Source organism: Paenibacillus sp. JJ-100 (genome assembly GCF_948329825.1).
In the GTDB taxonomy this organism is placed as follows: Bacteria; Bacillota; Bacilli; order Paenibacillales; family Paenibacillaceae; genus Paenibacillus.
Genome location: NZ_CAOJCM010000004.1, coordinates 230,686 through 288,356 on the forward strand (window position 1 = coordinate 230,686; position 57,671 = coordinate 288,356).

General features: G+C 45.3%; 52 protein-coding genes and 1 other annotated feature (2 of these 53 only partly in view). Of the genes, 44 read left to right on the plus strand and 8 right to left on the minus strand.

The annotated features are described in order from the left end of the window. Positions 1-247 carry the final stretch of a cell wall hydrolase gene (locus tag PQG66_RS16940; protein WP_272038917.1) on the plus strand. It extends 611 nt beyond the left edge of the window, so only the last 247 of its 858 coding nucleotides appear in the window; the start codon falls outside the window, past its left edge; it ends in the stop codon at positions 245-247. A 286-nt stretch (positions 248-533) separates the two neighbouring features. Here PQG66_RS16940 and PQG66_RS16945 read toward each other — a convergent pair whose 3' ends face one another. After that, positions 534-1,748, minus strand: coding sequence for an MGDG synthase family glycosyltransferase (locus tag PQG66_RS16945; protein ID WP_272038918.1), 1,215 nt, complete (start codon positions 1,746-1,748; stop codon positions 534-536). 415 nt (positions 1,749-2,163) lie between these two features. On the opposite strand from PQG66_RS16945, the gene PQG66_RS16950 reads away from it, so the two are divergent. The 3 genes from PQG66_RS16950 to gltB all read left to right on the plus strand — a co-directional run bounded on the left by PQG66_RS16950 (position 2,164) and on the right by gltB (position 10,474). Then, positions 2,164-2,760, plus strand: a complete 597-nt coding sequence (locus PQG66_RS16950) for a TetR/AcrR family transcriptional regulator (RefSeq protein WP_272038919.1) — start codon at positions 2,164-2,166, stop codon at positions 2,758-2,760. Between the two features lie 160 nt (positions 2,761-2,920). Beyond that, a complete protein-coding gene (locus PQG66_RS16955; protein WP_272038920.1) occupies positions 2,921-5,203 on the plus strand; it encodes a YhgE/Pip family protein in 2,283 nt (760 codons plus the stop codon). A gap of 672 nt (positions 5,204-5,875) precedes the next feature. Further along, positions 5,876-10,474 carry a glutamate synthase large subunit gene (gltB, locus tag PQG66_RS16960; protein WP_272038921.1) on the plus strand — a complete coding sequence of 1,533 codons (4,599 nt, stop codon included), beginning with the start codon at positions 5,876-5,878 and terminating at the stop codon, positions 10,472-10,474. Between the two features lie 477 nt (positions 10,475-10,951). Here gltB and PQG66_RS16965 read toward each other — a convergent pair whose 3' ends face one another. Beyond that, positions 10,952-11,320 (minus strand): helix-turn-helix domain-containing protein, encoded by a 369-nt coding sequence (locus tag PQG66_RS16965; RefSeq protein ID WP_272038922.1) that lies wholly within the window; start codon positions 11,318-11,320, stop codon positions 10,952-10,954. Between the two features lie 331 nt (positions 11,321-11,651). Here PQG66_RS16965 and PQG66_RS16970 point away from each other — a divergent pair, with 331 nt between their 5' ends. The 24 genes from PQG66_RS16970 to PQG66_RS17085 all read left to right on the plus strand — a co-directional run bounded on the left by PQG66_RS16970 (position 11,652) and on the right by PQG66_RS17085 (position 34,924). Continuing rightward, positions 11,652-12,089: a hypothetical protein gene (locus PQG66_RS16970; protein WP_272038923.1), complete on the plus strand. Its 438-nt coding sequence runs from the start codon at positions 11,652-11,654 to the stop codon at positions 12,087-12,089. Positions 12,090-12,242: 153 nt separating this feature from the next. Next, positions 12,243-13,001, plus strand: a complete 759-nt coding sequence (locus tag PQG66_RS16975; RefSeq protein WP_272038924.1) for a tyrosine-protein phosphatase — start codon at positions 12,243-12,245, stop codon at positions 12,999-13,001. Between the two features lie 67 nt (positions 13,002-13,068). Continuing rightward, on the plus strand, positions 13,069-13,818 hold the full coding sequence (locus tag PQG66_RS16980) for a YveK family protein (protein WP_272038925.1): 750 nt from the start codon (positions 13,069-13,071) through the stop codon (positions 13,816-13,818). Further along, positions 13,799-14,482, plus strand: a complete 684-nt coding sequence (locus PQG66_RS16985; protein ID WP_272038926.1) for a CpsD/CapB family tyrosine-protein kinase — start codon at positions 13,799-13,801, stop codon at positions 14,480-14,482. The genes PQG66_RS16980 and PQG66_RS16985 overlap by 20 nt, the downstream gene beginning before the upstream one ends. Positions 14,483-14,693: 211 nt before the next feature. Then, complete coding sequence (galU, locus tag PQG66_RS16990) at positions 14,694-15,602, plus strand: UTP--glucose-1-phosphate uridylyltransferase GalU (protein ID WP_272038927.1); 909 nt, start codon at positions 14,694-14,696, stop codon at positions 15,600-15,602. Then, positions 15,599-16,267 (plus strand): sugar transferase, encoded by a 669-nt coding sequence (locus tag PQG66_RS16995; protein WP_272038928.1) that lies wholly within the window; start codon positions 15,599-15,601, stop codon positions 16,265-16,267. Before galU ends, PQG66_RS16995 begins: the two co-directional genes overlap by 4 nt. 32 nt (positions 16,268-16,299) lie before the next feature. Further along, positions 16,300-17,268, plus strand: a complete 969-nt coding sequence (locus PQG66_RS17000) for an NAD-dependent epimerase/dehydratase family protein (protein ID WP_272038929.1) — start codon at positions 16,300-16,302, stop codon at positions 17,266-17,268. 31 nt (positions 17,269-17,299) lie between these two features. Next, entirely contained in the window at positions 17,300-18,493 is a 1,194-nt protein-coding gene (locus PQG66_RS17005; RefSeq protein WP_272038930.1) for a glycosyltransferase, read from the plus strand. A gap of 1 nt (position 18,494) precedes the next feature. Then, positions 18,495-19,808 carry an O-antigen ligase family protein gene (locus PQG66_RS17010; protein ID WP_272038931.1) on the plus strand — a complete coding sequence of 438 codons (1,314 nt, stop codon included), beginning with the start codon at positions 18,495-18,497 and terminating at the stop codon, positions 19,806-19,808. Beyond that, complete coding sequence (locus PQG66_RS17015; RefSeq protein WP_272038932.1) at positions 19,805-20,965, plus strand: glycosyltransferase; 1,161 nt, start codon at positions 19,805-19,807, stop codon at positions 20,963-20,965. The genes PQG66_RS17010 and PQG66_RS17015 overlap by 4 nt, the downstream gene beginning before the upstream one ends. A gap of 1 nt (position 20,966) precedes the next feature. Further along, positions 20,967-22,049 (plus strand): glycosyltransferase family 4 protein, encoded by a 1,083-nt coding sequence (locus tag PQG66_RS17020; RefSeq protein ID WP_272038933.1) that lies wholly within the window; start codon positions 20,967-20,969, stop codon positions 22,047-22,049. A 37-nt stretch (positions 22,050-22,086) separates the two neighbouring features. Beyond that, positions 22,087-23,232, plus strand: coding sequence for a glycosyltransferase family 4 protein (locus PQG66_RS17025; protein ID WP_272038934.1), 1,146 nt, complete (start codon positions 22,087-22,089; stop codon positions 23,230-23,232). Between the two features lie 25 nt (positions 23,233-23,257). Continuing rightward, positions 23,258-24,154, plus strand: coding sequence for a glycosyltransferase (locus tag PQG66_RS17030; protein WP_272038935.1), 897 nt, complete (start codon positions 23,258-23,260; stop codon positions 24,152-24,154). Next, on the plus strand, positions 24,154-25,539 hold the full coding sequence (locus tag PQG66_RS17035; RefSeq protein ID WP_272038936.1) for a lipopolysaccharide biosynthesis protein: 1,386 nt from the start codon (positions 24,154-24,156) through the stop codon (positions 25,537-25,539). The genes PQG66_RS17030 and PQG66_RS17035 overlap by 1 nt, the downstream gene beginning before the upstream one ends. Continuing rightward, positions 25,505-26,497: a polysaccharide pyruvyl transferase family protein gene (locus PQG66_RS17040; protein WP_272038937.1), complete on the plus strand. Its 993-nt coding sequence runs from the start codon at positions 25,505-25,507 to the stop codon at positions 26,495-26,497. The genes PQG66_RS17035 and PQG66_RS17040 overlap by 35 nt, the downstream gene beginning before the upstream one ends. 50 nt (positions 26,498-26,547) lie before the next feature. Further along, entirely contained in the window at positions 26,548-27,936 is a 1,389-nt protein-coding gene (locus PQG66_RS17045) for a sugar phosphate nucleotidyltransferase (protein WP_272038938.1), read from the plus strand. Continuing rightward, entirely contained in the window at positions 27,933-29,264 is a 1,332-nt protein-coding gene (locus tag PQG66_RS17050; RefSeq protein ID WP_272038939.1) for a UDP-glucose dehydrogenase family protein, read from the plus strand. The genes PQG66_RS17045 and PQG66_RS17050 overlap by 4 nt, the downstream gene beginning before the upstream one ends. Before the next feature lie 39 nt (positions 29,265-29,303). Continuing rightward, a complete protein-coding gene (locus PQG66_RS17055) occupies positions 29,304-30,218 on the plus strand; it encodes an LCP family glycopolymer transferase (protein WP_272038940.1) in 915 nt (304 codons plus the stop codon). A gap of 124 nt (positions 30,219-30,342) precedes the next feature. Further along, entirely contained in the window at positions 30,343-30,810 is a 468-nt protein-coding gene (locus PQG66_RS17060) for a VanZ family protein (protein ID WP_272038941.1), read from the plus strand. A gap of 113 nt (positions 30,811-30,923) precedes the next feature. Beyond that, complete coding sequence (locus PQG66_RS17065) at positions 30,924-31,436, plus strand: hypothetical protein (RefSeq protein WP_272038942.1); 513 nt, start codon at positions 30,924-30,926, stop codon at positions 31,434-31,436. A 301-nt stretch (positions 31,437-31,737) separates the two neighbouring features. After that, positions 31,738-31,986 carry a hypothetical protein gene (locus tag PQG66_RS17070; RefSeq protein WP_272038943.1) on the plus strand — a complete coding sequence of 83 codons (249 nt, stop codon included), beginning with the start codon at positions 31,738-31,740 and terminating at the stop codon, positions 31,984-31,986. 30 nt (positions 31,987-32,016) lie between these two features. Beyond that, on the plus strand, positions 32,017-32,928 hold the full coding sequence (locus PQG66_RS17075) for an ABC transporter ATP-binding protein (protein ID WP_272038944.1): 912 nt from the start codon (positions 32,017-32,019) through the stop codon (positions 32,926-32,928). Beyond that, the gene (locus PQG66_RS17080) at positions 32,912-33,712 is read left to right on the plus strand and encodes an ABC transporter permease (protein WP_442955114.1); all 801 of its coding nucleotides are present in this window, start codon (positions 32,912-32,914) and stop codon (positions 33,710-33,712) included. The genes PQG66_RS17075 and PQG66_RS17080 overlap by 17 nt, the downstream gene beginning before the upstream one ends. 135 nt (positions 33,713-33,847) lie before the next feature. Beyond that, positions 33,848-34,924, plus strand: a complete 1,077-nt coding sequence (locus PQG66_RS17085; RefSeq protein ID WP_272038946.1) for an AI-2E family transporter — start codon at positions 33,848-33,850, stop codon at positions 34,922-34,924. A 157-nt stretch (positions 34,925-35,081) separates the two neighbouring features. Here PQG66_RS17085 and PQG66_RS17090 read toward each other — a convergent pair whose 3' ends face one another. Next, positions 35,082-36,434, minus strand: a complete 1,353-nt coding sequence (locus PQG66_RS17090; protein WP_272038947.1) for a hemolysin family protein — start codon at positions 36,432-36,434, stop codon at positions 35,082-35,084. Positions 36,435-36,754: 320 nt separating this feature from the next. Between PQG66_RS17090 and cls the strand changes: the two genes are divergently transcribed. Continuing rightward, positions 36,755-38,194, plus strand: coding sequence for a cardiolipin synthase (gene cls, locus PQG66_RS17095; protein ID WP_272038948.1), 1,440 nt, complete (start codon positions 36,755-36,757; stop codon positions 38,192-38,194). Between the two features lie 369 nt (positions 38,195-38,563). Next, positions 38,564-39,460 carry a YitT family protein gene (locus PQG66_RS17100; RefSeq protein WP_272039192.1) on the plus strand — a complete coding sequence of 299 codons (897 nt, stop codon included), beginning with the start codon at positions 38,564-38,566 and terminating at the stop codon, positions 39,458-39,460. A 108-nt stretch (positions 39,461-39,568) separates the two neighbouring features. Here PQG66_RS17100 and ligD read toward each other — a convergent pair whose 3' ends face one another. From ligD to ku, 4 genes are all read right to left on the minus strand, one after another. Further along, complete coding sequence (ligD, locus tag PQG66_RS17105) at positions 39,569-40,459, minus strand: non-homologous end-joining DNA ligase (protein WP_272038949.1); 891 nt, start codon at positions 40,457-40,459, stop codon at positions 39,569-39,571. Positions 40,460-40,473: 14 nt separating this feature from the next. Next, a complete protein-coding gene (locus PQG66_RS17110) occupies positions 40,474-41,436 on the minus strand; it encodes an ATP-dependent DNA ligase (RefSeq protein WP_272038950.1) in 963 nt (320 codons plus the stop codon). A gap of 301 nt (positions 41,437-41,737) precedes the next feature. Beyond that, the gene (locus tag PQG66_RS17115; protein WP_272038951.1) at positions 41,738-42,607 is read right to left on the minus strand and encodes a VOC family protein; all 870 of its coding nucleotides are present in this window, start codon (positions 42,605-42,607) and stop codon (positions 41,738-41,740) included. A 483-nt stretch (positions 42,608-43,090) separates the two neighbouring features. Then, the gene (gene ku / locus PQG66_RS17120; protein WP_272038952.1) at positions 43,091-44,002 is read right to left on the minus strand and encodes a non-homologous end joining protein Ku; all 912 of its coding nucleotides are present in this window, start codon (positions 44,000-44,002) and stop codon (positions 43,091-43,093) included. Between the two features lie 182 nt (positions 44,003-44,184). On the opposite strand from ku, the gene PQG66_RS17125 reads away from it, so the two are divergent. The 7 genes from PQG66_RS17125 (at position 44,185) to PQG66_RS17155 (ending at position 50,796) form a co-directional block, all read left to right on the plus strand. Beyond that, positions 44,185-44,484, plus strand: coding sequence for a hypothetical protein (locus PQG66_RS17125; protein WP_272038953.1), 300 nt, complete (start codon positions 44,185-44,187; stop codon positions 44,482-44,484). Positions 44,485-44,488: 4 nt separating this feature from the next. Continuing rightward, positions 44,489-44,665, plus strand: a complete 177-nt coding sequence (locus PQG66_RS17130; protein WP_272039193.1) for an H-type small acid-soluble spore protein — start codon at positions 44,489-44,491, stop codon at positions 44,663-44,665. A 374-nt stretch (positions 44,666-45,039) separates the two neighbouring features. Further along, positions 45,040-45,525, plus strand: coding sequence for a tRNA (adenosine(37)-N6)-threonylcarbamoyltransferase complex ATPase subunit type 1 TsaE (gene tsaE / locus PQG66_RS17135; protein ID WP_272038954.1), 486 nt, complete (start codon positions 45,040-45,042; stop codon positions 45,523-45,525). Continuing rightward, positions 45,525-46,373 carry a tRNA (adenosine(37)-N6)-threonylcarbamoyltransferase complex dimerization subunit type 1 TsaB gene (tsaB, locus tag PQG66_RS17140; RefSeq protein WP_272039194.1) on the plus strand — a complete coding sequence of 283 codons (849 nt, stop codon included), beginning with the start codon at positions 45,525-45,527 and terminating at the stop codon, positions 46,371-46,373. The genes tsaE and tsaB overlap by 1 nt, the downstream gene beginning before the upstream one ends. Positions 46,374-46,389: 16 nt before the next feature. After that, positions 46,390-46,911: a ribosomal protein S18-alanine N-acetyltransferase gene (gene rimI / locus PQG66_RS17145; protein WP_272038955.1), complete on the plus strand. Its 522-nt coding sequence runs from the start codon at positions 46,390-46,392 to the stop codon at positions 46,909-46,911. Next, positions 46,908-47,963 (plus strand): tRNA (adenosine(37)-N6)-threonylcarbamoyltransferase complex transferase subunit TsaD, encoded by a 1,056-nt coding sequence (gene tsaD, locus PQG66_RS17150; RefSeq protein ID WP_272038956.1) that lies wholly within the window; start codon positions 46,908-46,910, stop codon positions 47,961-47,963. The genes rimI and tsaD overlap by 4 nt, the downstream gene beginning before the upstream one ends. Positions 47,964-48,578: 615 nt before the next feature. After that, positions 48,579-48,924, plus strand: a binding site (T-box leader). Positions 48,925-49,239: 315 nt separating this feature from the next. Continuing rightward, positions 49,240-50,796, plus strand: a complete 1,557-nt coding sequence (locus tag PQG66_RS17155; RefSeq protein ID WP_272038957.1) for a 2-isopropylmalate synthase — start codon at positions 49,240-49,242, stop codon at positions 50,794-50,796. A 655-nt stretch (positions 50,797-51,451) separates the two neighbouring features. Here the strand turns inward: PQG66_RS17155 and PQG66_RS17160 are convergent. Then, positions 51,452-53,416, minus strand: a complete 1,965-nt coding sequence (locus PQG66_RS17160; RefSeq protein WP_272038958.1) for an ABC-F family ATP-binding cassette domain-containing protein — start codon at positions 53,414-53,416, stop codon at positions 51,452-51,454. Between the two features lie 275 nt (positions 53,417-53,691). Between PQG66_RS17160 and PQG66_RS17165 the strand changes: the two genes are divergently transcribed. The 7 genes from PQG66_RS17165 to groL all read left to right on the plus strand — a co-directional run. Then, positions 53,692-54,333 (plus strand): 5-formyltetrahydrofolate cyclo-ligase, encoded by a 642-nt coding sequence (locus tag PQG66_RS17165; protein ID WP_272038959.1) that lies wholly within the window; start codon positions 53,692-53,694, stop codon positions 54,331-54,333. Between the two features lie 15 nt (positions 54,334-54,348). After that, on the plus strand, positions 54,349-54,852 hold the full coding sequence (moaC, locus tag PQG66_RS17170) for a cyclic pyranopterin monophosphate synthase MoaC (RefSeq protein ID WP_272038960.1): 504 nt from the start codon (positions 54,349-54,351) through the stop codon (positions 54,850-54,852). A 37-nt stretch (positions 54,853-54,889) separates the two neighbouring features. After that, positions 54,890-55,375 carry a MogA/MoaB family molybdenum cofactor biosynthesis protein gene (locus PQG66_RS17175; RefSeq protein ID WP_017690080.1) on the plus strand — a complete coding sequence of 162 codons (486 nt, stop codon included), beginning with the start codon at positions 54,890-54,892 and terminating at the stop codon, positions 55,373-55,375. A 246-nt stretch (positions 55,376-55,621) separates the two neighbouring features. Next, positions 55,622-55,870 (plus strand): twin-arginine translocase TatA/TatE family subunit, encoded by a 249-nt coding sequence (locus PQG66_RS17180; protein ID WP_272038961.1) that lies wholly within the window; start codon positions 55,622-55,624, stop codon positions 55,868-55,870. 77 nt (positions 55,871-55,947) lie between these two features. Next, positions 55,948-56,730 (plus strand): twin-arginine translocase subunit TatC, encoded by a 783-nt coding sequence (gene tatC / locus PQG66_RS17185; RefSeq protein ID WP_272038962.1) that lies wholly within the window; start codon positions 55,948-55,950, stop codon positions 56,728-56,730. Between the two features lie 432 nt (positions 56,731-57,162). Continuing rightward, positions 57,163-57,444: a co-chaperone GroES gene (gene groES, locus PQG66_RS17190; RefSeq protein WP_272038963.1), complete on the plus strand. Its 282-nt coding sequence runs from the start codon at positions 57,163-57,165 to the stop codon at positions 57,442-57,444. A 73-nt stretch (positions 57,445-57,517) separates the two neighbouring features. Further along, positions 57,518-57,671, plus strand: the beginning of a protein-coding gene (gene groL / locus PQG66_RS17195) for a chaperonin GroEL (protein ID WP_272038964.1). The gene runs 1,475 nt beyond the window's last position; the window shows 154 of its 1,629 coding nt (coding positions 1-154); its start codon is at positions 57,518-57,520; the stop codon falls past the right edge of the window.

The window sequence follows — 57,671 nt, forward strand, 5'->3', positions numbered from 1 at the left end:
TTTTCCCGATACCATTTATAAGGTCATTCATCAGAAATCCCAGTTCAGCCCTGTGGCTAATGGACGCTTGAAGCGGGTAACTCCGAATGAGGATAGTGTTAAAGCAGTTAATGCTGCGCTTAACGGACAGAAGGAAGTCTCTGATGATACGTATTATTTCTTATCATTAACGCTTGCTGACGATCTGACAGTGGCGCGTACGAAGAAAGAAGTAAAAACGATTGGTCATCATACTTTTTACAAGTAAAAGGCCTTATAATTCTGCAAACAGGCAGGGTAGTTAACTATGCGAGTGTTATAGAAGCCCTGAAATTCTAAATAGCAGTTTTATTTCGTCGTTTTTGAGTAACTCTCTATCTGTAATATACCCATTTTTCTGGAAGAAAATACGATAAAATCGAATTGAATCAAAAAAGGTTCCCCACTTTCAGTGATGGGGAACCTTTTTGTATAATCTCAGCTATATTAGCCTCAGGATTAATTAAGTATTATTTATTATAGCTTCAGACGACCTCTAAGCCTCCTTAGAGGCATTATAAGTGAAGTCTGGTACCTGACAAGGGTCTGGTTCCAATTCCAGCTGAGAAGCGATCCAGCGATGTGGTTGTAACATCTAGTTTGGACGGGAAAAGTAAATCGTGTACAGCTTGAGCACAACAAGTTGGATCATAAGGTAAGGAATGCCCAGAAGTAAACCTCGTTTGCTTAGGATGATTCATCTGATCAGGCTCGTTTTCAGATAATTCCCGAAACCGATTGGTAATGACATCGGCGGAGTGAATGATCTGCCCATATCCGGCTTGTACAAAATACTCGCAGTTCTCCTCTTCCTGTCCTGGAAGTGGGGGAATGAACAGCATGGGGAGGCCTTTAGCCATCGCTTCTGTACACGTCATGCCGCCTGGCTTTGTGATCAGGACATCTGAAACATCCATCAGTTTGCTTACTTCCTTCGTGTATCCCAGAATACGTATATTGGGATGCTGGAAGCAAGGGATTTCCTTCATCTTATCAATCATCTTCTGGTTGCTTCCCAGACAGAAGATTAATTGTACCCGATCTGCCCAGGATGCGAGAGCTTTCATATGTTCTTCGTCAAAAGAAAGTCCCCAGCCACCTCCCATAAGCAGAGCTGTTGGCATATTTTCCAATCCCATCTCTTCTCTGAGTTTGACTTTATCACCGGCTTCCCAGAAATCTGGATGAACCGGAATGCCTGTAATCTGGATTTGTGAGGTAGGAACCCCTCGAATCTCAAGCATCGCCTTAACCTGAGGCGTGGAAACCAGATATTTGTTCACTTCAGGGTTGATCCATGTTCCATGTACGTCATAATCCGTAATCAACGTATATAGCGGAATGTTCAGCCCTTGACGTTTAAGTCTGGAAATAACCGCATTGGGAAATGGGTGGGTACAGATGACGATATCCGGCTTTAACTGAGATACGACTTGCGCCGTCTGTGTGTAGAAAATACGGTGCAACGCCAGTTTGGTTAAGCCATTTAATGATTTGTTGTACTGTGTGCGGTACAACAGGCTGACAAGTTTGGGTTGAACCGATAGTGTCTTTCGATATGCAGAAAAGATCAGCGGAGCTACGGTCGGATTCAAAAATTTCCCCAGTTCAATAACACGGCTATGGACATGGGGACTTACTTTTTTGATACCATGTGCCAGAGCGTGAGCTGCCTGTGTGTGACCAGTACCGAATCCTTCTGATAATAAGAGCACTCTTGGTTTTCGCATGAGTTCACCTTTATTCATAAATTTGAGTTAAAATTAAAATTTGAAATGAGAACAATCGTATTTGTGATAGGAACGATTTTGCTTGGTTTGTTTGTTATTACATGAATATACATTAAAACACTGAATCATGTTTCATCCAAGTATAATTTACACCGTATATTATGTTTTGAGACATTTAACTTCAGCTATGAGCGCATTGTATGAGTTACCTTACACTATAGACGACCGCGCAGAGAGTTTCCACTGCATTTCGGTTAAAAAAAATTCATACATATTTTTATTATTAGGCTTGCAATCTTGTTTTTAAGATGTTATTGTAGTTTTTGACCAAATGACCAATTTGTATTTCTGGTCAATTTATAAGGACGATAAACTATTATCACATTTTTATAATAAGCAAGGAGGGGATAATAAGATGGCTCCCATTGACAGGAGACAGCAGGTCATTCATGCAGCCGCCCAGTCGTTTGCCATGTTTGGATATAAAGCAACTACAATGGATCAAGTCGCCAAGATTGCCAATGTAGGCAAAGGCACGATCTATACTTTTTTTACGAACAAAGAGCAGTTATTTGACCAAATCCTGGTAGAGGTCATTCAGGAGATGAAGGTGATTGCGCAGCGTGAAGTCCACCAGGAGAGTGCTTTTTTTGATAATCTGTTTCGGGTGCTTGATGCGTTGCTGGAATTTCGTCGTGACCACGAGTTACTCGTGAAGTTGTCGCAGGAATTGAAGGATTTCGGAACACTGCAGGCCAAAGAAGGTCTGGAAAAAGTGGAGAAAGTTATTACAGAATTTCTGGCCCGTGAATTGGAAAAGGCAAAAGATAGCGGAGAGATCCGAAGTTGCGATCCGCAAGTCGTTGCTTTTATGATGATTCGATTGTATATTGCTTTGACTTCCGACTGGAACAAACATCATGAGCCACTTAGCAAAGAGGATATTAAGAATTACTTCAGCCTTTTCTTAATGGAAGGGATCGCTGCCATCAAACCACTTAATGGAGTGTAGACATTAAAACTTGTCCTGTGACAAGTTTGTTTTTTGCCCTTGATTGACCATATGAGAGAAGTGGTCATCAAGTATTTCGGAAAACATTCCATATATTTTCAGTGTGTTTTCATATTGGATATTCCTGCTATTCAGCAGAGAGATTAAGGGGAGAAATAACATGAAATCATTAAACGTGTTTTTCAAGGATCTAGGATCAGCCGTGAGAAACCCGAAGGTGTTGATCCCTGTCATTGCCATACTGTTTATACCGATCCTGTACAGTGGGATTTACTTGGCGGCTTATTGGGACCCATACGGTCAGGTGGATAAATTGCCAGTAGCCGTTGTGAATCTGGATAAAGGAGCCGAACTGGAGGGTAAGTCACTCCATGTAGGTAAGGACCTTATCGATGAACTGAAGAAAAATGAAGATTTTAAATGGGATTTTGTCAGTGCTTCTCAAGCAAAGGACGGCATGAAAAATGATAAGTATTACATGCAAATTACGATTCCGGAGAACTTTTCATCCCAAGCTACAACATTACTGGATGATAAGCCAGCACCGGCAGAGTTGATCTATGAACCCAATGGGAATTATAACTTCGTTGGTGCACAGATTGGGAAAACAGCCATAAAGGATCTGAAAGCAAAAGTTTCAGCTAAAGTCACAGAATCTTATGCGGAGACACTGCTCGATAAATTCTCCGAGGTCTCCGATGGATTAGTTGAAGCAGGTGATGGTGCAGGGGATCTGAAGAGTGGTGCGGGTAAGCTTGACGACGGGGCAGTGAAACTGAAGGATAACCTAGATAAACTTGCATCCGGTACGCTCAAGCTTCAAGATGGATTATCCCCATTAAGTGATGGCGTTACTTCCCTGCATAACGGAGCTTCGAAACTGGAGAACGGAACGACGAGTCTGGTTTCTGGTTTACAGCAACTTCATGATGCAGCTACGGGGCAACTCCAAAGCGGTGCTGACCAATTGAAAGACGGAAGTGACAAGCTGGCTGCGGGCCTCCAATCTTCATTGGATGGCACAAGCAAGCTGCAAGCGGGTCTTCAATCATCTGAACAAGGTAGCGCCAAATTGTCTGATGGGCTGCAAGCTGCAGTTCAAGGCAGTGGAACGTTGGCAACAGGTCTGCAATCCGCTGTGGATGGTAGTGGCAAGGTTGCTGATGGGGCGCAGGGCGTAGCAGCAGGATTAAAACAACTAGCTGCTAGCAACCCGGAACTGGCAGCAAGTGCAGATATGCAGAAGCTGATTGCGGCAAGTCAGGCTGTTGCTGACGGCAGTGCACAGCTGCATGAGAGCGAGCAAAAGCTGGCTCAAGGAGCTGAACAGCTCCATCAAGGAAATCAGCAACTGGCTTCAGGGGCAACCGAACTGCATGTAGGTCAGCAACAACTTCTTGCTGGATCTACGGAGCTGGTAGATGGGCAGAAGCAACTCGTTACAGGGGCTGAGCAACTCAGCCAAGGTGGAGAGAAGCTCTCCGATGGTTTGAAGCAATTCAGCAGCAAATTAGGCGAGGCAGCTACAGGAGGTAGCCAACTAGCGGCAGGTGCGAAGCAACTAGATGCTGGCACGACTGCATTGCAGACTGGTGTTAGTAAACTTAGTGGCGGTGTTTCGTCTCTGGCTGACGGTTCGAAGCAGCTTGGTGATGGAGCCGACAAACTCGCAAGTGGCCTTACAGAATTGAAAGATGGTTCTGGTGAACTGGCAACCAAACTAAAAGATGCAGCCAAGAAAACATCCGAAGTGAAGAAAACGGATGATGTGGTGAATATGTTTGCAGAACCGGTCAGTTCTTCGGAAGACAAGGCAGAGAACGTAAGTAATTATGGTACAGGTATGACACCATTTTTCCTGTCGATCGGTCTGTTTGTTGGATCGCTGATCTCCACTATAGTTCTGAAAATGCGTGAAACGTCGGTGCCGGGCGTATCGGGGTGGAATCGGTTCGTCAGTCGTACACTGGTGTTTGGTTCGGTGAGTATCCTCCAGTCGGTGATCGTTGCGAGCTTCATGCTGTACGGGCTTGGTCTGGAAACACACAGTACAGGATTATTCTATCTATTTACGATTATAACGGGTCTGACCTTCATGTTGATCGTTCAAGCTCTGGTAACCTGGTTTGATCTGCCTGGACGTTATGTGATCATCTTGCTTCTGGTCTTCCAACTTGCAGCGAGCGCAGGTACCTTCCCATTAGAATTGATTCCTTCATGGCTCCAGGCGATCAGTCAGTGGCTGCCAATGACTCACAGCATTATGGGGCTTAGATCGGTTGTGTCCAGTGGTAATTTCGATGCGATGTGGCATCAGGCAGAAATACTTGTCATCTACGCATGTGTATCTATTCTGCTTACGCTGGGATACTTCTTGTGGAATGGGCGGCGTCCGAAAAAGGAGGCCGAACTGACTGAATCAGGTCAACCCTTGACCGTATAATGAAGTGATCGAACTACCACATGTTTTATTCAAAAAAATGGAATTTACATGTATCGGAATTGTGCAATATAGTAGTCAAATAGTGCAAATGGTCTGAGGCTCATTTATGAGCTTCAGACCTTTTTGTTTACAATGGTATGAAACGGAGAAGCTTGATCGGAAACACGGAATTGAAAATGGTGAAAAAGTGCTCAAATGCTGGTGGTATATAGGGAAGTTTTCTTTTGTTACAAATAAAAATTAGTTGTACTCTGTCATAAAATGTGTATAATTATTCGAAAAAGAAGCCTTTTTTGACATCAATACATTAACGCTGTGCTGTAAAACAAACACTATTTAATATACTAAAAAGTTTAAATTGCGCTGATGTTAGGTCGGTGTTAAACTAATAGAACTATATCAAAGATATGTCGCGTTATAAGAGTAGCCGTTTCCTGCGCTGTGTGTTGTTGTATATATGCTGTTACGGCATTATGGGTGACAACTCTTCGCTCACGGTCTTTAAACCGCAACCGCAATACCAGTCTCACAACAGATAGCTCAAGCTGTTATCTCTTCATCTAAGCAGGCTAGCTTATCTAAAGCGAACTGCCTGCTCCTCTCGTTTCATTGTTGCCTGTTGTTATGTTCTTGATCTTTCCGAAATATTTCATTATAGAAAGGTTGTGTTCTATGAGACACATCGGATTGCCTCCAAAACAGGGTCTATATGACCCACAGTTCGAAAAAGATGCATGTGGAATGGGTTTTGTTGCAAATATCAAAGGAGTGCCTTCACACGATATCGTTAGCCAGGCGTTGACCATGCTCAGTAATATGGAGCACCGTGGGGGGCAGGGAAGTGAACCGAATTCCGGTGACGGAGCAGGGATTTTGATTCAGATTCCACATCGTTATTTTGCAAAGGAAGCAGATCGTCTCGGTTTTGCTTTGCCCGAACAAGGTTTTTATGGGGTAGGCATGCTGTTTCTGTCTCATGATCCTGCCGTTCGTGCTGCACATGAAGCAAGCCTGAAAAAAATAGTTGAAGAAGAAGGACAGAGCTTGCTCGGTTTCCGAGATGTCCCTACTTATGATGAGATGTTAGGGCGTTCTGCATTGGCAGCGAAACCTTGTGTACGCCAAGTGTTTATTGGAAGATCGGACGACGTGAAGGATGAGCTTGCATTTGAGCGGAAGTTGTATGTTATTCGGAGACGTGCTGAACTGGCAATTCGTTATTCGGCAGACGAGGCGGAAGGAGAATCGTTCTACTTGCCAAGCTTGTCTTGTCGTAAAGTGGTATACAAAGGCATGCTGACAACGGAGCAGGTAGGCCAGTTTTACCTGGATTTGCAGGAAGAGTTGGTTGAATCAGCCATTGCCCTTGTGCACTCTCGTTTCAGTACGAACACGTTCCCAAGTTGGGAACGTGCTCACCCGTATCGTTTCATGATTCACAACGGTGAGATCAATACGATGCGTGGTAACGTGAATTGGATGCATGCTCGCCAGTCCTTGTTCGAAAGTGAACTTTTCGGCGATGACATTGCAAAGGTAAAACCGGTTATTAATCCCGATGGTTCAGATACAGCGATGTTTGATAACACGCTGGAATTTTTGTATCTGAGCGGACGCTCTTTGCCGCATGTTGCGATGATGATGGTTCCCGAACCATGGAGCACGGATGAAGGCATGGATCCTGCGAAGAAGGCATTCTATGAATACCACAGCACCATGATGGAACCGTGGGATGGACCGGCTGCTATGGCCTTTACGGATGGTTTGCAGATTGGTGCTACGCTGGACCGTAACGGTCTGCGTCCGGCCCGTTATTATGTAACGAAGGATGACCGAATCATTCTTTCTTCGGAAGTTGGTGTGCTGGATATCGCACCCGAAGACATTCTGTATAAAGATCGTCTGCGTCCAGGACGGATGTTGCTCGTAGATACTCAAGAAGGGCGCATTATCTCGGATGAAGAAGTCAAAGCGATAATCGCAGCTGAGAAACCTTACGGAGAGTGGCTTGAAGAGCACTTGATAGATCTGAACGATCTGCCTGAAGCACCGGAGCTCCCAGATCCTAAACATGAAAATGTAACTCAGCTGCAGCTGGCTTACGGTTATACATTTGAAGAACTACGCAAAGTGCTGGAGCCGATGGCGTCCACAGGAATGGAAGCGACAGGTTCCATGGGTTATGATGCACCGCTGGCCGTTCTGTCGGATCGTCCGCAGCGTTTGTATAACTACTTTAAACAGATGTTCGCACAGGTAACTAATCCGCCAATTGATGCAATCCGGGAAGAGATTGTAACATCTACAGCAACAACGATTGGTCCAGAGCGCAACCTGCTTAATCCTGAACCGGAGAGCTGCCGCCAGATTCGTTTGGATACACCCGTTTTATCTAACGAAGATTTTGCTAAGCTCCGCCACGTTCGTCGTCCAGGCTTCCGCTCCATGACGATCCCCATCTTTTTCACTGCTGCAGAAGGAGCGGAAGGACTGCGCAAAGCTATGGACTTGCTCTTTGAAGCAGCAGACCGTGTCATTGACAAAGGACATAATATTTTGATTCTGTCTGATCGCGGAGTAGATGCAGAGAATGCAGCAATACCGGCATTGCTGGCTGTTGCGGGTTTGCATCACCACCTGATCCGTAAGGGGACCAGAACTAAGGTCAGCATTTTGCTCGAGTCGGGAGAGCCACGTGATATTCACCACTACGCGTTGCTTCTGGGGTACGGTGTAAGTGCAGTGAACCCTTATCTGGCATTTGAAACGCTGGATGATATGATTCAGCAGGGCTTGCTGCGCGGGATTTCTCATGAGAAAGCTGTTAAAAATTATATTAAAGCCGCTACCAAAGGCGTTATTAAAATTTTGTCCAAAATGGGCATATCTACTATTCAGTCTTATCGTGGCGCTCAAATTTTTGAAGCCGTTGGTCTGAAATCAGACTTCGTTGACCGCTACTTCACATGGACACCTTCCCGAATCGGAGGGATCGGTCTGGAGGAAGTCGCAGCAGAAGCGTTGACACATCACCACCGTGCTTTCACGGATAAAGACGGGAATGATCGAGTACTCGATTCCGGCGGTGAATATCAATGGCGTCATGATGGGGAAGAGCATTTGTTCAATCCGCAAACGATCCACACATTGCAACATGCTGTCCGTACGGGAGATTACAAGCTGTACAAAAAGTACTCCAAGCTCGTACAGGGTGAGAATGATCAACTGCTCACCATTCGTTCCATGTTGAAGCTGAAACCGGTTGGACCATCCATTCCGCTGGAGGAAGTAGAATCGGTCGAAAACATTATGCGTCGTTTCAAAACCGGTGCGATGTCCTTCGGTTCGATTAGTAAAGAAGCTCACGAAGATTTAGCTATTGCCATGAACCGCGTGGGTGGTAAATCCAATACCGGTGAGGGTGGAGAAGATCCAGCTCGTTTCATTAAAGACAGTAATGGGGATTCTCGCCGCAGTGCAATCAAACAGGTTGCTTCCGGACGTTTTGGTGTAACTTCCAACTATCTGGTGAATGCGGACGAGATTCAGATCAAAATGGCACAAGGCGCTAAACCAGGTGAGGGTGGACAATTGCCTGGACGTAAAGTGTATCCATGGGTTGCCGAAGTTCGTGGCTCCACCCCGGGTGTAGGTCTAATCTCTCCACCTCCGCATCACGACATATACTCTATTGAGGATCTGGCCGAGTTAATCTATGACTTGAAAAATGCCAATCCGCGTGCAGAGATTAACGTGAAGCTGGTATCGGAAGTTGGGGTCGGCACCATTGCGGCAGGTGTAGCCAAAGGGCGTGCGGATATTATCCTCGTCAGCGGTTACGACGGTGGTACAGGGGCATCTCCTCAAGGTTCGATTCGTCATGCGGGTATGCCTTGGGAATTAGGTCTGGCCGAGACGCATCAAACGTTGATGCTGAATAACCTCCGTGATCGTGTTGTTCTGGAGACTGACGGCAAAATGCTGAACGGACGTGACCTTGCAATTGCTGCATTGCTTGGAGCAGAAGAATATGGTTTCTCTACGGCACCGCTCGTTGCACTGGGCTGCATCATGATGCGCGTCTGTCAAATGGATACTTGTCCAGTAGGCGTGGCAACACAGAATCCGGAACTACGCAAAAATTACATGGGTGACCCGGCTCATGTCGTCAATTTCATGCGTTTTGTCGCGGAAGACATGCGTGAAATCATGGCAGAGCTTGGTTTCCGTACAATTCAGGAGATGGTAGGACGTACAGACTGTCTGGAAGCTGTGGAAGCAGTAGACCACTGGAAGAAAAAAGGTGTAGATCTCTCTGTATTGCTACATGTACCTGAGATGCCGGAAGGTTCTGCACGTTATCGCATACAGCATCAGAATCACCAATTGGAAGAGACGCTTGATATGCAGCAGCTCCTGCCACTGGCACAGCCAGCTATCGAATCGGCTCAACCGGTTGAGGCAGTTCTACCAATTACCAATGTGAACCGTGCAGTAGGCACCATCTTGGGGAGTGAGATCACTCGCAAATATGGCCTCGCCGGTTTACCAGAAGATACGGTTCAATTCAAATTTGTCGGCTCAGCCGGACAAAGCTTTGGTGCCTTTGTACCCAAAGGCATGACTCTCACAGTGGAAGGCGATTCTAACGATTATGTGGGTAAAGGGCTTTCTGGAGGCAAGTTGATTGTTATGCCTTCGCCAAAAGCAACATTCGAGGCAGAGAATAACATTATTATCGGGAACACCGCTTTCTATGGAGCGACTAGCGGAGAAGCCTACATTCGTGGTATTGCCGGAGAGCGTTTTGCTGTACGTAACTCAGGAGCCAAAGTTGTCGTTGAGGGTGTAGGCGATCATGGCTGTGAATATATGACAGGTGGGCGTGTCGTCGTACTGGGCGATACAGGTCGTAACTTCGCAGCAGGAATGTCTGGAGGGATTGCCTATGTGTATGATCCCAAAGGGACCTTCTTGCAGCGCTGTAACTTGGAAATGGTTCTTTTGGAGCGCGTCGAAGATGCTTCCGAGATTGATAATCTGCGTGGCATGATTGAGCGTCATGTAACGTATACTGGCAGTGCTGCTGGTCAGCGTATCTTGGATACATGGCAGGATGAACTGAATCAATTCGTGCGTGTGATTCCGAAGGATTTCAAACGCATGACGGAACAGATTGAGCGGGTAAAAGAAACGGGTTTGACCGGTGAGGAAGCATTGCTTGCAGCTTTTGAAGCGAATATGCGGGAGCTTGTACGCACCGGAGGTTAATCATTCGTTTATTTCGTCATAAAACTGTAAAACAAAAGGAGCTTTAAGATGGCCAGAATGGGCCGTCATAAAGCTCTTTTTGTTTTCGACAAAATTAGAACCCGCTCAAAAAAACGTTCTCGCCAAGAGACGACAACATCAAGGAACGTTCTAAAGTATAATTAGTTTAGTTTTCGGAGTGCAGAGAAAGTAAAAGATAAGAGAGGTTAGCGGAATGAACATGAAACATCCAAACAGTGGCGGTTCTAAGCCGACAGGTAAACCCGTTGATGCAATCCCGATAGACATCATGAAAGTGTTATTGCAGTGTGGAATCGACCCCGCGCGTTTGAAGCATTTCGTTTCCTCCGACATCAAACGTTCTTGATCTGGTGCACACCCAAAGAATGGAGGGAATTCATGATACACAAAAAGACCCAGGTACCGAGATCAGGATCTACTCGGAAACTGGGTTTTCTTTGCGCATGAAGCCCTGATTTAATCCATACTTCGTTCCATTCTAACAAAAGCAATAAAGCGGCGTGCTTCTTCCTCGGTTAATGGTTTACCATCGATCATCAAATCAAAACGCTCCAACACTTCCTTGTCTGACAATTCAAGCGCATCAACGAATTCACGCACATCTTCATCCATGACCGTATCACTCTGCTTCGTACGTCCAATCAAATAATCTATGGACACGTCGAAGATATCAGCGAGCCGTGTTAACACCTCGAAATCCGGTTTGCGCCGGTTCTTCTCGTAGTGGGAGAGGGCCGCTCTGGTAATATGAATGGAGTTCGCAAGTTCTTCTTGAGTAAGTCCCCGCTGTTCTCTTAATTCAGCAATGCGATTTCCGTAGCTCATATGCTATTTCCCCCTGAACACCATCATATATATTGATAACAATTTTGAGCCAAGTAAATTTTTAATCAGGGCAAGCTTTCCTGCTAATGTACTACGCTCATATGTCTCATATAATTCATTTGTAAATAGGTCTGTCTAAGGACATCTCAAATTGTCGTAAATCAAAAGAACCATGTCCAAATACCGCTTGACATGATACGTTTTGTATCGTAAATTGAACGTATAGAGTTACAAAATGTATCATTTGACTATTTTAAGTATTTCCACATGGCCTGTACATCATACATATCAAAAGCAACGGCAGGCTAATCCATCCTAAAGGAATGAAAGCATGAATTCAAAAAATCTTCAGGAATGGGCTGATCTGAAACTAAATGTCCATATGTACATTCAGGAGTTTCATGGAAAAATGGTAGACCGCAAAAGACGTCCCGTCTTGTTACTTGGTATGGACACACAAGCGATCACTTTCCTGAGCGACCTGAACCTGCCGGTATTGTCAGAAATGCTATTGGGTTTAGATGTAGAAGACAGCCGCGTATGCGTCAGACTTCAGGCTAAGCTGCAATGGAAACAACCCTTTGGAGAACTAACATTGTATCATTCGAATTTGCATATTCAGGAAGACCAGACACTATATATAACTGGACAGTTAAACAGGATGCTTACCGAGATTGAATTTGAGGCTGTTTCCCGTTTCGATTATGGGAAGGCATCAGACCCATCACACCAGTTAAAACCTTATCGTTACATTGATTTTACCGCATAAAACTCGTTTGGAGTCTTAACTTTTTCTAATCAATCATGCACTTAACGCCATTTTACTATATTTTATAACGTTATGCATTAGTTCTTTAACACCAAAAGCATTTGCACAACGAATATAGGCGTAAGGAGGATCATACATTGAGGAAGTTTGGATATGGTTGAAATGCACTGCCACATTTTATTCGGTCTGGATGATGGTCCTGTTCAAATGGAGCAGTCCGTTGCGATGGCTGAGAAGGCGGCAGCCTCAGGAATTACCTCCATTATTGCAACTCCGCATCACCTGAACGGACGATATAACAATGAACCAAAGGTAGTCAATCAAGCTGTCCATATGCTTCGTGCAGAACTTGCTAGACGAAATATTCGTTTGCAGATTGGTCCCGGACAGGAGATCAGAGTGCACGACAGATTGATTGAAGACTTGTATGCAGGGAAATGCTGCACACTTGCCGGTAGTCGTTACATGTTGCTGGAGCTGCCCTTTGGTCATATTCCCTCACAGTTCCCGGGAATACTGCATGAACTGCGAATCGCGGGAATTACCCCTATTATTGCTCATCCGGAACGCAACCTTGTTATTTTGAAAAAACCGTTGCTGTTGACCGATTACTTGAGACAAGGTGGACTATGCCAGCTTACGGCCGAATCTTTCACTGGGCTTTTCGGGCGAAAAGTTCAGAAATGGTGTTTTCATTTTTGCAAAGAAAATGGGTTTCATTTCATTTCATCAGATGCGCATGATACTTGCAAACGGACATTCAAGCTGAACACAGTTTATCCTCTGCTTGAAAGACGTTTAGGTCGTTATTATATTCAGCGATGGCAAGAGAATGCACGATCAATATGGAACAACCAACGTGTTAGGGCTGAAACACCAGCGAAGAAAAAGCGAAGCTTTTTGTTCTGGTAAGCAGCTATGGATGTACTAAAGATATGTTCACATTATCCTTGTTGATTGGAATGGGAGGAGTACTGAAATGGAACTGAAAGAGTATATACACATTTTACGTAAACGAATATGGATCATCTTTGCTTTCGTAGCTGTCGCTTGCATTGGTGCAGGAGTCAAAAACTATTTCTTCACAGTACCGATCTATGAAGCTAGCGCGAAATTAATCATCAACCAGACATATAATGCTCAAGGTGTTCCGAGTCTGGATATTGGAACCATTCAGACGAATATTAAAGTGATCAACTCTTATATGGAGATTATTAAATCTTCTGCGATTCTTGACAAAGTGGCAACTACATACCCCGATCTTGGCATGACCGGTAATCAATTAGGGCAAAACCTTCGTGTTTCCACTGCCAATGAGTCCCAGGTTATGAGTCTGACCGCTATGGGGCTATCATCCGAAAAAGCGGCGAAAACCGTAAATGCAGTAGCGAAAGTGTTCAAATCCCAAATCCCCGTAATTATGAAAGTAGACAACGTTACGATCCTGAGTGAAGCGAAACCTACGGATTCCTCCAATCCTGTTAACGTCAATCCCATCATTAATCTTTTAATTAGTTTTATTGTCGGTCTCCTGCTTGCAGTGGGCTTTGTATTCCTACTGGAATATCTGGATGACACCTTAAAAACGGAAGATGAATTGGAAAAAGAACTGAATCTTCCTGCACTTGCGGTCATCTCCAAGGTTAGAAAAGACGAAAGCCGTTTATCCAAACAGTCTTCCATATCCAAACAGGTAGGTGATGGACAATATGTCACGATTAACCAATGAACGAGTGGGCCTAGTCACGATGGCTAATCCCAGATCTACATCCTCGGAAGCCTATCGAAAGTTAAGAACTAATATTCAGTTTTCATCTATAGACAGTCAGATTCAAACCATCATGATTGCTTCGGCCTCATCAGGCGAGGGGAAAACGACGACGATTGGCAACCTGGCAGTCACCTATGCGCAGGAAGGGAAAAAGGTTCTGCTTATGGATACGGATCTGCGTAAACCGGCAGTCCACCTGATGTTTAATGTGCCTAACCACGTGGGGCTGACCAGTGTGTTATCGAGTCAATATCAAGTGAAAGAAGTGCTTCGAGAAACCGGTGTAGAAGGTCTTCATGTGTTATCATCCGGACCTATTCCGCCTAATCCTTCAGAGATGATCGGTTCTCGCAAAATGACGGCACTGCTTGAGAATTTGAAGGAAGAGTACGATGTTATTTTGTTTGATACCCCGCCAGTTCTGAACGTGACAGATGCATTAATTATCAGTTCATTATGTGATGGTGTCATTCTTGTGGTGAATGCAGGCAAGGTGAAGAAGGATCTGGTCAAAAAGGCAAAAGCCCATCTTGAACATGTGAATGCACGTATTCTGGGTGCGGTGCTGAACAATGTGCAGGTCCCCAAGAGACGTAATAACGGTTATGGGGAACAGGGATAACCGACGTAATACATCTTTACATTTCTATATCAGCTTAAAAGGTCATGTCTACTATACCTCTATCAAGGTAGGCACTCGGTCACACTGTGGGTTGTGAACCTTAGACGTGTATCGTCAGGGGTGTGATGTGAGGAGGGGTTCAATGCCCTAGTATGAATGATTTTTTTCATGTTTTCATTGCTAAATAAAAAATATGGATAGGGTGATATCTATGACAAAGGTGAGAAAAGCGATTATCCCCGCTGCTGGATTGGGAACCCGATTTTTACCTGCTACTAAAGCAATGCCTAAGGAAATGCTCCCTATTGTGGACAAACCGACTATCCAGTACATCGTTGAAGAGGCGGTTGCTTCCGGTATTGAGGACATCATTATCGTTACCGGTAAAGGGAAACGTGCCATTGAGGATCATTTTGACAGTGCGTTTGAACTGGAGCATAACCTGCTAGAGAAAGGAAAGCTCAGTTTACTGGAAGAAGTACGGAAGTCCTCGAACGTGGATATTCATTACATAAGACAGAAAGAAGCACTTGGACTTGGGCATGCTGTCTGGTGTGCTAGGAACTTCATAGGCAATGAACCCTTTGCGGTACTGCTTGGCGATGATATTGTTGTTTCGGAAGTACCGTGCTTGAGACAACTTATCGAGCAGTATGAAAGGGTACAACAGTCTGTACTTGGAGTGAAAACTGTAAGTCCGAGTGAAACATACCGCTATGGAATTATTGATCCGTTGCATACGGATGGACGCTTATCTTCGGTCAGAAGTATGGTTGAAAAGCCTCCTCTAGGTTCAGCACCTTCGAACCTGGCGATCATGGGACGATACATTTTGACACCGAAAATTTTTGAATATCTGGAAGAGCAAAATGTAGGTGCAGGCGGTGAAATTCAGCTCACAGATGCGCTACAAAAGCTGAATCATGATGAAGGCATCAGTGCCTACGATTTTGAAGGCTCCAGGTTCGATGTAGGGGAGAAGCTGGGTTACATTCTCACGACATTGGATTTTGCTCTCAAAAATAAAGAGCTGCGTGCACCTGTGCTGATGGCAATAGAAGAGATTTTAATGAAAGAACAAATGAATCAAATCCTTGTAGCTGGAGGGGATAGTCTGTGAATCTATCAGAACCGGAATACTTTGGGAGTGGGGAATCCCTGGTCAAAGACGGCAATGCCGTAGTGCTCGAGCAGCCATACTCACAACGTGTTGGCGGGTACGCGGATGTAATAAAACCATTTGCCGACTTTGTCATTGCCATTCTGTTACTGCTGATCACATTACCGGTTATGCTGGTTTCGGCTATATTGATTAAACTGGATTCGAAGGGACCTGTCATCTTTAAGCAGGAACGATACGGAAAGAACGGAGTTAAATTTAACATTTATAAATTCAGAACAATGCGTACAGATGCTCCCCAATACGGACTCTCTCCAACGACGAGCCATGACCCAAGGATTACACGACTGGGCAGAATACTGCGTAAGACGAGTCTGGATGAACTTCCGCAGTTGCTTAACATTATTAAGGGCGATATGAGTTTTATCGGACCAAGACCTGAGATGAAACGAATCGTAGAGGAATGTTATACCGATCTGGAGCGCAGGCGTTTTCTCGTTAAACCAGGAATTACAGGATTATGGCAGGTGAGTGAGGCTCGCAAAGAGCCGATCCATCATAATCTGCAGTATGACTTCCATTATATAGCGAATGTATCACTGAAAATGGACATCACCATCATATTTAAAACGATCGGTGTAATGATTAAAAGCAATACCTTCTAAACATTTTTGATAATGATGTGGAGTGTGATGTAATGAAACATATTGTAGTAACAGGTGCAGCCGGATTTCTAGGTTCTCATCTCGTACAGTCGTTGATTAGTCAAGGACATCGGGTGACTGGGATCGATAATCTTTCAACGGGTGTGATCCGTAATCTGGCAGAGGTCATCCAGAATCCTTTATTTGTGTTTCATGAGACTGATGTTACACATTCCGATGTAATGGATATTTTCAGTGATCAGCAAGTAGATGAAGTGTATCATCTGGCATCGCCTGCATCGCCTAAGTTTTATCAAGCGGATGCCCTCGGAACCATATGGGTGAACACGCGAGGAACTTATCATATGCTGGAGCTGGCCCGGCTCAAAGGAGCGAAGTTCCTGTATTCTAGTACGAGTGAAGCTTATGGAGACCCCGAGATTCATCCACAACCTGAAAGTTATCGGGGCAATGTGAATACATGGGGACCAAGAGCTTGTTATGACGAAGCCAAGCGCCTAGGCGAAGTTTTCTGTTATGAATACTACACGAAACAACGTGTTTCCGTGAAAGTTGCGCGTATTTTTAACACATATTCCTCCGGACTACGTAATGATGACGGCCGTGTAATCTCTAATTTTGTCACGCAAGCACTGACGGGTCAGGATATTACAGTATACGGAGATGGGTCACAGACACGTTCCTTCTGTTATGTAGATGATAACATCCGAGGGTTACAGGCCTTCATGGCTGAAGACCGGGCGGACGGAGAGATTATCAATATTGGCAATCCTACAGAATACAGCATTCTTAAGGTAGCCCATCTGGTAAAACAATTGACACAATCGGAGAGTCAGATTGTATTCCTGCCATTACCAGCAGACGATCCAAAGGTCAGACGACCAGTGATTGATAAAGCCCGTGAAATATTAAACTGGGAACCCGAGATTGGTCTGGAAGAGGGATTAACACGTACGATCGAACATTATCGAGAAATGTTACAGATGCAGGAAACCTCCTAACAAGGAAGCTGAATAAAGCGAGTTGAGATGTATGCAAACCATATTGATTGCTCACAGTTTATATCCACCCCATGTGATCGGGGGGGCTGAGATATCCACCCAGATTCTCGCCCAGACGCTGGAGCCTAGTTATGACGTTAAAGTCATTACCGTAGGTGGTCATAAGGAGGGGGATGTCCAGACAGATACGGTGAACGGGATCGAAATCTCTCGGCTGCCATTTAACAATCGGTACTGGATTGGTGACACTACAAGGCAGACCAGCACCTCTGACAAAGTATTATGGCGGATTCAGGATATTTTTAATGCGAGGCAGTATCGGCATATTAAACAATTTCTGATGGTGCAACGTCCGGCCCTGATTCACACTCAGAATATTCCAGGCTTAAGTCTGGCCATCTGGAAAGCAGCATTTGAACTGAATATTCCGGTTGTGCACACGCTGCGTGATTTCTCATTGATTGAACCTATTGCCATTACGGCCTATTCCAAATTTTACAGACAGATCTCGAAATACTATAGCCGCAGAGTGTCATCGGTAATTGGCATATCTGAGCATGTGCTGAAGAAACACACCGATCTGGGATTCTTTGAGCATGCCTCCAAACATATCATTCATAACATTGTTGAACGTGATGATCCCGTCCAGCATTTTGATACGGATAAAAGAGTTCGTCATCATCAGCCGCTGCACATTGGATATTTTGGACAACTTACTGAAGTAAAAGGAGTTCATTATTTGATTGAGGCAGTTAAACAGCTGGATGAGCAGATCGTGAGGAAACTGTACATTCACGGAGATGGCCCTCTGCTCCATTCATTACAAGAGCTTGCAGAATCGGATTCTCGAATCATCTTCGTAGGCAAAATCGATAAAAAAGAAATCAACTCACAGATGAAAAAGATGGATCTCACGATTGTACCGTCCACATGGGATGAACCTTTTGGAAGAGTTATCATTGAATCGTATCAAGCAGGTACACCTGTCTATGCTTCAAAGGTTGGAGGGATCCCCGAGATTCTACTAGATGCGGAGACCTTCTCTTTTACTGCTCATCGTGCCGATGCAATTCGTGAATCCATTCTCCATTACTACGGACTGTCTGAAGCTAAAAAAAATGAACTAATGCTTCAATGCTGCGAGCACAGCTTATCCTTTAATGAAGATTATCTTCTCACTAGGCATGCCATCATTTACGAGAAGTTAATTGGAGGGGGACGCTAATATGTACATGACTTCTCTGAACGTCAAATCTCAATCTTTAGTTCAAGCGAGATCTGATGCACCTTCATCGGTAATGATGATATTGATTCATTTTCTGCTTCTCTATCTATCCATTTATGGCTTGGTCTCGATCTACGTGGATAATATTGTGATTCGTTCATTGAAGGACGCAGGCATGTTGCTGCTTGCGCTATATACACTTGCCCGAGTATATCGTCAGCAGGTTCAATTTTTGAATCTCTTTCTGTTTATTCTAGCTTCCCTTGTCGTGTTGGGATCGTTAAATGTACTGGTCGGTTCCAGCGTAGTGACTTTAATCTATGGAATTAAGATCACACTTTTACCGCTGGTAATGTTGTTTGCAGGCATGTTTATGGCCGAGCATGGTGGAATATACGCATTTGCCAGAACCAATCTGGTTATTTTTATTATGCTCATTGCAGGATGGTGTGCCCAATATGCGCTGGGTATAGAAAAATTAATCACTATGGGATTCGTATACGGAGTAAACATCAAAAACTATCTTGAAGGTGTGCCGCGTTTATCTTCAATTACGTATTCACCGGATGGTTATGCGTATGCATTGCTCATGACAGGCATTCTTGCTGAACAAACGAAGATGGCAGTGAAACATCGAAGCTTTCGCCTCGTGATTCAACTACTGACGATTAGCTTTTTGCTATTATCAACGATTCGATCAGCACTGTTACTCTGGTTGGTATATCAGGTGGTTCTGTTTTTGCTGAACATTCGCAAATACAATAAAAAGAATATTTTAGTTCTGGCGATGGTATTTATGACGCTGCCTGTGGTTGTATTTTTTGGAGGTCAGTTTCTGCAATCCAAAAATCTGCTGTCCAGTTCCTCTCTAATGGAACGACTGCAGACATGGGGGAGTAGCTTGACCTCTCCGTTTACCATGAATGGCATGATTGGCAATGGAATTGGTTCAGTAGGTGCTGCCAGCCGACGCACGCATATGATGGGACTCAACTCCAGCAATTTTGCGGTGGATAATCAGTATTTTTCTCTATATGAACAGACAGGTTGGATCGGGCTTGCTTACTTTTTTATGCTATTTATGTGGCTTTTGATTACACTGGTTAGACGAATGAATACTTCGTCTGACGTGGCAGGTTCCAGACGTTCTCAGATGGCTATAGCCCTCGGCGCTGGTGTGGCCGCAGCCAGTATGACGACCAATGTCCTTGAGCTGTTTCCAGCTAACGTCTTTTTCTGGATGTTCGTTGGTATGGCTCTATACCAGCATCGTAGTGCAGGAGATATACCTTATAAAGCGGGTGAGCGGGAATGAAGATTTTGCACATCGGAGAATATGTGGTGGGTGGAGTAGCCACGTATGTAAATGAGCTGGTCTCCTACCAGCGCGAAAGATTCGACGTTTATGTATTGATGAGTGATTATAACTCAGCTAAGGACTTTGATTTAGAGCCAGAACGCATTTTGCGTTACAGCTACAAGCGTCACCCGAAACATTTTTTCTCAGCGATGAGACAGATTCACCAAGCCATTCGGCGGATAAAACCAGATATTATTCATGTACACAGCTCATTTGCGGGCATGCTCGCAAGGGGCTTGTTTTTTTTTACACCGCGCAAAGCGAGTGTATTTTACTGTTCACACGGCTGGTCTTTTTTGATGGATACCAAACCCCTGCACAAAAAAGCTTATTTCATGATGGAAAAACTATTGGAGTTCAAAACGGATTTTATCGTAAATATTTCAAAATATGAAATGGAGCAGTCCATTCGTCTGGGAATGTCTACTGGCAAATCCCGCTTCGTCTATAGTGGCTTGCGTGACCGCAAGCCAAACAAACAAACAGAGCTGCCGCAAGCGATTGTGCAGTCTGAAGAAGATACGAGCATGATCCGGCTCTTGTTTGTAGGCAGATACGACCGGCAGAAAGGACTGGATCTACTCTTGGAAGTATTCAGGCAATATCCCGAGCTGCAGCAACACATTCAGTTATACATTATCGGTGACAGTGTTTTGGAAAAGAATGAGTGGACGTTTACGGATAATATGATCCGTCTAGGGTGGGTCAATAACGCAGAGATCGATCACTATTATGAGCAATGTGATGCGATCATTATGCCTTCTCGCTGGGAAGGACTACCTCTGGTTGCTCTGGAGGCGATGAAAAACCACAAAGCCGTCATTGCCAGCAATCGGGCTTCATTGCCAGAGCTGGTGACTCATGGCGTGAACGGGTACATCTTTGAACTTGAACAGCTTGAAGGATTGAGAGATATTCTAATGCAACTGGACAAGGAAACACTGACAGCTATGGGGGAGGCGGGACGTCAACTGTATAAAGAAAAGTTTAGCTCGGATCGAATGAATGAAGAATTCGTGAGTCTCTATTACGAAGCGAGAAATGTAGAGGTGAGCTTTCAGACCGCTCAGCCATCTTCCCGTTTGGAAATTTCTAAGAGGAATGGAGATTAACATGATTACAATATATATTAACGCCCGTTTCCTGACACAGACGGTTACCGGGGTACAGCGCTATGCGATTGAACTGGTGAAGGAAATCGACAATTTAATTGAAGCTGGAGAAGTGGACGGAAGCAAGGTTGAGTTTTGTCTGCTCTCACCTGCGAATATTATTACTCATCTTGAACTGAAGCATATTCGCCACCAGATTGTTGGCAGGCTGAAAGGCCATGTATGGGAACAGCTGGAATTACCTTTTTATGCAAAAAAAGGAATGTTGATTAATCTGTGCAACACAGGACCAGCTTTCAAACGTAATCAGGTCGTAACGATTCATGATGCCTCGGTGTTCAGTTATCCCAAGGCTTTTTCCTTTGCGTTTCGATCCTGGTATCAATTTTTAACCGTAAGATTAGGTAAGATTTCGAAAAAGGTCATAACGGTTTCTAACTTTTCCAAGGGTGAGCTCATTCAACATTGCAAAATTGCTGCACAGAAAGTATCCGTTACTCATCTGGGCATTGATCATATTCATCATAGGCAGGCTGCTCAAGGCACGCTTGAGAAGTATGGGATCAAGTCTCCCTATGTGCTCGCCGTCAGCACGATGAATCCTTACAAAAACTTCAAGCTGATCTTGGAGATTTTACCTGAGGTGAAGGCGCAGAATTTGAGTGTTGTTATCGTGGGATCGAAGAACAGCAAAGTATTCAGCAATCATGCTGTGAACGAGTCGGACGACGTGAATTGGGTAGGGTATGTGACAGATGAAGAGTTAAAAGCGTTGTACGAACATGCCACAGGTTTTATTTTTCCATCCTTATATGAAGGATTCGGCTTACCGCCACTAGAGGCGATGGCACTTGGCTGTCCGGTTATCGTGTCTTCTCGTGGCTCGATTCCAGAAGTGTGCGGAGAAGCTGGATTATACTTTGACCCACATTACCCTCAGGAAGCAGCTTCACGTCTCGTGGAGATGATGTCTGACCCGGAGCTTGGGAAGCGGATGTCCGTTCAGGGCAGAGAACATTCGGCCTTCTTCTCGTGGAACAAATGCGCCAAGGATACAGTCAACATTATTATGAGCACGGTATAAGCATGCCAAATGTATTCTTGTAAGGGAGATAAAGCGAATGAACAAAGTGTTTGTTGCGATTGATTTTCCGCCTGAAAAGGGAGGGATTCACGATTATGCCTTTGGGCTGATATCGCAGATCCCGGCAGAAGAGACTATCGTGCTAACCAATAAAATAAACAATGCGGTGGAATCCGAGCAGTTTGATCAGAAGAGTGATTTTCAAATCATTCGTAAACGAATATTTTCAGATTCCAATAAGCGGATGATGATCTTTTCACAGCTCATTTTGCTCATGCAACTGATTCTACTGAAATGGCGCAAAAATACGAAAGAAATTCACTTTGTGAACATATTCCCTGTAGGTCTGGCTGGTCCGCTCATGAAATTTTTGTTTAGAGTAAAATACTTTCCTTATGTTCATGGGCTCGATGTGATGGGCATGGTTAACAGCCGATTGTTCCCGCTTCTGTTGTTTATTCTGAAACGTGCGGACAAGGTCATTGCCAATAGTCAATATACGAAGTCGAAGCTGGTAGAGCTGGGAATTGCCGAGTCTCAGATCGTCATTATTCCACCGGGACTCAATGTGAATAAGTTAAGCGCGGATACAGGAAGCGAGGAAGATATTCGGGCTAAGTATGATCTGCATGGCAAAAAGGTGATGATTACCGTCTCACGACTTGTCGAACGCAAAGGGCATGATGTCACTCTCAAAGCAGTAAGTCATATTGTTAAACGCATTCCTAATCTAAAGTACGTAATATGTGGAGATGGTCCCTATAAGGAAGAGCTGGAACGGTTGGTCATTCAGTATGGACTTGATTCTGTCGTTGTATTTACAGGGCGCACAACCGATCATGAGCTGCATCAGTTATATGAATGTTCAGACCTCTTCATCATGCCTAGCCGGGATATTAAGGAGAAAGGTGATGTAGAAGGGTTCGGGATTGTATTTCTGGAGGCGAACTATTATCGGTTACCAGTCATAGCGGGCAATAGTGGCGGGATTCCAGATGCTGTGAAGGATAACATCACCGGTTATCTTGTAGACCCTGTTAATGATGAGGAAATTGCCATGCGAATTGAACAATTAATTACTGACGAGGGACTAGCTAGAACGATGGGGGATAACGGATACGACTGGGTGACTAATCATTGTCTGTGGTCGCATCGTGGGCAGTTGTTAAAGCAGCTAGCCTAAATATAAATGTAATCGGGGTGAGAGCATGAGGGCTTCTGTAGCCATTTGTACACACAACAGAGCAGTAGACACCATGCAGGCTGTTGAGAGTGTGTTGAAAGGAGATACCGACCATAACGATTATGAAATTTTGGTCGTTGATAACCATTCAACAGATCATACCAAAGAATTATTTGATTCTTCCCAGTTCCCGGGGCATGTGCGATATATTTTTGAAGCACAATTAGGTTTGTCTTATGCAAGAAATCGAGCAATTAAGGAAGCGAAGGGCGAGTTTGTTTTATTTCTGGATGATGATGCTCTAGCGTGCCCTACATGGATCAATGAAGTCCTCAAAATATTTGATATGGATTCCCGGATTGGTTGTGTGGGGGGAAAGATTGTCCCGATATGGGAAGGCGGGAGGCCCGAATGGATACCACAGGAGATAGTCAGTTTGTATACATTAATGGACTTTTCAGACAAAGTGGTTGAAATGCAAGCACCTTCTATTCCATTTGGAGCTAATGTAGCATTTAGAAAATGTATTTTTCAGCATTTAGAACCGTTCAGAGAAGATTTGGGGCGGGTTGGCACGAATCTAATGTCCAGTGAAGAAAGTGAGTTAATCAGCCGGGTCCGCCAGGAGTATAAAGTTTTCTACAGTCCATACGCGGTTGTTGAGCACAAAATAGCAAAAAGCAGGTTAACGAAGCGTTGGTTATTGCGTCGGATGTATTGGCAAGGCATCAGTGATGCCACGCGATACAAGAAGAGTGCCTGGGGAATATTCAAGCATACGATAAGAATTGTTCAAGCAGCATTATTAATCATTATCTCTTTTAATAATGTGCAGAAGGTCATGAGTGAAATGGCTAAAATATCATACCGGAACGGTACAATTGTGGGATCTTTCCGAAACGGTAGAGGACTGAACACCTGATGAATATGGTGATGGCCCGTAAACCAAGACAGCGAAGCATCATTCAGAACATCGTCATGACGAGTATGGCTAATATTCTCATTATGGCTGTGACGACATTAACCTCGATCATTACAGCGCGAATGTTCGGTGCTACGGGGAAGGGAGAGATCGCTGCAGTTTTATTCTGGCCTGCTTTCATATCGGGTCTGGCTGCTTTTGGTCTACCCACTTCTTTAATTTATAATGTCAAAAAGAATAGCCATCAGCTGCCTGCTTATATCAGTATGAGTTTTGCGGTTCAGATCCCTATCAGTATCATCGCTGGAGTAATCAGTTGGTTTGGTATCCCGGCCTGGCTATCGGGATATTCCGAATCGGTTATTACGATTGCAAGGTGGTATACCGTGTCAATGGTTCCAGTCATGCTGCTGATGGGTGTACTTGCAGCTGCTGCTCAAGGGACGGATAAATTCCATATCTATAATCTGTCTCGCTTGCTGGCTCCTGTGTTAAATCTTGCAGGATTGGTTCTGCTGTGGATTGCTCAGGTATTGACAGTAGAAAGAGCCATTATCATTAGTTTTGCAAGCACAATCCTGGTGTTGATCTGTTATATGATTGCGATGCGTCAGCAAATATTCAGTTCGTTTAGCAAGCTGGCGTCTCAGTTTCAAACAGGAGTCCACTTATTCAGCTACGGTCTTCGTGTATACGGTGTGGAGCTGCTGGGAACGTTGTACAACCAATTCGATAAAATTATTATTTTGGCACTGCTGACGCCCAAAGATTTCGGTCTGTATTCGGTTGTGTTCGCTCTTTCGCGTATGTTTAATGTGGTGCAGACTGCAATTACGAATGTGGTTTTTCCAAAAGTGGCGGGCATGGAACAGCAACAAGTATTGTCTCTTGTGGGCAGAGCTTTTCGCATTAGTATGCTACTTATGACGATCATCATCATACCCAGTATGCTGATTGGTCGTTTTTTTATTGGCTTGTTGTTTGGTCCGGAATTTCTGGAGGCCAGCGGTGTGTTTTATTTGTTATCTCTAGAATGTATTGTTGGCGGAGGCTCCTGGATTTTGGCTTCGGCATTTAATGCGCTGGGAAGACCAGGTGTTATCGTACTTCGGCAGGTCATTGCGCTGGCTGTGACGATTACGTTGTTTTTTGTGCTTACTCCGATGTTTGGGTTATACGGCTTAGGGCTGGCGTTATTACTTGGTTCCTTTGTACGTATGTTGATGTCGTTAATATCCGTTTCAATCATTTTCAAAATGTCCATACTCAAAATGCTGTATAACAAGGAAGACATGGCCTTCCTCAAGCAAAAATGGAGAGATAAAAATCTATTCAAAGGAGCCAGAAGAGATGTCAAAAGTGCAAAAGACTCATCCCATGGATGAGTTGAAGAAACGACTTGAATCGATCCTGGAGGTTGTACCTCCTTATTCGAAGATTTACTACGTTGATTATCCCGTATATAGCAACGGTGGCGATATTCTAATCATGAAGGGAGCGGAAGCCTTTTTTAAGAGCAATAACATTAGGGTTTCTGCAAGATACAGCGTACATGACTTTCATGAAAACATTCATATCCCCGATGATCATATCATCGTTCTTAGCGGGGGAGGTAATTTCGGAGATTTGTATGATGCTCATCAGAACGTGAGAGAATTGATCGTTAAAAAATATCCTCGGCACAGAATTGTTGTTTTGCCGCAAACCATTTTTTATAAAGAAGAGTCCAATATCCAGAAAACCGCTGCTCTTTTTAACCAGCACAAGGATCTCCACTTGTATGTACGAGATGAGTCATCTCTTCAACTGGCAACGACGTACTTTCAACATTGTAAGGTAAAGCTTCTTCCGGATATGGCACATCAGCTTTGGCCGATCGAAGTTAAGCGTACACCAACTAGGGAGAAACTTCATTTTTTTAGAACGGATATTGAGAAAAATGCAGAGCAAACACAGTCAAAATCAGATGGAGATTACTTCGATTGGCCTACCTTGTACAACAAATATGAGCGTAAGCTGATCTACTACATCAGTAAAGGTTTAAAGAAACCTGCTTCACGTGCCATTTCCCAGTTCATATGGACGAAGTATAGTGACTACCTTGTGAATAAGGCTGTTCGATGCTTCGCCAATTATCGTGTGATTCATACATCCCGTTTACATGGTCACATTCTATCCTGTCTGATGGCTAAACCTAATCTGCTGATCGATAACTCTTACGGAAAGAACTCGGGATATTACCGGATATGGACACATGAAGTGAATACAGCCAACATGGATTCTACATCCACAGCAAGCTCTCCTCCCGTGCCTCAATATAGGGAATCAACCGCAACAGTGTAACGAAATCGTATCTCTTATGATCTTAAAATATATAGAGTGGAGTGGTTGTTATGAGAATCGTACTTCTCTCCGGTGGATCAGGTAAGCGGTTATGGCCGTTGTCCAACGACACGAGATCCAAACAGTTCCTGAAAGTACTTGAAGGTGAAGATGGACAGACAGAATCCATGGTACAGCGTGTATGGAAGCAACTGCAGCATACGGGACTGAGTGAACAAGCGACAATTGCAACGAGCAAACCGCAGGTCGAAATTTTGAGAAGTCAGTTAGGTTATGAAGTGGATCTGGTTGTTGAGCCTGAGCGTAGAGATACCTTTCCTGCAATCGCTTTGGCGGCAGTATATTTGTACTCTGTACAGGGAATTGGATTGAATGAAACGGTAGCTGTGCTTCCGGTTGACCCGTATGTAGAAGAATCTTTTTTTTATAAAGTAACTGAGCTGGAGGAAGTGCTGCACGATTCCGGTGCGGAGCTTGCATTAATTGGAGTGAAGCCAACATATCCGTCTGAAAAGTATGGATATATCATTCCAGAGCGTGTTGAAACGAAACAAGAGCAAGGTTATGCCAAAGTATCTCGTTTTCAAGAGAAACCCCGTGAAGCTGAAGCAGCAGAGATGATTGAACAATCTGCCCTTTGGAATTGCGGGGTTTTTGCATTCAAGCTGAATTATATCATCAACCTTCTGATTTCGCTTGAGTTGCCCATTCAGTACGAAGAAATGCTGAAACAATACGGTAGATTGCAGAAGATCAGCTTTGACTACCAAGTGGTAGAGAAAGCGGAGCATATTGTTGTCACACCCTATGAAGGATACTGGAAGGACCTTGGCACATGGAACACGCTGACAGATGAGATGAGCACCAATATTGTGGGCAAAGGTGTCATGACGAACAGCACGGTAAATACACATTTAATCAATGAATTAAACATTCCGGTATGTGTGCTGGGGGTATCTAACCTGATTGTGGCAACAAGTCCCGATGGCATTCTGGTCAGTGAGAAAGAGGCAAGTCCCCAGATCAAAGAAGTGCTTAAAGACAGTGCAGAGCGACCTATGTATGAGGAACGTCGCTGGGGCTGTTATAAAGTGCTCGATTATACACGCAATAAAAGAGGCGAAGAGGTGTTAACCAAACGTATCATCATCGAGCCGGAGAAAAACTTTTCTTACCAGTATCATCTCAAACGAAATGAAGTATGGACCGTCGTTTCAGGGCAAGGGGAGTTCATTATGGATGGTGAACTGAGACCTCTTCGCCAAGGAGATGTCGTTGTGATTCCTGCAGGTGGGAAGCATAGCGTCAAAGCGTTGACAGAACTCGAAATTATTGAGGTGCAGATGGGCAGTGAGCTGGTGGAAGAGGATATCGTTCGCATTGAGATGGAATGGCACGATATTTTACAAAATTGCGTGAATTGGGGGAAAACAAGATGAATATTGCGGTAATTGGAACAGGGTACGTAGGACTTGTGTCAGGAGTATGCTTTTCGGAGATCGGCAATCAGGTCATCTGTGTAGACAACAATGAGAAAAAAGTAGAGATGCTGAATGAGGGCGTCGTTCCCATCTACGAACCTGGTCTTAAAGAGTTAATGCTTTCTAATATGGAGGCAGGTAGATTATCTTTCACTTCACACATTGGCGAGGCTATCCACCAGTCGGACATTATTTTTATTGCTGTAGGCACACCTTCTCTGCCTAGCGGAGAGGCCAACCTGAGTTATGTGGAGCAAGTAGCAATCGAGATTGGCACTCATCTGGAAAACTACAAAATCATCGTCACCAAAAGTACCGTTCCAGTGGGCACCAATGATCGTATCCGTGATCTTATTCGTAGTATATCGCCCCAGCCGTTCGACGTAGCTTCTGTGCCTGAGTTTTTACGTGAGGGGTCTGCGATCAACGATACGCTCAATCCGGATCGGATTGTCATCGGGACTAACAGTGAAAGAGCGATCCAGACGTTAAAGAAACTTCATCGTCCTTTAACAAACAATCTGGTCATTACAGATATTCGCTCAGCCGAAATGATTAAGTACGCATCCAACGCATTTCTGGCAACGAAAATATCATTCATTAATGAAATCTCGAATATCTGTGAGAAAGTTGGAGCGGATGTTACACGCGTTGCAGAGGGCATGGGATACGATAAACGCATCGGGTCTGCTTTTTTAAAGGCAGGTATCGGTTATGGCGGTTCTTGTTTTCCTAAAGATACACAGGCACTGATCCAAATTGCAGGTATGGTGGATTATGATTTCAGGCTGTTAAAATCGGTCGTTCAGGTCAATCAGGACCAACGCATGCAAGTTATTTACAAGCTGGAGGAAGCTCTGGGTTCGTTGGCAGGAAAAACGATTGCGATCTGGGGGCTTGCGTTCAAACCAGACACAGACGATGTGCGAGATGCGCCAGCAATTGATATTATTCAGCATTTAATTGATGCTGGGTCTGAGGTTAAAGCATATGATCCGATTGCAACGGATAACTTCCGTAAAGAGCTCGACATTGCCACGATTTCGTGGGCAGATACCCCTCTTCACGCTGCTGAGGGCGCTGATGCACTCTGTGTACTGACGGAATGGAAGGAGTTTGCTCAGATTGATCTGCTAGCGGTAGCCCGATTAATGAAGGAGCCTGTGATGGTTGACGGTCGTAATGTGTACAGTGCGGAACAGATTCAAGCATCTGACTTCAATTATTATTCTGTGGGACGTCCAGGCCTGATCAAGCTGGAGGGGAAAGCAACGGCGATCATCTGATCTGTCCGTGATTATAATGAATGAGTGAGGAAGATCCCCATGAAAAAGTGGATGAAATGGACAGCGTGGATAATATCTCTGTTTGTTATCGTTGTGTTTGGTTATGCGATATATCTGTATCAATCCGTCAAATCAACTGCTGATCAGATTTATGAGCCGCGCAAACCGGTACAGCCTATTTCGGTAACCGATACGAGAGGTGGACTGCAAGTTGATTTTAAACGCAAAGAGCCTTTTAACGCATTGATTCTTGGGGTGGATGAGCGCCAGAACGACAGAGGACGCTCGGATACGATGATCGTTCTAAGTGTGAATCCGGGGAAAAAGAGAGTGCTTATGTTTAATATTCCGCGAGATACGCGAACCGAAATTGTGGGGCACAACACGGATGATAAGATCAATCATGCCTACGCCTTTGGAGGCGTGGATATGTCGATTGCGACAGTGGAGCAATTTTTAGGAACCCCCATTCATTATTACATGAAAGTGGATATGGAAGGGTTCTCTAAAATGATTGATCTCGTTGGTGGTGTGGATGTTAATAATCCGTTTGCTTTTGATTACGAGGGGAAGCAGTATGAACAAGGCAATATTCATCTGGATGGTGTAGCAGCACTGGGTTTCTCCAGAATGCGATATGATGACCCGAAGGGAGACCTCGGACGGAATGATCGTCAGCGAGAAGTTCTGAAGCAGATGATGAAGAACACGATGCAATTCTCCAGTGTGTTTCATCTTCAGAATATACTGGATGAATTGGGCACACATGTAAGGACAGATCTGACATTCGACGAGATGAAAGAGTTCCTTCTGGATTATCGGAGCGACCTGGAAGAGATTGAGACTATAGAAATTAAAGGGAAAGGCAAGAAGATCAACGGTATTTATTACTTTATCGTAGATCAACAAGAAAAGGAGCGCATTCACGGGCTCCTAAAGCAGAACTTGGAGTAGGAAAAGCACCGTCCGTGAAACAGCAGGGAAAGTGGTGATAACATTGCTGAAGGCGGAAAAACGGTCAACAAGGAAACAAAGATCTGAGCGGAAACGTCACCCATTTAGAACGATCCTATGGCTGATGTTGGCTGTTCTCTTGTGGATTGTGATCATCTGGTCGTTCTCTGCTCAATCCTATCAACAGCAGAACATTCAGCCGTGGCTTCACAAACTGTCGCAGAAGGTGCACATCGGGTTCACATTACCCGATGTGCAATTCACGTATAGTGGCTACGAATATTCGCTAAAACAGAGACCATATGCATTTGTGGAATTTCTCTTTCGCAAGACAGCGCATCTGTTTGTCTATGCAATACTTGCGATACTAGTCTACGCTGGGCTGCGATACAAGAGAGTACGTGCAATGAAATGTATTGCTGCGGCGCTAATGGTTGTGGTGATTATTGGCTCTATGGATGAATATATTCAACAATTTAGTCCTAATCGGACAAGTTCGGTCCGAGATGTCGGTGTAGACTTCATCGGTGGATGCTTTGGTATTGCGATCTATACAGGGATTCGAGCAGTGCGGGGGAGAAAGCCTCGTTGATTTCCCAGGAAATGCAGTGTGGGCCCCACCGAAACAATATCCTTGCAGTCTTAGCTTCTACTTGCTTGCAAACCATCATACATATGGGGTAGGCGGGACAAGGAGGTTAGATTATGCTGCGAAGAAGAAATCGTAATGCGCTGTTCAAAAAAATAGGATTTATGTTGTTTGTACTGCTCTTGCTCTGGCTCATCGGCAGAAGCATACCTGCTTTGTTCCGTGCAGATGCAGCGACTGAGGCAGCGACAGTAGTGGAAGAGTTCTACAAGTATGAACAAACGGGTGACTTTGGAAGCTCATGGGAGCTTTTTCACCCTCTAATGAAAGAGCGATTCCCTAAGAGTGCCTATGTGCAGAACAGGGCCCACATCTTTATGCAGCATTTTGGTGTGCAGACATTTGAATTGGAGATAGAACCACCGGAGCGGGTATTTGATGTGCAGATCGTGAAGGGCGTGAAACCATTCCCTCTAGCTTATAAAACAAAAGTAACACAGACGTATTCAGGGACTTTTGGAGAATTCGACCTTGTACAGACTTGCTACCTCGTCCAGGAGAATGAACAGTGGGAGCTACTATGGTATTATCCAGATGACAAGAGTAACAGCGAAGAACATTTGTCATGATAATACGCTATAATTCCACAAAAAAAGAGAAAGACATCGAGTGTTACATATTATGTGATGTATTTGAAGATTGAATGTGCCGATTTGTATCATTAGTCCCTAATAGAACGCTATAAATGCGAGACTTCTGTCGCGTTTATAGCGTTTTTTTTAGTTTTTAGCACTTTTTAATGGTTAAAAAGCTTGACAATAGTCCCGGTGTCAAGTAAATTACGAATCAGGATACAAAATGTATCAATTTTCTGCGCCTTACGACAAATAACAGGGGACTAGAGTCTTCCTGTGAGGGGAAGGTATTCCATTGAGTGAAACGGGCCGCTTTTACTGTGTCAGTTGTGGGATGATTGTATCCGTCTCTAGAGACGCTGCCCAGAAGGAAGAGGGCAATGGAGGCAATCATGTGTTTCGTACTGGATTTTACCGGAGTGAAATGCCGCTTGGATGCTGTGAAGCGTGTGTAGTAGAATCAAAACGGGAAGAGAAAACCCAGTTTACAGGACAATATTCCAAAGATTATGATACACTATGCTCATATGAGAAGCGGGCATAAAGTATGCCCGTCCATGAAGGAGAGGATGGAATGCAGCAGGAGCCAGTCGTCCGACTTCAGGGCGTCAGTAAAATCATTTCCTCCCGATCATTGGTCAGCGACCTGACCCTGGATATTTCTCCGGGCCAGGTTTTTGGTTTTTTAGGGCCCAATGGCGCGGGGAAAACAACAACGATTCGAATGATGGTAGGTCTCATGTCTATTAGTAAAGGAGATATTTTCATCTCTGGACACAGTGTCAAGAACGAGTTTGAGAAGGCGATATCTCAGGTAGGAGCCATTGTTGAAAATCCTGAGATGTACAAATTTCTGACGGGGTATCAGAATCTGGTCCATTTTGCACGTATGTCACCTGGTGTTACTAAGGAACGTATTGCAGAGACGATTGAACGTGTCGGTCTGGCAGCGCGTATCCACGATAAGGTTAAGACGTATTCATTAGGTATGCGTCAACGTCTTGGTGTAGCACAGGCTATATTACATAGACCTAAGTTGCTCGTACTGGATGAGCCAACGAATGGTCTTGATCCACAAGGTATAAGGGAACTAAGGGACTATCTGCGCCTTCTCACCCGTGAAGAGGGGATTACCGTCTTTGTATCCAGCCATCTATTATCTGAGATGGAACTGATGTGTGACACTGTCGCCATCATTCAGAATGGAAAATTGATAGATGTTCGAAATCTCCGAGATGAACAAGGTTCAGATGCATTAATGGAAGTGGCGTTTGAAGTGAATGATGGAGAACGTGCTGTTCAACTTATGGAGGGAGAGGCGGTTAATCAGGGGAATGTAATTGTGATGTCTCTCTCACGGGAACAGATTCCTGAGGTTAATGCCAAACTAGTTCGTGAAGGCGTGCAGGTCTATGGTATTCGTACTGTGACTCGTACGCTGGAGGATCAATTCTTACAAGTGACTGGAGGTGGCGGCATTGAGTAGTTTCGGCAATCTGCTACTGAATGAAAATATGAAGGTGTTCCGCCGTGCACGTACTTGGTTTATGTTGGCTATACTAGCGCTGATCTCCTTGCTACTTCCTCTGTTACTGAGAGAAGGCTTGGGGTCAAGTGGTGTTTTGTATTGGCAGCCCGCGGCTACAACGGTTCAGATTGCATTTTTCCTGAATACCATTTTCTGTGTGGTCATTGCAGCAGAATCGGTCGCTGGTGAATTCACATGGGGAACGATTAAACTGCTGTTGATACGTCCATGGTCTCGCAGCAAAATTCTCGCTTCCAAATATCTGACCGTAGTAGGGTTTAGTATAATGAGTACATTGCTCGTTATTGGATTGGCTATGTTAAGCTCTTATTTTCTGTTCTCCCATGATGTTCCGGCAGGGGGAAGTGTCAAGGCATCCAGTGCGTTAACAATGTGGCTCTATCTGTACATCGACCTGTTTATTACACTTGCGATAGCCTTTATGGTATCCTCGGTATTTCGTTCGGGTGCGCTTGCGATCGGTTTATCCCTGTTTATTATGTTTACGCAAAGTATATTCTCAGCGATCTTTAACACGGAACGATATGAATGGGCCAAATATGTTCTATTCAACAACATGGATCTGAGCAGATATATGAACACTTCATCAGAGCTGGGCTTCATGACTGGTCCAAGTGATGGGATGACTCTCGGGTTCTCAATAGCCGTGCTCGCCGTATATTATGTAATCTTTATGGTAATATCCTGGGTTGTGTTCAACAAAAGAGATGTGGCAGGTTAATTCCTGCCTCTTTTTTTGTTTATATGGGGCATGGGGGATCATTCAGGGTACATACTGTTATTGTAAGGTAAGAACTATATTATTGCCGCAGTTACATATACGTTGCTATGACAGCGCACGGAGGGAGCACATTTCGTGATAAACAACAAATTTTACCGCGTATGCACAGCGATTATATTGCTCCTGTTGATTGTGTATCTAGGAGAAAAAGTGAATTTTATTTTTCGACCTCTAACCTCATTGATTCACATCATCATTGTTCCGTTGCTGATCGCAGGATTTTTCTATTATCTTCTGCGTCCACTTATAGATTTCATGGAACAGCATAACATCAAAAGAGCTTTATCTGTACTGATTATCTACCTCGCTGTGGGGCTCCTCATCGCAGGGTTCAGCGTTCTGGTATGGCCTTCCTTGCGGGAACAATTGTGGAATTTTGTTGAAAATACGCCTGCGCTCATTTCTGGGCTTGTGGAGCAGATTAAAGCTCTGGAAGACAATCGTTTCCTTGCCCGATATCTGCCTGAAGATTCGGACTTGCTTACCAGAATGTCGGAATATTTAAGCCAGGGAATCACGCAGGTTACCGATTATGTCTCGGGTCTGTTTTCCGTTGTATCCAACCTGGTTATCATTTTGGCAACATTCCCGATTATGCTCTATTACATGTTGAAGGAAGGTAGTAAATTCGGGACGAACTTGACGCTATTATTTCCAAGGAACTATCGAAAAGATGCGGAAGAAACCGTTCACGAGATTGATGAGGCGCTAAGCAATTATATCGTAGGCCGGGTTATTGTTAATGTGGCGCTGGGGATCCTCATGTTTATCGGATTCATTATCATTGGCTTGCCTTACGCACTATTATTAACGATGGTGTCCATTGTACTCAACTTTATCCCTTATGTGGGGGCACTGCTAGCAGCCATTCCGGTTGTAATTGTCGCTTTTATCGACTCGCCTTCCATGGCGTTCTGGTCCCTCCTTATCATTGTGGTAGCACAGCAAATTCAGGATAATCTAATCTCGCCCTATGTATATGGCAAGCAGCTCGATATTCATCCGTTGACAACGGTGATCTTGTTGCTCGTTGGAGCTGACCTTGGGAACATTCTTGGTATGATCATCATCATTCCGTTGTATATGATTCTCAAAATTATATTTCGCAAAATCCAGAACCGAATTGTTGACGATAAAGCAGATCCCAAATGAGTTGTAGGCGGGGATGCTGGATAATTCCATACTGTACACCCACACGGAACAGCATGACTTCAAGGTCCTCTAAGGATGATGATCCATTGGTAAATAGCTTGGCATACAGAAAAGGTCTGTCCTCGTCATAAATGACGAAGGGACAGACCTTTTTCAATTACAGTGGTGCTTCTTTTTCGTTCTCATCCGTATAATCGGACATATTCAGTGGTTCTTTAGGAACGATAGCGACCTTATAGAAGCGATTTTTGTCTTTTTCCAGCAGAACAAAAGTTAGATTCTCAAATTCGTACTCTTCCTGTTCTTCCATCTCTGGGCGATGACTGTAGAGCCAGCCTCCGATTGTATCCCACTCATCTGCATCCAGAGAAGATAGGAACATATCATTGACTTTAGGCAGCGAAACCTTACCATCCAGGATGACATAGTGTTCATTTATAATCTGAATTTCTTCCTCTTCATCTGCGTCGAACTCATCACGAATCTCACCGACGATCTGTTCTAGCACATCTTCAATCGTTACGATACCCGAGGTACCTCCGTATTCATCGACCAATACAGCAATATGAACACCATCCTTCTGCATTTTTTTGAGCAGATCTTTGACTGGCGTTGTCTCATGAACCGCTGACACAGGTTGAATGAGGGAATACAGGTCTACAGGTTCATCATTACCATACAGTTCCAGGAAAAATTGTTTTGTATTAATGATACCGATAATATCGTCCTTGTTCTCATTAACGATTGGAAAGCGGGTATACTGTTCTTCTCGAATAATCTCCAGATTTTCCTCGTTCGTTTTATTTAGATAAAGGCAGACCATGTCAGTCCGGGGAACCATAATCTCTTTGGCTAACATCTCATCAAAAGCGAAAATGCGGCTCACATACCCAAATTCAGCCTGATTGATTTTACCACTCTCAAAGCTCTCATTAATAATAATCTGTAATTCTTCTTCGGAGTGTGCCTCTTCATGTTCTGAAGCAGGTTTGATCCCGAACAATTTGACCAGTTGGTTCGCAGAGCCGTTTAATAGCCAGATAAAAGGATACATAATTCGGTTAAACCAGATGATAAGTCCAGACGTTAGCAAGGCAACCGTCTCGGCCTTACGAATCGCAATCGTTTTGGGAGCCAGTTCACCCACAACCACGTGCAGATACGTGATCGATACAAATGCAATGACAAACGAAAGGAATGAAGCAAGTGAAGCAGGAATGCTCATGCTCTCAAACACCGGATGGAGAATTTTCTCTACCGTAGGTTCACCGAGCCAGCCCAATCCGAGAGACGTTATGGTGATCCCCAGCTGACAAGCAGACAGATATCCGTCCAGATTGGCAACGGCCTGTTTCACAGCGAGTGCCCGTTTGTTCCCTTCTGCAATCATTTGATCAATCCGGCTCGAGCGAACCCGTACCAGAGCGAACTCTACTGCCACAAAAAATGCCGATAAACCTATCAATACTGCAATCAAAACCAAATTTATCGCAAACCTCTCACTGTCCATTCACTACTCTTCTCCTTTGATGTAATAAGTTTTAACGAGTATTATATCTAATTTTACGTAAGAAGACCACCTTCCATTGAAGGAATTAGGAATAGTCTGGAAAAAATGATCCCCTAAATATGCAGTACAAATATAATTTTTAAAATCGTACAGGTATCGCCTATGTAAAGTTTTATCTAGATTTTCGTTACGAATCGGGTCCACATTGGGTATCTATGATTAGCTGGAAGCAATATCGTCAAAGCTGGTTAGGATGAAAGGGAGAAGGGTGGAACGGTGGAATAGAATAGTTGCAAGTAAGTTGTTAAGGAGGAAGCCACATGCTCTGGCTGGTCGTTATTTTACTTATTTTTATTTTTCAGGCTGCTACCATTCTGGTGTTGGAGTTCCGTAATCCAGCCAAAGCGGTGGCTTGGCTATTCATATTATTTTGTGTGCCTCTGATCGGATTCGTGGTGTATTACTTCGTTGCCCAAGACTACAGCAAACGTAAAAAGCTGCGAAAGGGTGGGTCTAGAATCTTTAGAGAAATGCGTAAAACCATCTGGAAGCAGGCTCACATCGTACATGAAGTTGGTCAAATGCCAGGAGACAGGTTCAAACATCAGCATCGCTTATTTAACTTGCTGTCCCATCTGTCGGAGAGCCCAATTACAGGATGTAATCGAAGCAAGGTGCTCACGAATGGGGAAGAGGCTTTCGCAGCTATGCTGCGAGAGATGGAGAAGGCGGAACATCATCTACATGTAGAATTTTATATTTTCAGGGATGATGTGATCGGTACACGCTTTCAACAGGTGATGATTCGTAAAGCACAGGAAGGCGTCAAGGTAAGATTTATCTGTGACGGGCTTGGTAGTCATCACCTGAGTTGGAGTTTTATTCGCAAGCTTCAGGATGCGGGTGTTGAGTTTCATTTTTTCCTGCCGCCACTCATTGCGACGATTGATCGTAGGGTTAATTATCGTAATCATCGCAAAATTGTCGTTGTGGATGGCAGGGTAGGTTTTGTTGGTGGAATTAACGTTGGAGATGATTACCTGGGGCAATACCCAGAGGTTGGTTTTTGGCGAGATACCCATGTGCAGATTGAAGGAGATGCAGTCTACTTTCTGCAAAGTGCGTTTCTTAATGATTGGAAGCTGGCTTCGGGAGAACGGATTCAGGAGCCGCAGCTCGAAGAGTTATTTCCACCTCATATTTGCAGCGGGGAAGAACGGATTCAAATTCTGGGGAGCGGGCCAGATCAAGATTGGGATGCCATTCAGGAGATGTGTTTTGGAGCGATTTCAGTTGCTTGTGAACGGATCTATATTACATCACCCTATTTTATACCTGATCCAGCTCTCTACGAAGCACTGAAAACGGCGGCTGTCAGTGGAGTCGATGTGCGAATTATTATTCCTTATCAATCGGATTCAAGGCTGGTGCACCTGGCATCACTTTCTTATGTTGAAGAGTTATTGCGCGCGGGTGTGAAGTTTTATCAATATCGTAAAGGGTTTGTTCATGCCAAAGTAATGATTGTGGATGATTTGTTATCAACGGTTGGTACTGCCAACATGGATATGCGCAGTTTTTTCTGTAACTTTGAATTAACGGCTGTATTGTTCGAAAGCTCTGCTATCCATCGTTTGCTTCAGGATTTTGAGCGGGATCTGGAGGAGTGCAGTCAGATTGATCCACAGGTTTTTCAACATCGCTCACGCTTGCAAAAAGGGGCTGAAATGCTTTCTCGGATGCTTTCTCCGCTTCTTTAGCCGATTTAGCCAGATTTCTGAAGGTAAATTCACTTTTTGTGAATTTATCTTCTTTTTGCTGACTATTTTGCACTAATTTGATGTTTTATGATATAATAATGATATAAATCATGTCATGGTGAAGGAGGGGAGTCTGCGAGAAACAGGCTCCCTTTTGCTCTTTTTTGGAAGTTTGGCTCAGCACAAAGTACATGTTGAATCTATTTTATATCGCCTTTAGATACCCGTTTTGATGTTGGGTTAAAGTACATGCAGAATAAAGTTTAGCTCCTTTTTCTACATGGATCTTCCCCGTGGAGTAGTTTAATGGATATATAAAATGGATTCACATTCTGATTTTACGGGGGGGAAACTATGTCCAATGTAACGATGAAAGAACTAACGGCCAAACAAGCTGGCCACGGCGTCAAAAGCTCGGTATTTACCCTGAAGTTTCTACAGCGTATCGTTATGATTCTGATCGGCGCTTCACTTATGGCAGTATCACTTGAAGTGTTCCTCGTTCCCAATGGCGTTATTGACGGTGGCATCACGGGGATTTCAATTATGGTATCGGAACTTACCCATCTACCACTGGGGATATTCCTGACTCTGCTCAATCTGCCTTTTCTGATTCTCGGTTACAAGCAGATTGGAAAGACTTTTGCATTATCCACTCTGCTGGGGATCGTCGTGATGTCCATTGGCACATCTTTACTTCACAAGGTTCCAGCGTTGACCCCGGGCGAACCGCTTCTCGGAGCTGTATTCGGCGGATTGATTCTGGGTGTCGGGGTAGGACTTGTGATACGTTCTGGTGGTTCACTGGACGGTACGGAGATCGTAGCCATTTTGTTCAGTGAAAAGTCACCGCTGTCTGTAGGACAGATCGTTTTAATTATTAACGTATTTATTTTTGCAGGTGCTGGATTTGTATTCGGCTGGCCCAACGCTTTATACTCGATGATTGCCTACTATATCGCAATGAAAATGATTGATATCGTGAACGAAGGGCTGGATCAGTCCAAGTCCGTCTGGATTATTAGTGAGAAGTATCGTGATATCGGTTCAGCGCTAACGGATCGTCTTGGACGCGGTGTAACGTATCTGGACGGCGAAGGCGGATTCAGTGGTGATGAGAAAAAAATCATTTTCGTTGTCATCACCCGTCTGGAAGAAGCGAAGCTAAAGTCTATTGTTGAAGATTGGGACCCACAGGCCTTTGTGGCCATTGGTAACATTCACGATGTGAAGGGCGGACGATTCAAGAAAAAAGGTATACATTAGCTGTTTCTTACATTTGAGAAATGAAGCAAGTGTAATGTGAAATAGAAAACATCGTTGCGTAAGTGATGCGGTGCATAAAAATAGCCGATACCTGATCGAAGGTATCGGCTATTTTTTCTTTAAGTGTCTTAGAATCAGCTCTATAGGCTGTGGAGGGACAGCCGCAATCAAATCGCCAACAACATGGAGACGTTCAATAATATTCATCAGGTGATAATCCTGAATGGAAACGTCGCTGCGTACCTCATCCCAAGTTAGCGGAGTAGAGACGGTTCCTTTTGGCTTCGCGCGAGGGGTGTAAGGCGCTGCTAACGTTTTGCCACCATAATGCTGAAGATAATCAAAGTAGATTCGATCGCCCCGGTCTTTTTTCAGCCGTTCCAGTGTGAATAATTCAGGATGCTTTTGTGTGACATATTTTCCAACAAAATGACCGATATCCCGCAATTCATCAAAGGATACCCCTGGCTTGATCGGTACAATGATCTGAACGCCTGTAGCACCCGAAGTTTTGGGGACAGATTGCAATCCTAGCGAGGATAAGGTTTCACCTACAATGAGGGCAGCTTCCATGATCCGTGGCTCATGCTCCAATGAAGGGTCCAGATCAATCATCCATTCGCACGGAAGCGTACTATTTATGGCGTGCAGCGAAGGATGAAATTCCAATGCTGCAAGATTACCGAGCCAGAGTAGCTCGGGCAATTCGTTCATGATTATGTAGCGGATGCCTTCGTGATCGTGTGTATGAACGAATTCAGGTACAGGTTCAGGGGCATTTTTTTGATAAAAGAAAGTTCCTCCGGCACCATGAGGGTATCGAATGGTTGTCAGTAATCGGTTACGGGTGTAGGTTAACAGGTACGGAGCGAGCGCAGCTAACTTCTGTAAATACATAGCTTTGGTTATACCTGCTTCGGGCCATAACAGTTTATCTGGATTCGTAACGGTCAGCTCTACACCTTCAATGGTGATGGAGCCTTTGATTTTGTTCGGCATATGGTGTCTCCTTTCTATTCTTTTTGGAATGATGCAGTTTGACTTACTGTACATTCATGGATATCGATATCAACAACAGTCTGAATACTTGGATGTCTCATCGATCCTCCAGGAGTAAACTCAAGATATTCCACCTTCACAGTTAACTCAGGTTGAACCCAAAAAACCTCTTTTGCTGAATCCGGGACATTGGAAAATGGACATTGTGCAGAAACGAGGTTATTTGTCTGTTCAGTGATGGATACCCAATCTTGGCGTTTTAATTTTCCTGTACCTGCACTCCCGATGTAGATCAGGTCACCTGTATCGGTATATAAACCTAACAAAAGAGAATTAACAATGTGATTCGCTTTGGTTACTCCACCTACGACGGCAAATAGATCATTCACAATTTTATGTTTTCTCCATCGATCATCTTTACCTTGTATTCTGTATTTACTGGAAAGGTCCTTATAGACCACACCCTCCATCTGATACTGACTCATAAGCTTAAAAAGAGCGGGCCCATCGCTGAAATTTTGTACAAGTTGTACATTCGTTCGGGGCATGATGATTCGATCAAGCAGTTGTTGTCTGTATTCTAAGGACTGATCTGTAACCCAGGCGTTATTGTAATATAAGATGTCAAAAATCATATAAGTAACAGGCGTGACACTCAAAGCATGTTGTATACTTTGTTCTTGTTTCAGGCGATCTCTTTTCATAACTTCATGGAAGGATGGTGTGGTGTTGTCAAAAGCGATTACCTCTCCGTCAAGAATCACAGAATCCGCTTGGCAGAAAGTGTGCGTATCCAGGAATTCGGGATACTGTTTCGTACGTTCATTTAATCTTCGATTGAACAACCGAGATTCACTTCCATCGTAATAGTGTAGAATTCTTACCCCATCCCACTTGACTTGAGCTACCCAGTTGCTTCCTGAGGGGGGATGAAGCATTCTGACTGGTTCAAATGGAATAATTGGATTGATTTTCATATCATCGCGCCTCCTACACACCTTTCATTATTTCCAATTCCACAAATCCTAAAGAATATCAAACACGATTTCCATAGGTATTAATTATAATTTCATCCAGACATCTTGCTGCGATTCAAACTCTTTCGTGTGGCGTTGTTTAGGCTCAGTTAGGATGTGTCAATATTCCTGAATTTATCAACCATGCTAAAAAAGCCTGTCCTTACGTTCTCCTGTTGAAGCGAACGGAGGACGAGGGACAGGCTTGTTGTTTTAACACAATGGTGAGAAGAAGAACATCATTCTAATATCTATTCAAACTTTAGTTTTCCGCAATGAGGCGAATTCGAATGTTCTGCGGATCTGCCGCATACCAACCATCTTCATTCTTGGTCACTTCTATCCCTGATTGACGTAAGCGCTCAATGGCTTCCTGAACTTCTCTTTCATGAGCGTACACAATCGTGAAATAGTCGATTCCCGTCGCATTAGCAGGGTTAATCGGAGCATTAACACCAGCCCACACGTTAAGTCCGATATGGTGATGATATCCGCCGGCTGACACGAATAATGCGGACATGTTGGCAAAGTTACCCACCACATCGAATCCAAGGATACCTGAGTAGAAACGACGAGCTTCTTGCAGACTGCGGACGTGGAAGTGAACATGACCTATAACAGTATCAGCAGGAAGGCCGCTCCAGGTTTCATTCGCCGACAGGTCAAACAAGCTCTGCACATCTACAGGATCACTAGCCATGATGTAATTATTATCCGCATCACGTTGCCAAGTATCACGAGGTCGGTCAGCATAGATTTCAATCCCATTCAGGTCAGGATCAGATATATAGAAGGCTTCACTCACAAGGTGATCTCCTTGACCAACGTCAATGCCGGATGCTACAAGATTACGAACAGTTAAGCCAAGAGACTTGCGATCAGGCAGCAGTATTGCGAAATGGTACAAACCGGCGTGGGTCCGCTCAGGGAACGTGACGCTGTTACTTACTTCCTCAAGGCGAAGGAGAACGTTTTTACCGTCCGCTGTCATGGTGGCAATAGGATCTTGGCGTTTCAACAATTTTAGACCTACAACATCCGTATAAAATTGAATAGATCGCTCCAGATTGCTAATTCTGAGACTGACTTCACCCAGACGGGTAGTCGCTGGAATTTGATAAGTAGTATTCATAATAATAATCCTCCTATAGGCTGCTCAAATGATGTGTCAGATGAAGATAAACTATATTTCTCAGGTTGGTGAAAAGAAAAGTTGTACTACTTGATATGAAAGTTTCAGTGTAGATCAAGACAAAGGTCGCAGTGACAAAAATAAGATGGTACCTAACACTTATTACTCATGTCGCTTTAAAAATATTAATAAGTTACTTTTCATAAGTTAGTATAGAATATTAACTTACTTTCGTCAATAGCTTAATGAGAACAAACATAAAAATATTCTGCCATCCGCAGAAACAATTGGTGAAAGCAGCCCGTTTACTTCGTTCAACAAAGACACGGATCAGCGCCAGGATTAATCATGATTATGGTTGGCTGTTCATTTTCCTAAACCGAAGAAATACAAACGGGATAGTAAGCGGATGGCAAGTAAAAGTTGATACGTCTCAAGTAAGTAGGGCTCAAAAACGAACAAGTTAACTTGGATTCCAGATGATTAAGTTTTTGGTTTGGTGGATGCTCTTTTGCGTTTTGGTGTAGCAGGTGCTTCTTGATCTCCTCCGACCGCGGCCTGAGCAGTCGTTTTGCGTGGAGCGCGTTTTTTGGGTTTGGCCGTCGTTGTCCCGGGATCAGCGGGAATAGGCTTCACTGCTTCAATACTTGCTTGAAGCGCCGCCATCAGATCCATAACATTGGCCTCCGGTTTGGATGGAGCAATCTTGATTTCCTCACCAGCCACCTTGTGCTGAATGAGATCAAGCAATTTTTCACGATAATCATCTGTATATTTGGCAGGTTCAAACGGTGTAGATAGCTGTTCAATCAGCAACTTGGCCATGGTGAGTTCTTTTTCGTTCACCTGTTGAACTTCGGGAAGATTGGGAACCTGTGAGACTGGACGGATCTCATCTGGATAGAAAATGGTTTCCATCGATAAACAATCCTCCAGCACACGAATGGCAGCAAGACTGCTTTTGGAGCGGATGGAGATTTTGGCGATGCCAATTTTACCTGTATCTCGCATGGCGTTCATCAGGAGTTGATAAGCATTCCCACCCGCTTGATCGGGCGAAAGGTAATAGGTCTTTTGGAAATAGATTGGATCTATTTCGGTCAAATCCACAAAGTCGAGAATCGTAATGGTTTTGCTGCTTGACTCATTCAGAGCTTCAAGTTCTTCTTTTTCAAACAGGACAAATTTACCTTTTTCATATTCATAACCTTTGGTGATCTCTTCCCATTTAACGTCCACCTCACAGGAGGGGCACTGCCGTACATAAGCGAGTGGGCTACCACAGACCTTGTGAATGTAACGCATGGAGATATCCTTGTCTTCGGTGGCCGAGAACATTTTGACAGGCACATGCACGAGACCGAAACTGATAGCGCCTTTCCAGACGGTATGCATAAGGTCGGCTCCTTTCCAAGTTCTTTTTTATAAATAGTATGGGCAGTTGTTGTGAGAGATAGTCGCGAACCTAACTCAGGATCGTGTAGTTATTTCGGTTGATTTAAGCGGTTGTGTGCAATCGTTTGTATGGTTCAGTAATAGTCGGGGATGATAACAAAAACAGGATGGGGAGGTGCCAGATGAAGAACAAGAGAGACGAGGAAGAAGCGCACAAGCATACATTCACACCTTATCCTCTGAAAGATGCCGAAAGTGCAGAAGAGTTCTACACGCCGGGAACGGATGTGAATTGGGAAGCAGTCACTTCGGAGAAGCTACCGCTGGATCGTGAATCCTTCATGCTCGACATTGATCGCATGGTGAATGAGGGCTTAGGCGGAGGTCAAGTTACAGAGGATAATGGGTATATTGGTGACAGTACGACGGATACGATGGTTCAGGAAAATCACAATGAAGATCCGGAAGGAGACTACGAATGAGATGATGGATACAAAGCGGGCCAAGGCCATTTATGATTCCAAAGATACCATTGCAGTGACGCTTGAAGGAGATCCTGTATGGATTGAACATGTGGACGAAGCTAACGGTATGGCAACTGTGCAGGTCGGGAGCAGACCCGGTAACACTCAAACAGTGCGTGTGGATCGTCTGGAGGAGTAGCTACCAGGCAATCAAGTATAGACCATCTTGGTGATGAAACTATTGGTGAGGAAGCATTCGCAATCAATAGTTAGGAAGTAAGCATGGGACCATGATAAGATGGATCTTGCAGATGTAGATATCAATATAGATGTAAAATAGGCTAACTCAGGTGCTCGTATCTTGTAGAGTGTCCGGAGTGTCCGTAAGCATATTCTAGACGACCGGCACCGAGAGGTGCCGGTTTATTTCATCTCATCGATGAAATAGATGAAGATGGTTATGAGAGATGGACTATTGAGCATGTTCCTTCGATGTTGCGGGGGAGGAAAGGGACCGATATAATAAGGGTCAAAGTGAACTCAGGCGGGGAACCGTCAAAGGTGGGGCGTATATTGAATCAGACGCATGAGCAGTGGGTGTATGAGTCCCATAGCATTGCAGATACAGAAGCGCTGGCGTCGGCTCTTGCCACGCAAGCACATGCCGGAATGGTCATTGCATTGGATGGCGATTTGGGTGCCGGCAAAACAGCATTTTCCCAGAAGTTTGCTTGGCATCTGGGTGTGAGGGATGTCGTGAGCAGTCCGACATTCACGTTAATTAAGGAATACGAGGGAAGATTGCCTTTATACCACATGGATGTATATCGAATTTCGCTGGAAGAAGCGGACGAGCTGGGGCTTGAAGAGTATTTTTACGGTACAGGAGTCAGTCTTGTAGAGTGGGCTAGCATCATTCCTGAGCTTCTACCGCAAGACCATCTTCATGTACAGATTGAAACCATGGGTCCGGAAGAACGCAAGATTACACTGGATGGGTACGGTGAAGGGTATGCCGCGCTGTGCCGACAGTTCAGACAGAATGGAGTCATAGGATGATGGAAGATTTGCAAAAAAAGCCGCGTCAGCGGTTTTTGGTGTTGGATACATCCACCGCAGTCATGGCTGCAGCGGTGATGGAGGAGCGATCGCTGCTGGAAGAACGCAATGAGCGTGCTGAGCGTAATCACTCGGTGCACGTTGTGCCAGTGATGGAGCAGTTGCTCGCTGCCAGCAGTACGGAACCGGGCCAGCTAGACGGTATTGCCGTCGGCATTGGTCCGGGTTCCTACACGGGCATACGCATTGCGGTGACCGCGGCGAAGACGCTTGCCTGGGCTTGGGACATCCCCGTTGCCGGGGTGTCCAGCCTTCAGGCTCTCGCCTGGGGCGGCTGGCATAGCGGCCTCGCCGCCAAGGCAGAAGCTGCGGCTGATCATGCCGCAGCCGTACCTAGCGGAACGCCATCCGCGGACCAGGGCGGCACAGGTGCCGCCCCTGTCCACTGGATCGTTCCGCTCGTGGATGCGCGGCGCGGTCAAGCCTATACCGCGCTGTTCGCCTCCGCCGGCGGCGATGCGCCCCGCCGGCTGGCGCCGGATGCCATCCGCCAAATGGACGGATGGCTGGAAGAGCTCGCCGCCCGCCTGGCGGAGGCGGCGCCGGAAGAGCGGCCGGCTGCCGTCTGGATCGTCGGCGAGACGGCCCAGCATGCGGCGGCAGCGGCAGAGCTTCGCTGCCCCGCAGGAACGGCGCTCCAGCTCGTACCGTATGAGCTGGAAGGCCGCTGGATTGGGCGCCTTGGCGCCGAAGCGCTGCTTGCAGGTCAGCGTGACGACGTACATGCGCTGGTGCCGAACTACACCCAGCTGTCCGAGGCGGAAGCGAACCTGCTGCGCAAAGGCTGAAGGGAGAGGGAAGCGGATGGAGAACGTTGCGAACGAAGGACAGGACACCATGTTTCAGTTCAGACTCATGACGGTAGCGGATATTCCGGGCGTGATGGAGATCGAGCATGAGGCATTTACCCTCCCTTGGACGGAAGAGGCTTTTCACAATGAATTAAACCATAATCATTTTGCTAAATATATGGTCATGGAACTGGATGGGATTCCCATTGGATATGCAGGCATGTGGACAATTATGGACGAAGCCCACATTACCAATATTGCCGTGAGAAAAGCATACCAGGGCCGCAAGCTTGGTGAGAAGTTGCTGGATGAGCTAATGAAAACGGCAGCGTATCTCGGGATGGAGCGAATGACACTGGAAGTCAGAGTGTCGAATATTGTAGCTCAGAATTTGTATCAGAAAAAAGGGTTTGAATCGGCTGGTCTGCGCAAAGGGTATTACTCCGATAATGGAGAGGATGCAATGATCATGTGGGCGGCACTGCCGCCTGTGAGCCGGAGCGGCGAAGAGGAAGGAAGCGTACAGGATTCATGAACGATCTTATAGATAATCAACAAGGCTATGCCCCATCCTATATTCTGGCGGTTGAGACAAGCTGTGATGAAACATCGGTAGCCGTTGTTAAAGATGGGCGTGAGGTGCTGTCGAATCTGATCTCGAGTCAGATTGAAACACATAAAGCATTTGGCGGCGTTGTACCGGAGGTGGCTTCGCGTAAGCACGTTGAAGTGATCACGCTGATGCTGGAGCAGGCCATTGAGCAGTCCGGCATTCGTCCGCGTGATTTGAGCGCAATTGCGGTCACCCAAGGACCTGGATTGGTCGGTGCACTACTGGTGGGCATCGTAGCAGCCAAAACGCTGGCCATGGCACTGGGCAAACCGCTGATCGGCACCCATCATATAGCCGGGCATATTTATGCGAATCGCCTTGTGCGTGAACTGCAATATCCGGCGATGGCTCTCGTCGTATCTGGCGGACATACAGAGCTTGTACATCTGGAATCCGAAGGCAAGTTCAAGCTGATCGGCCGTACACGGGACGATGCTGTTGGTGAAGCCTATGACAAAGTGGCTCGTGCTCTGGGCTGTCCTTATCCGGGGGGCCCGCATGTAGACCGGATGGCATCCGAGGCTGAGGACGTTGTTCCCCTGCCACGAGTATGGCTTGAAGCAGGTTCGTATGACTTCAGTCTCAGCGGATTGAAATCAGCGGTATTGAACGCGTTGAATCAAGCCAAGATGCGTGGTGAAACACTGGAGCCGTCTGCGGTAGCACGTGGTTTTCAGGAAGCAGTCGTTGAAGTGCTCGTGGAAAAAGCGGTACGTGCTGTTCGTGAATACGGATCACGTCAGTTACTTCTGTGCGGCGGGGTTGCAGCCAATCGTGGCTTGCGGACAGCTTTGCAGGAACGCTGCGCGAAGGAAGGGCTGGAGCTGGTCATTCCGCCAATGGAGTATTGTACGGATAATGCAGCTATGATTGGCGCAGCGGCACATCTGAAATGGATTCGCGGCGAGGGGACTAATTTTGACGCGAAGGCAGACCCGGGACTTTCTTTGGAAGCTTGGTCGGTACAGTCTTGAAGCATAGAATGTTGTGGAGTTCGAATTTAGTGTAGTGTGTTTTGGAAAGAGATTTTTTCATTTTTGGGATGTATGGTTGACAGCGGTTGGCGAAGAATGTATATTAGTTACAAATTTAAGCAGGATTCATTTCCTAAACTGATAAACGCAATGAACAGGAACAGTAAGGTTACTCCCGGTCATAGAGAGCTGCGGAATGGTGCAACGCAGACGAAGGACACCTGAAACTCACCTGGAAGCGGAACGATGGAACGCGGCTGTTCTATAAAGGAAGTAGAAGATTGAATCAGCCAGAGTATATCGTTACGGGTTGCCTCCGTGAAAGGGCCATTGTTATCGATCGAACTTAGGATTGAAGCGAAACGGAGAAGACTTCCGTTACGATAAATACGAAGTGTGGGATCGATATACAATACTAAGGGGATTTTCAGACCGAATCATTTTGTCGTTGTCGTGTGCAGCATGCGCAGGATACGGATAAAGTGGCCACGGAATGAGAGTCAACAAGAGTGGTACCGCGAAGGTGAACAGCCTGTCGTCTCTTGCATGATGCAGGAGAGGGCAGGCTTTTTTGATTTTTATTTTTTCGTCAATGTAACAATAAATGTCATATCAACAAAGGTAATGAACGGGAGCAGTAGAATGACAAAGGCGCTCAGAGAGCTGCGGGGTGGTGCGACGCAGTGGCTGGAATCGTTTGAATCTCGCCCGGGAACAGAGCTTTGGAAACATGAGAAGAGGTAGAGCGTGCACCTCACTAAACGAGACGGTGTCAACTCATGTGTACATAGCAACGGCTAACCCCCGTTACAGGGTGTTTCTCTGAATTGTTACGGTTCCGCCGTAGTTAGGGTGAGTCTAATGGACTTTTTGGAGAACACGAGGTGGATGGCACCAGCGCAGGCTGGGCGATCAAGCGAGAGTGGTACCGCGGAGGGGAGAATAACCCGCCGTCTCTTTGATGAGATGGCGGGTTATTTGTTTTTGCTGCCGGCAGCAGGGTGGGCAAATGAAACAACCATATGGGATGCATGGTGCATCAGTCGACATCAGAATAATTCAGAGTGTAAGTCGACGTACACTTTGAACCAACACCGGAGGATATATTTTCACAAACCATTCGTACAAGTGCAGAAGTGAGCTGAGAAAGAAAGTATAATTTCGTCCCTTTCGTCTTTTTCGTCCGTCTCGTCCGTCTCGTGCAAGTCGGAAGTTGATTCTGGTTCATAATGAACCAGCCGCACGGGATATCCTAAAATAATGGAGGCTGAATCGTATGACCACCAATCCGAATAAACGCATGATTGAAATTTTTGATACAACGCTGCGCGATGGAGAACAAGCGCCTGGAGCCAGTCTTCATCCTGAGCAAAAGATAGAACTGGCTCACCAGTTGGCTGCGCTAGGCATTGACGTCATTGAGCCAGGATTCCCAATCTCCAGTCCAGGAGAATTTGCAGCAGTTCAGGCGATATCAAGACAATTGCAGCAAGTCGAAATCTGCGGATTCGCGCGTGCAGTCAGAGGAGACATCGATGCAGCGGTGAAAGCAACGGCAGATGCAGCTCGGCGACGAATCCACTTGTTCATATCTTCTTCCGATATTCATATTGAACACCAGTTGCGTCGTCCGCGTAGTGAAGTGGTGGCTACCGCAAGAGAGATGGTTTCCTACGCTCGTCAGTTTACGGATACGGTGGAATTCACCGCAATGGATGCGGCGCGTACCAAGATCGATGATCTGATTGAAATGATAGAGGTAGCCATTGAAGCAGGTGCAAGCATTATTAATCTGCCGGATACGGTGGGGTACGCACTGCCGCATGAGTACGGGGAGATGTTCCGACGAGTACGTGAGGGAGCAAGAGGCGGCGATCGTGTCCGCTATAGTGCTCACTGTCATAACGATCTGGGATTAGCTGTGGCGAACAGTCTGGCTGCCATCGCGAATGGGGCTTCACAGATTGAAGTGACGATCAATGGAATTGGAGAACGAACGGGTAATTGTGCACTGGAAGAGCTGATTATGGCGCTGGAGACGCGTGGTGATGTGATTGGGGCGACGACCAACATCAAGCTGAATCAGCTGTATGAGACCTCTCGCCAGATTAGCCGGGCCATGCATTTTCCGATTGCCTACAATAAACCGGTTGTGGGACGCAATGCGTTCCAGCACGAATCAGGCATCCACCAGGATGGTTTGCTGAAAAACCGTAATACGTATGAAATTATGGACCCGGAAGCACTAGGTATTCCGCGTAGTATGATTATATTGGGCAAACATTCAGGTCGTCACGCCTTGAAGGATCGGGTACGCAAATACGGATTTGAACCGGATGAGCAGCAGATGGAGCAACTGTATGAAGTGTTCAAAGTGACCGCAGATCAGCAAAAAGTAGTGAGTGATGATCAACTGCTGCAGATGGTAAGCCAAACGATGAACATCCCGGCACAGGACTACGAGCTAGTCGAGCTGCAGGTGACTGCGGGCAGCATGACAGATCGGATGGCTGCCGTCCGCATTCGCACGAGTGCAGGGGAACATGCATATTCCGCCGTAGGCAAAGGGCCTGTAGATGCAACGATTCAGGCTATTGGTCAGTGTATATCGGATGATATTACGTTTGTAGACATGGAGATGCATGCGTTGAGTAGTGGAGAAGGGGCTAGCGCGGAAGCTGTAATCACGGTGGAACGTGCCGGACGAGAATTCCGGGGGACTGCGACACATCATGATATCGTCATGGCCGCAGGTTTGGCGTATGTTGCGGCATGTAATGCAGCTGGACTGAAAGCAGAATCCCCGGAAGATGAAGAGGTGTCTGTACAATAGAGAAGCTGGGCTTATTATCGCCACGCCAGAAGGGTTGCTTTCGTCAGATATTGGCGAAGGTGACCCGAAAATCTATAATGAAAAAGTGAATTATGTCAAGGTGTGATTATAGTTATCCACATATCCAGTATAAGTTGTGGGTAACTGAGGTGAAGTCCTGCTATAGACGTTTTCGAAACCATGCGCTTATAGGGGATAGAATACGATAGTATTATCCACAATGTTGTGGATAAAGTGGATAAAATAGTGGATAAATATGGTTTTTCCCTCTAAATCCTATTCTGCCAATGTATAATTACATAAAAAGGGTCTTAAAGGGATGTCTCTTCTTGTGGATAAAATAAGGTAGTGATTTCAAAAAAAAAAAATGTGTCATTCACAACGATTTGACAAAAAGGAAAAAATAACTCCCTAATCGCTTCAAATGACGATTGACGTTGGAGGTTTACATCCAACTATATTTTGCGCTTCCTAGATGACAGTGCTAGCTATACAGAAAAAAGGCTCAGCGTAGTTTCCTAACGCTGAGCCTTATTCATCCAGATTGGACGAGATATGCTATTCAGTGACAATCAAGCATATGGAGTATCTTGTTAACAATTCGCTCCATTTAGGTCTCATTGTCACTGGAATATTTTAATTATGAATTATGATTCTAGCCCATGGCGAGGTTTTCCCATTCCTCGTAAGCCTTGGCGAGCTGGGCTTTGTGATCTTCTAAGGACTGCTGGAGCTCCTGAAGTTTCATATAGTCCTGATAAACTTCGGGCAGAGCCATCTGCTCTTCCAGAGCCGTTATCTCTGTCTCCAGCTTGGCAATCTCCTCCTCCAATGCTTCCTGCCTGCGCTGTCGGTTTCGTTCTTCGCGTTTGGCTTGTTTGTCTGCTTCGAAGGATGCGGCACCGGATTTCTCGACTACACCGGAATGGGTGCTTGCTGCTGATGAAGCAGTAGATTTGGAAGATAACTGTCGACTCTCGGCGGCCTCGCGGGCGATCTCTTCCAGTTCCTCTTTTTTCTCCACATAATCATCATAATTGCCAAGGTAGTGTTCTGTTCCACCGGGATGTAGTTCAACGATCCGCTCTGCCATCTTGTTCAAGAAGTATCGGTCATGCGAGATAAAGAGTAGTGTTCCTTCGTAATCCATCAATGCGGCTTCCAGCACTTCCTTGGCAAAGAGGTCAAGGTGGTTGGTCGGCTCATCGAGAATAAGAACGTTGGCTTCCTTCAGCATAAGCTTGGAGAGTGATACACGGGCTTTTTCTCCGCCACTGAGTGAAGAGATTTTTTTGAGCACATCATCACCGCTGAACAAAAAGTTGCCGAGTACGGTACGGATGCGCGCTTCCTCCATACCTGGATAAGCACTCCACAGTTCTTCCAATACAGTATTGGAAGGGTTGAGTCCTGTCTGTTCCTGATCATAATAACCAATCTGAACTTTCGTGCCCCACTGAATATCCCCCTCTGCAGGACGCAAACTTCCTGTAAGGCATTTCAGCATCGTCGATTTGCCGATTCCATTCGGACCGATGAGCGCAACCGTTTCGCCGCGCCGCAGATCAAAAGAGACATTTCGGAAGAGCGGCGAGCCCTCATCATACGCAACAGACAGCTGGTCTACACGCAGCACCTCTTTGCCGGACATAACCGCGGGTTGGAAGGAGAAATGGGCTTTCTTGAGATCCCCGAGCGGTTTGTCCAGCCGATCCATTTTCTCCAATGCTTTGCGCCGGCTCTGGGCACGTTTCGTCGTCGAAGCGCGTACGATGTTTTTTTGTACGAAATCTTCCATCTTTGCGATTTCATCCTGCTGTTTCTCATATTGTTTCATCTGACTCTCGTACTCGGCGGCCTTCAGTTCCATATAGCGGCTATAATTGCCCGTATATTTTTTGGAGCGATGACGTTCAATTTCGACAATGGTCGTTACCAGTCGATCCAGGAAATAGCGGTCATGGGAGACAACGAGCAACGCGCCTGAGTATCCTCGGAGATAATCCTCAAGCCATGTGAGTGTAGCGATATCGAGATAGTTCGTAGGCTCGTCCAGCATGAGCAGATCGGGAGCTTGCAGCAAAATGCGAGCTAAGGCGAGTCTCGTCTTCTGTCCGCCGCTGAGCGTACCAATCGGAGTATCTGGTGAGAATTCACCGAACCCCATCCCGTGCAGTACGCTGCGAATGCGAGTTTCCATCTCGTACCCGCCATGATCTTTGAACCAGTCCGAACGTCTTGCGTAGCGTTCCAATAGGTCAGCATATTGTTTCTCATCTTCCATCAGGGCAGGGTCAGCAATATCATGCTCCATCTGTCTTAGTTCTGCTTCGGTTTGGGTGAGATGTTCGAAGACATGCATCATCTCTTCCCAGATGCTCCGGTCAGACTGCAGACCACTGTTCTGCGCGAGATAACCGAGCGTTGTTTCTTTGGATTTGAAAATTTGTCCACCATCATAGGACATCTCGCCAGCTATGATTTTGAGCAGAGTTGATTTACCTGCACCGTTAACACCGACCAGGCCGATGCGTTCGCGTTCTAATATTTGTAAGTTAACGCCGTCCAGGATCGGATCGACACCAAAACGTTTAATAATTCCGGATACTTGCAGCAACATAGAATTAAGTTCCTCCATACGTCGAGTTCTTGATTAAACACTTACATCTCAGTTTACATGAAATACAGAGCAAATGCACCGATTCGGAACCGCCTCGGCTTGTAGTCTTTTTGGGCAATCAATGATAAACTGAAAGAAGACATGTTATACCATGAGGATTTTGCAGAAAATGAATCATTTCAACTTGATCATCCAGATGACATCTTGTCCTAACATATAATTGCAGTGGAATCATATTTTTTTACCTTCCAGATCAACAGGAGGTTTGTTAGCTTATGCAGCAGGATCATACGGAACAGAAGAAGCAGCTTCGATCCCGGTTGAGAGCGTTGCGTAATCGTTTGGACGAACAGATGCGAGCGCAAGCCATGAAGCAGATGAATGAAGGATTGAAACGTGAGATGGACCGTCTGCGGCTAACTAAAAACAAACATAGGCAGGGGCCGCTAGTTATTTTCAGCTATCTGTCTTATGGAAGTGAGGCATCCACCGCTTTTGTTTTCGAAGAGGGATGGAGACAGGGGGATGTCATGCTTGCGCCTAAAGTACTCGCTAATCCGCCTCGGATGGAACTGCGGAGAGTGACAGGGACTGAGGATATCGAACCGGGTATTTGGGGCATACCTGAACCTAAAGACTCTTGTGAAGTGTTGCACCCCGAAAGCTGGCCTGACCTGGATCTGGTGCTTGTCCCCGGACTGGGGTATGACCTCCAAGGAGGGCGCATTGGATATGGTGGCGGTTATTACGACCGGTTCGCAGAGCGTCTAGAGAAGCATTGTGCCGAGCAAGGGAAAAGACCTCGTATGGCAGCTCTGGTACTGCCTGGACAGCTGGAGCCCGAGATCCCGATGGATCCGCTTGATCTGCGTCTGGATCTGTTGATAACACCCGAAGGTATATTACATATCGAATAAAGGGTTGTGATGTGATTGAACTCAGAAATAAACCAAGGTCACGCTTCCGGCGGGAAGTTGACTCATTTTAATGAGCAGGGACGGGCTCGAATGGTTGACATTTCCGGTAAAGAGGTTACGGTACGAACTGCTGTAGCAGTAACGAAAGTAACGATGAACCCGGAGACACTGGAAGCGATCCGCCTAGGGCGTATTGGTAAAGGTGATGTGTTGGCAGTTGCTCAGATTGCCGGTATTCAGGGGGCGAAGAAAACGTCGGACTGGATTCCGATGTGCCATCCGCTTGCACTGAATGGTGTAGATATCCGTTTTCATGATAATGGAGTGGATGAACTCCATATTGAAGCGACCGTTAAGACAGAGGGCAAGACAGGTGTCGAGATGGAGGCCCTCACAGCAGCCTCGGCTGCGGCACTTACGGTCTATGACATGTGCAAGGCAATGCAAAAAGATATGATCATCGGTCCGACGATGCTCCAGTCCAAGAGCGGAGGGAAAAACGGTGATTTCAACCGATAATAAGTATTTATTTTCATAGAAGAGAAGGGTGATCTTTATGGTGTGGAGAACAGCAATCCTGACAGCCAGTGACAAAGGGGCCCGTGGAGAACGTGAGGATACAAGTGCACAAGTCATACGCGAGCTGGTTGAGGAAGAACTGGGAGGTCAGATCGTGGAGTATCGGATCGTTCCTGACGAACCTGATGAGATTATTGCGGCATTGATCGAGATGACTGATTATTTTCACGCCGATCTCGTATTAACAACAGGTGGCACGGAGCTTGCAATTCGGGATATTACACCTGAAGCAACGAGACGTGTCATTGAACGCGAAGTTCCGGGAATGGCTGAGGCGATGAGGTACAGTGTAATGAGCAAAAATCGCTCCGCGATGTTGTTCCGCGGCGTGTGCGGCATTCGTGGTCGTACGTTAATTGTGAATCTGCCAGGGACACCAAAGGGTGTGCACGAGCATTTGGCAGCCATTATGGATCAGCTTCCAGAGGCACTTCTGATGGTTACAGGACAATTCAAGCAGTAGGATGAATGGAAGGCTGTTCATTCCCCAAAATTCTGTGGTATTACGCTAGGAAACACCTTTCCCTTGTTGAAAGAGCTGTCTTCTGAATTTCGGTAGAAGAAATATGTTCCATTATAACATTTTACAGGGTATGTAAGTGGTTACATCTGTGGTATGATGGGCATACATCCAAATACAGTTAAGACATCTGATGAATGTGACTTCGGGTATGCGCATTTCGAAAGCTTGAAACAAGGAGGAAGATCAATGTTTAATTCGATTGGACCAACAGGATTTATTTTGCTGGCTGTGCTTGCATTGCTGTTGTTTGGGCCTAACAAGCTGCCGGAATTGGGACGGGCTGTTGGACGTACATTCCGTGAATTTAAGGAAGGCGCACGTGATATTATTTCGGACGATGATACTTCCAGCCGCAAAGAGCAGGAAAAAGCGAAACCGCTGGCAGCAGAAACAACAATAGCTGAGAAACCTGTGGATAAACGCCTGCCGGAATAAGGTTCATGCAATGAATGAGAGATCCCTTCCTGCCGGAAGGGTTTTGTATTTTAAGCTGAATTCCAGGGGAGGCAGGCATGACGCAGCAAAATGAAGAAATGACGCTTTCGGAACATTTAAGTGAGCTGCGTAAGCGGCTAATCTATGTGTTAAGCATTTTTGTTTTGGGACTAATTGCAGGTTTCTTCGTAGCAGATCCGGTCTATCGTTATCTGACTAAAGCGGAGTCGGCTCAGGGCTTCGTCCTCCATGCCTTCTCTTTCTGGGATGGTATTGGCATCTACATGAAGATTGCAGGACTTTTTTCCATTATTATTACATTGCCCTTTACGGTGTACCAATTATGGAAGTTTGTTAGCCCAGGTTTGCGACCGCAGGAGCGAAAGGCTTCTTTGAAGTATGTTCCCTATGTGTTCCTGCTGTTTCTGGTCGGTGTAGCCTTCTCGTATTATATTATCTTTCCAATGGCGCTGGCGTTCACCTCCACGATCACCGAGAAGATGGGACTTGTTGAAACGTACGGCATGAAACAATACTTCAGCTTCCTATTCGGCATCGTGCTGCCGGTATCTCTGCTGTTTGAATTGCCACTGCTGATTATGTTTCTTACAGGACTGCGGATACTGAATCCGATTCGTCTTCGCAAAATGCGCAAAATTTCTTATTTTGTGCTCATTTTTATTGCAGTGGTGATTACACCGCCAGATTTCATATCCGATCTACTCGTCATGATTCCGCTGTTGCTGTTGTATGAGATCAGTGTGTTTCTATCGGCCATTGTGTATCGCAAACAGCTCGCAGCGGACCAGGAGATTGAAGCCCGTTATCTTCGTGCGGATGACAATCAGCATGCGGGATAGAGAGCAAGAAATATAGAATGCGAGTGGAAAGACTAACCATTCGTTCGTTTAGAAGACCCGGTGAGGACGTTTCGTTCTACGCCGGGTTTTTGGGTTGCGTTTGAAAATGAGAGCCGATCTGGACATGCAGGCATATTATGCAGAGCAATGGATACAATGGAGAAGGGTGAAGTTTGTAACCAAGTCAACGAATCTTGTAAAATAAATAGTATATCGACGTTACATTCATCCAGCTGTGCAAACCGGGAATTGGCCGAGAAGGTGTAGATTCAAACGTAGTTTCTCGTAAAAAATCATCAAAAAGACTTGAAATCATGCTTCAAGTTGAGTATCATAAAGTTGGTTGTTAGCACTACACACTGTCGAGTGCTAATACATATGGCTGCAACCTACAATGCAAGGCTATATAATTTCAAAAGGAGGCTATTTTTCATGATCAGACCTTTAGGTGAACGCGTATTGGTAGAACCACTGGAGCAAGAGCAAACGACTTCTTTCGGGATCGTACTTCCGGACTCCGCCAAAGAAAAACCGCAAGAGGGTAAAATCATTGCAGTTGGTGCGGGTACATTGAAAGACGGCGTACGTGTAGCTCTGGAAGTGAAAGAAGGAGACCGCGTTATTTTCTCCAAATATGCCGGTACAGAAATCAAATACGAAGGTAAAGAATATTTGATTATGAAAGAGAGCGACATTCACGCGATTCTCGACTAATTTCAAATTTAATCGGTTAACCGAACGATATAGCAACACCATTTTACACAATATACTAGGGAGGTTTTCTTAAATGGCTAAAGACATTAAATTCAGTGAAGACGCTCGTCGCTCCATGCTTCGTGGTGTGGATGCATTGGCTAACGCAGTGAAAGTAACGCTCGGACCAAAAGGCCGCAACGTGGTTCTGGAGAAAAAATTCGGAAGCCCGCTCATCACGAATGACG

What these genes read in the sequence shown, in the direction of transcription:
- PQG66_RS16945 (WP_272038918.1), bottom strand. Translation starts at nt 1,748, where the DNA reads ATGCGAAAACCAAGAGTGCTCTTATTATCAGAAGGATTCGGTACTGGT.
- PQG66_RS16950 (WP_272038919.1), top strand. Translation starts at nt 2,164, where the DNA reads ATGGCTCCCATTGACAGGAGACAGCAGGTCATTCATGCAGCCGCCCAG.
- PQG66_RS16955 (WP_272038920.1), top strand. Translation starts at nt 2,921, where the DNA reads ATGAAATCATTAAACGTGTTTTTCAAGGATCTAGGATCAGCCGTGAGA.
- gltB (WP_272038921.1), top strand. Translation starts at nt 5,876, where the DNA reads ATGAGACACATCGGATTGCCTCCAAAACAGGGTCTATATGACCCACAG.
- PQG66_RS16965 (WP_272038922.1), bottom strand. Translation starts at nt 11,320, where the DNA reads ATGAGCTACGGAAATCGCATTGCTGAATTAAGAGAACAGCGGGGACTT.
- PQG66_RS16970 (WP_272038923.1), top strand. Translation starts at nt 11,652, where the DNA reads ATGAATTCAAAAAATCTTCAGGAATGGGCTGATCTGAAACTAAATGTC.
- PQG66_RS16975 (WP_272038924.1), top strand. Translation starts at nt 12,243, where the DNA reads ATGGTTGAAATGCACTGCCACATTTTATTCGGTCTGGATGATGGTCCT.
- PQG66_RS16980 (WP_272038925.1), top strand. Translation starts at nt 13,069, where the DNA reads ATGGAACTGAAAGAGTATATACACATTTTACGTAAACGAATATGGATC.
- PQG66_RS16985 (WP_272038926.1), top strand. Translation starts at nt 13,799, where the DNA reads ATGTCACGATTAACCAATGAACGAGTGGGCCTAGTCACGATGGCTAAT.
- galU (WP_272038927.1), top strand. Translation starts at nt 14,694, where the DNA reads ATGACAAAGGTGAGAAAAGCGATTATCCCCGCTGCTGGATTGGGAACC.
- PQG66_RS17000 (WP_272038929.1), top strand. Translation starts at nt 16,300, where the DNA reads ATGAAACATATTGTAGTAACAGGTGCAGCCGGATTTCTAGGTTCTCAT.
- PQG66_RS17005 (WP_272038930.1), top strand. Translation starts at nt 17,300, where the DNA reads ATGCAAACCATATTGATTGCTCACAGTTTATATCCACCCCATGTGATC.
- PQG66_RS17010 (WP_272038931.1), top strand. Translation starts at nt 18,495, where the DNA reads ATGTACATGACTTCTCTGAACGTCAAATCTCAATCTTTAGTTCAAGCG.
- PQG66_RS17015 (WP_272038932.1), top strand. Translation starts at nt 19,805, where the DNA reads ATGAAGATTTTGCACATCGGAGAATATGTGGTGGGTGGAGTAGCCACG.
- PQG66_RS17020 (WP_272038933.1), top strand. Translation starts at nt 20,967, where the DNA reads ATGATTACAATATATATTAACGCCCGTTTCCTGACACAGACGGTTACC.
- PQG66_RS17025 (WP_272038934.1), top strand. Translation starts at nt 22,087, where the DNA reads ATGAACAAAGTGTTTGTTGCGATTGATTTTCCGCCTGAAAAGGGAGGG.
- PQG66_RS17030 (WP_272038935.1), top strand. Translation starts at nt 23,258, where the DNA reads ATGAGGGCTTCTGTAGCCATTTGTACACACAACAGAGCAGTAGACACC.
- PQG66_RS17035 (WP_272038936.1), top strand. Translation starts at nt 24,154, where the DNA reads ATGAATATGGTGATGGCCCGTAAACCAAGACAGCGAAGCATCATTCAG.
- PQG66_RS17040 (WP_272038937.1), top strand. Translation starts at nt 25,505, where the DNA reads ATGTCAAAAGTGCAAAAGACTCATCCCATGGATGAGTTGAAGAAACGA.
- PQG66_RS17045 (WP_272038938.1), top strand. Translation starts at nt 26,548, where the DNA reads ATGAGAATCGTACTTCTCTCCGGTGGATCAGGTAAGCGGTTATGGCCG.
- PQG66_RS17050 (WP_272038939.1), top strand. Translation starts at nt 27,933, where the DNA reads ATGAATATTGCGGTAATTGGAACAGGGTACGTAGGACTTGTGTCAGGA.
- PQG66_RS17055 (WP_272038940.1), top strand. Translation starts at nt 29,304, where the DNA reads ATGAAAAAGTGGATGAAATGGACAGCGTGGATAATATCTCTGTTTGTT.
- PQG66_RS17060 (WP_272038941.1), top strand. Translation starts at nt 30,343, where the DNA reads ATGTTGGCTGTTCTCTTGTGGATTGTGATCATCTGGTCGTTCTCTGCT.
- PQG66_RS17065 (WP_272038942.1), top strand. Translation starts at nt 30,924, where the DNA reads ATGCTGCGAAGAAGAAATCGTAATGCGCTGTTCAAAAAAATAGGATTT.
- PQG66_RS17075 (WP_272038944.1), top strand. Translation starts at nt 32,017, where the DNA reads ATGCAGCAGGAGCCAGTCGTCCGACTTCAGGGCGTCAGTAAAATCATT.
- PQG66_RS17090 (WP_272038947.1), bottom strand. Translation starts at nt 36,434, where the DNA reads ATGGACAGTGAGAGGTTTGCGATAAATTTGGTTTTGATTGCAGTATTG.
- cls (WP_272038948.1), top strand. Translation starts at nt 36,755, where the DNA reads ATGCTCTGGCTGGTCGTTATTTTACTTATTTTTATTTTTCAGGCTGCT.
- PQG66_RS17100 (WP_272039192.1), top strand. Translation starts at nt 38,564, where the DNA reads ATGAAAGAACTAACGGCCAAACAAGCTGGCCACGGCGTCAAAAGCTCG.
- ligD (WP_272038949.1), bottom strand. Translation starts at nt 40,459, where the DNA reads ATGCCGAACAAAATCAAAGGCTCCATCACCATTGAAGGTGTAGAGCTG.
- PQG66_RS17110 (WP_272038950.1), bottom strand. Translation starts at nt 41,436, where the DNA reads ATGAAAATCAATCCAATTATTCCATTTGAACCAGTCAGAATGCTTCAT.
- PQG66_RS17115 (WP_272038951.1), bottom strand. Translation starts at nt 42,607, where the DNA reads ATGAATACTACTTATCAAATTCCAGCGACTACCCGTCTGGGTGAAGTC.
- ku (WP_272038952.1), bottom strand. Translation starts at nt 44,002, where the DNA reads ATGCATACCGTCTGGAAAGGCGCTATCAGTTTCGGTCTCGTGCATGTG.
- PQG66_RS17125 (WP_272038953.1), top strand. Translation starts at nt 44,185, where the DNA reads ATGAAGAACAAGAGAGACGAGGAAGAAGCGCACAAGCATACATTCACA.
- PQG66_RS17130 (WP_272039193.1), top strand. Translation starts at nt 44,489, where the DNA reads ATGGATACAAAGCGGGCCAAGGCCATTTATGATTCCAAAGATACCATT.
- tsaB (WP_272039194.1), top strand. Translation starts at nt 45,525, where the DNA reads ATGGAAGATTTGCAAAAAAAGCCGCGTCAGCGGTTTTTGGTGTTGGAT.
- rimI (WP_272038955.1), top strand. Translation starts at nt 46,390, where the DNA reads ATGGAGAACGTTGCGAACGAAGGACAGGACACCATGTTTCAGTTCAGA.
- tsaD (WP_272038956.1), top strand. Translation starts at nt 46,908, where the DNA reads ATGAACGATCTTATAGATAATCAACAAGGCTATGCCCCATCCTATATT.
- PQG66_RS17155 (WP_272038957.1), top strand. Translation starts at nt 49,240, where the DNA reads ATGACCACCAATCCGAATAAACGCATGATTGAAATTTTTGATACAACG.
- PQG66_RS17160 (WP_272038958.1), bottom strand. Translation starts at nt 53,416, where the DNA reads ATGTTGCTGCAAGTATCCGGAATTATTAAACGTTTTGGTGTCGATCCG.
- PQG66_RS17165 (WP_272038959.1), top strand. Translation starts at nt 53,692, where the DNA reads ATGCAGCAGGATCATACGGAACAGAAGAAGCAGCTTCGATCCCGGTTG.
- PQG66_RS17175 (WP_017690080.1), top strand. Translation starts at nt 54,890, where the DNA reads ATGGTGTGGAGAACAGCAATCCTGACAGCCAGTGACAAAGGGGCCCGT.
- PQG66_RS17180 (WP_272038961.1), top strand. Translation starts at nt 55,622, where the DNA reads ATGTTTAATTCGATTGGACCAACAGGATTTATTTTGCTGGCTGTGCTT.
- tatC (WP_272038962.1), top strand. Translation starts at nt 55,948, where the DNA reads ATGACGCAGCAAAATGAAGAAATGACGCTTTCGGAACATTTAAGTGAG.
- groES (WP_272038963.1), top strand. Translation starts at nt 57,163, where the DNA reads ATGATCAGACCTTTAGGTGAACGCGTATTGGTAGAACCACTGGAGCAA.